The following is a 57,671-nucleotide window of genomic DNA, read 5'->3' on the forward strand; positions in this document are numbered from 1 at the left end:
AATTCCAATGAAATAGTTGAACATTTAAAAAATTCAGCATCAGAATGGTCAAACGAAATAGAGCCGGATGATGATGTTACGTTTGTTGTAATAAAAGTTAAATAAATGATTTAAGAAAAAATAATTTTGAATAATTACTATGAACTCTAAAAAAGAAAAATTATTAAACGACACCTACTATAAATGGATTCAGAGCAGTTTGTACGATGTACCACTGGACGGCGTAAATGATTTTGTTGATGCTAAAATTATGGGATATGGTAGTGCCATCGATGAAAAAGCTCTTTCCATATCTGACTATCGTAAATTGATCAACAGACAAAGAGAACAGGCAGTTGGACTTGAAATGAATTTTGAAATCACACCTGTTTTCAGAAGTATATCAAACAAAGAAGACTCCGCAATTTTTGTTGATGAAATAAAAGTATCAATAATTCTTCAAGAGGGCAAGCAGGAACTCTTTTTAAGATTGACAACCATTTTAGAATACATTAATAGTAAATGGATAGTTGTTCATTGGCATGGCTCCATACCGACAGAAACATTGGCTGAAACCGATACTTGGCTTGTAAATGAATGGAAACGAAAAAACGAAGAACTTGAAAAACTTGTTGATGAAAAAACTATTGAGCTTGTTGTTAAGAACCGTGAACTTGAAATTGAAACCGCTCTGGAAAAAGTGCGCGCAGTTGCAATGAGTATGCACAAATCTGATGATCTGCTAAGTATTTGCGAAGTATCATTTAAAGAGTTTAAGAAACTTGGCTTCGATAATATCAGGAATGCTGTAATTCATATCCTCAATGATGAAAAAGTATTTTTTCTGGATTATGATTATTCAGACTATCTGGGCGGAAGTATAAATAGCATAAATTATAATTCACATCCGGTTGTTGAGAATTATTTAGAACAGATAAAAATATCTGATGACGCTTTTGCTGAGGTTGTTATTGAAGGTCAACAACTGGATAGCTGGAAAGACTTCCGGCGAAGTAGCGGGCAGCTTGATGATCCGACTTTGGATGGAATTCCAGCTCTCTTTTACTATCTCTACTCTATTGGAGTTGGTGATATCGGAATATCAACATTCAATCCTATAAATGAATCCCAGGTTGGAATTCTGAAAAGATTTAGAAACGTTTTTGATCTTGCGTATCGAAGATACACTGATATAACTAAAGCCGAAGCACAGGCAAGAGAAGCAAAGATTGAAGCATCGCTGGAAAAAGTAAGAGCTTCTGCTATGAGTATGCATAAATCAGATGATCTCTTGGACGTCTGTGAAATATTATACAAGGGACTTAACCAATTAGGCTTCGATGAGATGAGGAATACCATGATCAATATTCACAATGACGAGAAAGAAACTTTTATAAACTATGATTACTCTGACGCAATCGGAAGAAGCATAAATCATTTAACTTACAATATTCATCCAGTAATTGAGAAACAAATAAAGCAGATCAGAAGCACAAATGATGCTTTTTCTGAAACATCTTTTACAGGTAAAGACTTAGAGGAGTGGAAAAAATTTAGGAATAAAATCGGGGAGAAAGATGATCCGAGGATAGATAATATCTCCGCATTGTATTATTACTTTTATTCAATAGGAACCGGTTCAATCGGAATTTCAACATTCAGCTCTATTAATGAAGAAAAACTTGAGTTGTTAAAGCGGTTCAGGAATGTATTCAGCCTATCATACCAGCGTTATCTGGATATTGCGCTCGCAGAAGCACAGGCAAGAGAAGCTGAAATACAACTTGCACTTGAAAGAGTGAGAGCAAGAAGTCTGGCAATGCATCATACATCCGAATTGCAGGATATGGTAAATATTCTTGCCCAACAGTTATATAATATGAATCTTGATATTAATGGAGGTGTGTTCATTGTTATTAATGCTGAATTGGATAAAGATATTTCCCTTTGGGCATCCGGCGGCGCAGCTGATTATGTACAAAAAGTGACTGTTCCATTTTTAAACAGCCCAATATTTATTGATCTCAGGGATGCGATCAAAAGGAAAAATAATTTCTTTACCGAAGAGCGCACCGACAAAGAAAAGATCAGATTGTTCAAACATCTTTTCAAATATCAACCATGGAATAGTTTATCTCAGAAAAGAAAAGAGGAACTACTTTCACGGAAAGGAGGATATTCAAGATCAGTCGCTATTTCTCAGTACACAAGCATTTCCATTACCAACCACAACGGTAAAAAATTCTCTAATGACGAAAATGAAATTCTGAAACGTTTTGGAAATGTTTTTGAACAATCCTATACCCGTTTCCTCGACCTTCAAAAAGCCGAAGCACAGGCAAGAGAAGCAAAGATTGAAGCATCTTTAGAACGTGTAAGAGCTGTAGCAATGAGTATGTTGAAGTCTGATGAATTGCTTAAGGTTTGTGAATCTGTTTTTAATGAATTGAGATTACTGGGTTTTAACGAAACTGATTTAAGAAATACTCAGATAGTTATTAATAATGATGAAAAAGAAATCTATAACGGTTATCAGTATTCAGATTATACCGGCGGCGAAATAGCTGAAGTTCCTTACGATATGCATCCTATCATCAGGATGTTAAACGATAAATTAAAAAAATCAACAGATGCATTTGCTGATATTGAAATTTCGGGAAAAGCGATGGATGATTGGAAAGCATTTGTAAAAAGTTTTCCTCAAAAGCCCGATGAGAAACTATATAATGCATCAGAGCTTCATTATTATTTTTACTCGGTTGGAATTGGTGCTCTTGGTATATCTTCCTTTAAGTCCTTGCAGGAAGAACAACTTCAAATACTTCAAAGGCTAAGAAATGTATTTAATCTTTCCTACCAGCGTTATTCAGATATTGCTCTCGCAGAAGCTCAAGCAAGAGAGGCACAAATTGAGTTGGCTCTTGAAAGAGTTCGGGCAAGAACAATGGCTATGTATAAAAGTGAAGAATTATCAGAGACAGCGCATTTGCTCTTTCAGCAATTTAAGGAAATTGATAAAGAACCAAAAATGCTCACTATAGGTATAATGAATGAGAGTGAAGGTTTGATCGAGTTCTGGGTAACTGATTGGAGTGGAGGTGGTTCTAAAGTAGATCGGAAATTCAATGCAAGTATTGATGAGCCAATCTTATTAAATAAAATTTATAAAGCATGGAAGAAGAAACAAAAATCAATCGTGATCGAGCTTTCCAATGAAGAACTGCTGGGTTGGGTTAAATACAGAATTTCATTAAGCGGTATTCCAGATAGTACTGATTATTCAAACAGCCGTGGATTTGTAGCTGCTGCTTTTTTTTCAAAGGGAATACTTTCAATTTCTACTTATGAACCTCACTCACCTGAAACTGTTCAGCTTCTTGAAAAATTTGCCGGTGTATTCAATCTTACATATACTCGTTTTCTTGATCTGCAAAAAGCAGAAGCTCAGGCAAGAGAAGCGCAAATTGAAACCTCGATGGAAAAAATTCGTTCCCGCTCTCTGGCTATGCAAAAACCAAAAGAGCTGGTTGAAGTAGCTGAGTTATTAAGAAAAGAAATGGGTCATTTGGGTGTAGAAGAATTGGAAACAAGTTCTATATACATAGTTGATAAAGAAAATCAGCAAGCTGAATGCTGGTATGCCATAAAAGATATCAGGGAAGAAAATAAAAGATTGGTAAGTGATGAAATGAAACTAATTTTAAGTGATACCTGGGTAGGCAATGAAATGTGGAAGTTTTACCGATCAAAGAATGAACAAATTTCCATTGTGATGAAAGGTGATAATAGGAAAGAGTGGATAAACTATTGTGCTGATAAATCACAGGAATTACAGGGATATTATGGTGATGAAATCCCGGAGCGTACCTACCACCTGGTTAAGTTTAATGGTGGTTATATGGGAGCTGCATCACCGGGTAATATTTCAGCAGAAAGCTGGGACTTACTGCGAAGAGCCGCTTCAGTTTTTTCATTGGCATACACCCGTTTTAAAGATTTACAGGATGCAGAGGCGAGTGCAAGAGAAGCTCAAATAGAAGCTGCTTTGGAAAGAGTGAGAAGCAGATCAATGGGTATGCAAAAGAGTGAAGAGTTGAAAGAAGTAATTCGGGTTGTATACGAACAATTTGTTCACTTAAAGATCAATGTTGACCATGCAGGTTTTGTAGTTGATTACACACCAAAAGGGGATTGGACTTTTTGGATCGCTGATGAGCGGGATATTCCTTCTAAAATAACCCATCCGTACTTTGAGTCTGTTTGGGCAAATCAATTTAATGAAGCAAAAGAAAAAGGGGCAGACTTCTTTGCCACCAATTTAAATTTTGAAGAAAAGAACAAATTTTATAATGAGCTTTTATCATTTGTCCCGGGGTTACCGGAAGCATCAAAAGATTTTTATTTAAGCTGCCCCGGACTTGCGGCAACAACAGTATTGTTTGATAATGTTTCCCTCTACATCGAAAATTTTTCTGGCAAGCCTTATACAGAAGAAGAGAACAAAATATTGATGCGCTTTGGAAAAGTATTCCAGCAAACCTATACACGTTTCCTCGATCTGCAAAAAGCAGAGGCACAGGCACGTGAAGCAAAGATTGAAGCGGCATTGGAGCGTACCCGTGCACAAAGCATGATGATGCAACATTCAAAAGAACTGGATGATACATTACGAGTGTTTCATGAACAGGTTTTGCAGTTAGGTATTCCTTCAGCATTTTCATATCTATGGCTGCCTGATGAGGAAAAAGAAAGGCATATCTTTTGGGCTGCGTGGGCAGAAAATAATTCAACAGTTTTCAAAAGTAAAGCCATCAACTATCCCATGGATAGAAATGAACCTGCCACAGCGCAATGTATTATTGACTGGAAAGCACTGAGCCAGTTGTTTCATATCATGTACCTCCGGATGGGGTAGTAAATTATTTTGCCGCCTGGAATGAATTGATTGTGGGTGTTGAACAACTGCAGCCGCACTATTTTAATGGTGGTCTGTATTATGTAGAGGCTTTTATGAAGTATGGTTGTTTTGGTGTAATGGTAAAGCAGCTATTGCAAGAGGATGAAAATAAAATACTGGAACGCTTTGCAATTGAATTTGAACGTGCCTTTACCCGTTTTCTCGATCTGCAAAAAGCCGAAGCACAGGCAAGGGAAGCACAAATTGAAGCGGCAATGGAAAAAGTACGTAGCAGGACAATAGGGATGCAGCGAAGCGAGGAATTACAGGATGCTGCTGCATTGATGTTTCAGCAGATAGAATCGCTCGGTGTAAATATTATGGGATGTGGCTTTAATATCTGGGATGAGGACAAAAAAGAAGCGACGGCCTGGATGAGTGGGATGCAGCGTTTTCAACCACCCTTCAAAACATCAAGCTCAGAAGATATTTTTCTTCGCATATACGAGGCTGCAGAAAAAGGAGAATCATTATTTGTGGAAGAACAGGCCGGCGATGAAGTTAAAAAGCACTACGAATATATGGCCTCCATTCCTATTTTTAAAAAAATATTAGATCAGCTGGCAGAATCGGGGGGTTCGGTTCCTCCATATCAAATAATGCATTGTGCATTTTTCACCCAAGGCTACCTGATGTTCATTTCCCTCCAACAGGTAGTTGAAGCGTATGATATTTTCAAACGCTTCGCCAAAGTATTTGAGCAGACCTACACCCGTTTCCTCGATCTTCAAAAAGCAGAAGCTCAGGCAAGAGAAGCAAAGATTGAAGCATCTCTCGAAAAGGTGAGAACGGTTGCTCTTACCATGAAGAAGTCTGATGAAATGCTGGATATAGTTCAGGCTTTATATGAACAATTGATTGAACTTGGTTTTAGTAATATTCGAAACGCTATCATTGATATTCATAACGATAACAATGAGACCTTCCTGGATTACGATTACTCGCACGATATGGGAAGAACCGTTACTCTTATGTCATATCAGGATGATCCGATTATTGAAAAACAAGTACGTCAGATTGAGTCCAGTAGTGATGCTTTTTTTGAGTTAATTCTTGAGGGACAGGAATTACAGTATCTAATTGATATGAGATTAAGAAACGGCGAAAATGAAGATCCGCGGCTCCGGCAAATTGAACAACTAACCTATAACCTCTACTCTTTTGGAAACGGTGCAATTGGAATTTCTAATTTCGGCTTGTTGAGTGATGAACAAAAGATAGTGTTGAAACGATTTAGAAATGTATTCGCATTTGCCTACAAACGTTATACTGATATGGTTATTGCAGAAACTCAAGCGCGTGAAGTTAAAAAGCAAGCCTCGCTGGATAGAATTCGTGCAGAAATTGCATCTATGAGAACATCAGAAGACCTTAATCACATCACTCCAATTATCTGGCGTGAATTGAAAAATCTCGAAGTTCCATTTATCCGCTGCGGTGTTTTTATTGTTGATGAAGTTAAAGAATATGTCCACGTTTATTTAACAACACCTGATGGAAAATCATTAGCTGCATTAAATCTATCTTTTGATGCGAATGAACTTACAAGTAACACGGTTTATCACTGGAGGAATAAACAAGTTTTTAAAGAACACTGGACCAAAAAGGAATTTATTAATTGGACAAATTCAATGATAGAGTTGGGACAAGTTAAGAAATCTGAAACTTACCAGGGTTCATCAACTCCACCGGAAACTCTTGATTTGCACTTTATTCCATTTGCTCAGGGAATGCTTTATGTTGGTGATGTTTCTCCTCTTACAGATGATAAGCTCGGTTTGGTAAAAACTTTAGCCGAAGCATTTTCGATTGCATATTCACGATATGAAGATTTTAAAAACCTCGAAGATGCTAAAAACCGAGTTGAAGTAACTTTGACAGAATTAAAATCTGCACAGGCACAGCTTGTTCAAGCAGAAAAACTTGCAAGTCTCGGTCAGCTTACTGCAGGCATTGCGCACGAAATAAAAAATCCACTAAACTTTGTGAATAATTTTTCTGAAATAAGCAGTGAATTATTAGAAGAGATGAAAATAGAATTGCAGAATGATAATAAAGACGAAGCCATAGCTATTGCAGAAGATATAAAACATAATCTTGAAAAGATAAATCAACATGGCAGGCGCACTGATTCAATTGTAAAAGGAATGCTGCTCCATTCAAGAGGAAGTGCAGGCGAAAAATCTCTAACAAATTTAAATGATCTTCTTGACCAGTATGTGAATCTTGCTTATCATGGTTTAAGAGCACAGGATAAAGATTTTAACATCACAATCGAAAAAGATTATGATGAAACTTTAGAAAAAATAAATGTTGTTCCGCAGGATATTAGCAGAGTATTTTTAAATATAGTTAACAACGGATTTTATGCGGCGAATGAAAAGAAGAAAAAGAGTGAAAATGATTTTGCGCCAATTCTTAAAGTATCAACTAAGAATTTACCGGACAAAGTTGAAATTAGAATTCGCGATAACGGGAATGGAATTCCGCAATCAATAAAGAATAATATCTTCAATCCATTCTTTACTACAAAACCAGCCGGTGAAGGAACCGGTTTAGGTTTATCTTTAAGCTATGACATTATTACAAAAGTTCACAACGGAGAAATAATATTTGACACAAAAGAAAATGAGTTTACAGAATGCATTATCACAATACCCCGTACCTGAAGGATGTTGAGCGACATATGAATATTCGAATTGAGAAATACTTAGTAATACTGTTAGTTGCTCTTTCATTTATCAGACTTTCAGCACAAAGCCATAGTATAAGATTTAAAAATCTAGACATTGAGCAAGGACTTTCACAAAATATGATAAGGGATTTGCTTCAGGATACAAAAGGATTTATGTGGATTGGTACCTGGGATGGATTGAATAGATATGATGGTTATAATTTTAAAGTGTATAAACATATTGACGGCGACTCTGCTAGTTTAATTACTAATAAAATAGGATGCTTACTTGAAGATCATAAAGGAAGGTTGTGGATAGGAACCTTTGGCGGCGGTCTTAGTTTGTTCAACAGAGGAGAAGAATCTTTTACAAATTATGTGCATAATCCGAATGACAGCAAAAGTATTTCCGGTGATCAGATACTTTCGCTTTTTGAAGACAGCAAGCAGCGCATTTGGGTTGGAATCAGAAATGGCGGCGTAGCTTTAATTGAGGAGGAAAATTCAAAGACAGCTAATGATAATAGTTTAAAGTTCATCAATTTTTTAAATGATTCTTCTAACCCGAAAAGCATAGGCGGAACAGGAATTCTGAGCATTACAGAAGATCAATCGGGAAGTATATGGTTTGGAGCTATTGACGGAACCCTGAATAAACTGAGTGAAATCAATGGGAAATTTGAGTTTACCGAGTTCCGATCGGAATTCAATAATAATAACAACCAGCTCGAATTTGTTTTGGAAGATAATCTTCATCCCGGTTTGCTCTGGATTTCAGATTACTACAATGGAGTTATTTGGTTTGATACAAAATCCGAAAAATTTATTTTCGATTATCCTTACGCAGACCTGAATAAAAATATTCCTTTGTCGGAAGTTCAATCTATTTTTTTTGATAGCGCAGGGCAATACTGGTTGGGAACTTACGCAAAGGGTATTTACACTTTCAAGCCCGGCAAAGACGCGAAAACATCCGGGCAGTTTGAACATTTTAATTTTGATCCTTCAAATCCGCTGGGAATTGATGCACCAAATATCACTAATTTTTTTGAAGACAAATCCGGTCTTATGTGGATTGGAACCAATACTAATGGACTTTATATAAACAATACAAGCTCAAAAAAATTTATCAACTTTCATAACAATGTATTCGATAAAAATTCCTTAGTTAATGATAATGTACTTAGTGTTCTTGAAGACAATAAAGGAAATATTTGGATTGGTACTGAATTAGGGTTAGATAAATACGACCCGAATGAAAAAAAATACGCTCATTACAATAGCAGCGGAAGCAGCTCCTCAATCAGTTCAGATATTGTTTACAGTTTATATCAGGATAAAAATGAAATGATCTGGATTGGCACCGAAGCTGGACTTGATAAATTTAATCCTGCCGACAATTCAATTACTCATTACAAGCACGATCCGAAAAATATAAATAGCATTAGCAGCGGCGAGATAATAAAAATATTTTCTGATTCCAAAGGTGCGTTGTGGTTAGGAAGCTGGAACGGGGGGTTGAACAAATTAGTTACTTCTCCAAAAGATAATTCGGTCAGCTTCCTTCATTACAAGTACGATAAAAACGATCCGAACAGTATTAGTGATAACCGGATTATGAGCATCGCTGAAAGTCCCGATGGACACATTTGGATAGGAACTTCTGACGGTGGTTTAAATCAGTTGATCTATGACTATTCCATCAATACGGATGGTTCTTTAAATAAACCAAAATTTGAAAATTATAAGCATAACCCGAAAGACCCGAATAGCCTGAGCAGCAACGATATTAGAACTATTTTTATTGACAAGAATGGTACATTGTGGCTCGGTACTTTTGGAGGCGGTCTTAATAAATTCACCCCTCCCAAAATGAAAAATGACGCTGTAAAATTTATTCATTTTCGACAGGGGCAAGGTCTGGCTAATGATGTTGTCCGAGGAATTCTTCAGGACGAGAATGGCTTCCTTTGGATAGGGACATCTAACGGGCTGTCAAAATTTAATCTGCAGAACAATGCATTTCTTAATTTCGATATTTCTGATGGATTGCAAACTGTTAAATTCGAAGACGTTCACTTTAAAAGTAAACGCGAAGGTAAACTTTATTTTGGCGGAATCGGCGGGGTGGTGGCATTTAATCCGGCGGAGATCGACATTAATCGGTATAAGCCTTCAATTGTTATATCATCATTCCAGCGCTATAATGTTGATCTTAAAAAATGATAGATGAAAAAGGTATTTCTGAAAAAAAGGAAATACAGATTTCATACAGAGATAATATTCTCAGTTTTGAATTTTCAGCTTTAAATTTTCTTAATTCCTCCCGCAATAATTATTCATATAAATTAGAAGGATACAACGATAACTGGATCGAGCTTGGTACAAAGCGCGAAGTTACTTTCACAAATCTTGATCCGGGCGAATATACTTTATTTGTCAGAGGTTCAAACAACAATGGAATTTGGAACAAGGAAGGTACAGCACTAAAAATTATTATTACCCCGCCCTGGTGGCGTTCTAATTTTGCCTTTGCCGGCTATGGGTTGCTTTTAGTTATTGCAATTTTTATGGTTGACAGAATTATGCGCCGGCGGGTTGTAAAACAAGAACGGAATAAAGCTCAGCTTCGAGAAGCCGAGTTGGTAAAAAATCAAGCCGCAGAACTTGAAACAGTTGATAGATTAGTGAAAGTAATTAATCAAGCTGCAGATCTTGAAAGCTTATTCAATTCTTTGCTGACGCAGACAATGAATATCATTCCGCAGGCTGAAATGGCTGCTGTTTTTTTGCGGGATAATAAAGATGATCTTTTCAAAGTTGCATTCACTGCCGGTTATAAAATTACTGCTCTTAAAAATATTTCATTCAGCAGTGAGGAATTAAAACAACGCTATACCAGCAATTCAGAAGAAGTTGAAAAAGGTATTTACATACTTAACAGAACTTCATTTTTATACGGAGATGAAAAATTATCTCAGTTGAGTAAACCCAACTCAATGCTCGTAATGGCAGTTGAAAAGGAAAATATTACAGAAGCGTATGTTGTCTTTGATAGTTTCTCGGATAAAAATCCTTTTGATCTTTCAGCCGCAAGATTATTAAACAGATTTCGTGAACACGCTGTTTCTGCAATATCAAAAGCGCAGGCAATAAAAACTTTGCAAGAAAAAAATGAAGAAATTCTTAAAACGCAAGAACAGCTTGTAACACAGCAGAAACTTGCATCGCTTGGTGCATTAACTGCAGGCATTGCACACGAAATAAAAAATCCGCTGAACTTTGTAAATAATTTTTCCGAAGTGAGTCGTGAATTGCTTGAAGAACTTAAAACCGAATTACAGAAAAAAAACAGCGACGAAATTTTTGAACTGATTGAAGACCTAACTCAAAATCTTGAAAAAATAAATCAACATGGCAAACGTGCTGATTCAATTGTAAAAGGAATGCTGCTTCATTCAAGAGGAAGCGCGGGAGATAAGTCACTTACAAATTTAAATGAACTGCTCGATCAATATGTAAATCTTGCTTACCACGGCTTACGAGCTCAGGATAAAGAATTTAACATTACAATCGAAAAAGAATATGACTCAACAATTGGAAAGATAAATATCATTCCGCAGGATATAAGTAGAGTATTTTTAAATGTAATTAACAACGCCTGTTACGCAGCTAACGACAAGAAACGTAAAAGTGGAGCTGACTTTGCGCCTGTATTAAAAGTATCGACAAAGAATTTTAATGAAAGTGTAGAAATACGCATTCGTGATAATGGCAGCGGAATCCCGGATTCTGTAAGGAAAAATATTTTTGATCCATTCTTCACAACAAAGCCCGCAGGCGATGGAACCGGTCTTGGCTTATCAATCAGCTATGATATTATCGTTAAAGAACATAAAGGTGAATTTAAATTTGTAAGTGAAGAAGGAAAGTTCACGGAATTTATTATAACAATTCCTAAACAATAATTTTATTCAGAAATGTAAGATCATAAAAATAAATGGATACACTAAAAATTTTTAATATTAAAAATATCCAACGAGGGAAAAAATGAAACTATTAGTTGTAGATGATGAAAGCGATGTGCAATATTTATTTCAACAAAAATTCCGAAAGGAAATAAAAACAGGCGAATTGCAAATCAGTTACGCCTACAATGGGCACTCAGCACTGAAGATGCTTGAATCAATAGAAAATCTTAGCGACTATTTTATTGTAACAGATTTAAATATGCCTGAAATGACCGGGCTTGAGCTTCTGAAGGAAATCAAATCACTTTATCCTGAATTAAAAGTGGTTGTGATTACTGCATACGGCGATGAACAAAATTTTAATGCGGCAAAACAATTAGGCGCTGAGGATTACTTTACTAAACCGTTACAGTTCGATTTACTTAAAGCAAAGCTAAGTTTTACAGGCACAGATTAAAGGAAATTAAAAATGAATCAGTCAAATATTTTAGTAGTTGATGATGAACCGGATCTGCAGCAGCTTATAGTTCAAAAATTTCGTAGCAAGATTAAAGCTAAGGAATATGAATTTCAATTTGCAATGAATGGTGCAGAAGCATTAGAAAAAATTTTAAATGACGAAACAATTTGTCTAATACTAACAGATATAAATATGCCCGTAATGGATGGACTGACTCTGCTGACAAAAATAAATGAACTGAATAACAGAATGTTAAGGTCAGTTATCGTTTCTGCTTATGGTGATATGGAGAATATTAGGACCGCAATGAACAGGGGGGCGTATGATTTTATTACCAAGCCAATCAACTTAAATGATCTTGAAATAACAATTGAAAAATCATTAAAAGAAATAGAACATTATAAACAAGCTCAAATGAGCAGGGATAAATTAATTGCATTTAAGCAGGAACTTGATATTGCAACTGTTATTCAATCTTCAATCCTTCCTAAAACTTTTCCTCCCTTCCCTGACAGAAAAGAATTTGATATCTATGCTAAAATGCTTGCAGCTAAAGAAGTCGGCGGCGATCTTTATGATTTTTCCCTAATTGATAAATATAGATTAGCAATAGTAATTGGTGATGTATCCGGTAAAGGAATTGCAGCGGCATTGCTTATGGCTGTTTGTAAAACATTATTAAAAGCAACAGCATATAAAGGAATGCCAGCCGATAATATTTTAGCCGAGGTTAATAATATTCTTGTAGATGACAGCCCATCAAATATGTTTGTTACAGTATTTTATGGAGTGCTTGATACACGCAGCGGTGCTTTTGAGTATTGCAACGGCGGGCATAATCCACCTTATCTAATTTCAAAGGACGGAGTAGTTCGCCAGCTTGATAATGTTGGCGGACTTCTGTTAGGGGCGATGAAAGACGTTGAGTATCAATCAAATGTAATAATGTTGCAGCCAGGTGAAAGTCTATTTTTTTATACCGATGGCATAACCGAAGCATTCAACAAAGCGGAAGATGAGTATGATGTCAAACGACTCTCAGAATTTTTATCAAACAAAAATATATTAAGCGCAACTGAACTTGTGGAGCATGTTTTTGAAGATGTTAAAATATTTACAGAAGGTGCAGCGCAATCGGATGATATAACTTGTCTTGCATTAAAGTATTTGAGGCAATAAATTTTTTAGAAGTAAAAAACAATGAATCCCGCGAGGTGCCGAACGGGGGATTGCCTTTCCCATCCGGCACAATGATCTCGGCGGAATTCGATACCATTATACCATTAAACGGTTACCTAATCAAAACCATTTTTTTCGTATCCAAAAAATTCCCACTTTTTATTTGGTAGTAATACACTCCGCTGGAAAGTTTAGCAGAATTAAACTCAACTTCATAACTGCCGGGGCGCTGTGGTTCGTTTACAAGTGTGGCGATTTCATTTCCCAAAACATCAAACACTTTTAACGAAACCAATATGTCACCCTTCGACAAGCTCAGGGTGACAGAGGGGATGGTATATTTTATTCTAGTTGTTGGGTTAAAGGGGTTGGGGTAGTTCTGTCCAAGAGAAAATTCTGTTGGTGAATTTATTTCCACTTCAACTGTGTTTGAATATTCAAACGTTCCATCAAAATCAATTTGTTTTAATCTGTATTGATATTTTCCAGAAGAGAGATTTTCATCAGTGAATGAGTAACTCTTTGGTTCAGTAGTAGTACCAAAACCAGGAACGAAAGCAATTTGATTCCAGTCCTGATTGCCGACTGAAGACTGAGGACTGCCGACTTGTTTTCTTTCTATCTCAAACCCGCTGTTATTTGTCTCCGTAGCTGTCTGCCAGTTTAGCGAAACTGCATTTCGCTCTGCTGTTGCTGTGAAGGTTGTCAGTTCTACCGGGACTATGTCATTTGTACTAAAATTCCAATATTCGCTGCCAGAAAAACCGGAATAATTAATTCCTTCAGGCGCTTGAAATGCACCCGAATCTATTTGAACATAGATTTCTGTATTTGCCGGAAGATCTTTTATAGGATTGATAATAATGAAGGTGGTTCCCGAACCGGTTACCTCACTACTCTGGACGTCAATTTCTTCTATTACACTGTCATCACTTTTAATTTTCAAATATATTTTCCCGATGTTAACATTAATCGTGTCATCAAACAGCATTGTAAGATCAGAGTTTCGAATAATATCAATACTGTCATCGGGTGGATAATAAGAAATAATAGTTGGAGAAATATTTTTATAATATCTTATATCACTTAAATACCCCACAAAACAATCGTCATCGTTATCTCCATCAATGTCAACGAATTCTGGAGCAGTCCAATTATCGACTAAAATTTCATTCAATGGGTTTGCATTTCCTATGATATTCACAAACTTTGGAAAAAACACCGACCCTATATTTTTATAATATAAAACGCCATTGTTGTGACCGGCTCCGATAAAAGCATCGTAATCACCATCTTTATCAATATCAACAAAATCAATATTAGTATTATACTCAGTTATAAAAATATATGGATAACCCCAATCAAGATATTCGGGTTGTGCCGGAGTTCCAGTGTTTTCGTAGTATCTGACACCTGGAAATATTTCACCGCAGAAAACATCATAATCGCCATCACTATCAATATCAACAAATTCTGGGGTTGATCTTTGCAAGAAGTTCAAGTAAAAAAAAGGATTTTCATCATCATTGATAATAATAAATTCAGGGATGTTGGAATTACCAACATTCTTCAAGTATTTAATTTTATCCATTTCGTTCCCGATAAATACATCCAAATCCATATCATTATCTATATCGACAAATTCAGGATATAAGTATGAACCAAGATTGAATCCATCAAATGGATTTTCATTACCTGTTTTTTCAACGAAATTGGGTTGTGTTACACTTCCTATATTTTCAAAATATCTCAGTTGACCTTCTTTAAATCCGATTAAGGCATCTTTATCACCATCATTATCCAAATCAGCAAAAGTAATCCGGGGAGTATCTCGATCTCCTATTAGCTCAAATGGATTTTCATCACCTCTGATCAAAATATAACGTTGTGAATATGTTTGAGCTGTAATCAAACATGATAGTAATGTTAGTGAAAAACAAACCAATATTAATTTGTAAATGCACTGCGGCATCCTTACCTCCAGTTTAATTTTAGAATCAATTGAAGTTTTGTCACCTACCAAGTAAGTACTTCCTTAATTTTTGAAATATTTAAAAACACTTATAAAAATCTCTCCATAAATTGTTATGACTGAAAATTAGTACAAAAGTTAAATGTTATCTCATTTATAATTTATAAACAGAAAGTGAAGTAATGATAAATATCTAACGTGTTTCCAAAAATATAATAAATAAATTAAAAGATACAATCAAGAACAATGTTTTCTAATTGGTAGATCAAAAAAGGGGGAGAGTTGTTTCTATGTCCCTAAGAAAATAAGAATAGAAATGAATACAGTTATTTCAAAAGGGTTCCCACAGGATTCTCTGTTAAAATGATACCGTCACTTTAATAGCAACATCTTTCTGACTTGAGTTAATGAACCTGCTTCAAGTTTGTAAATGAACATTCCGCTGTTTAATTCTTTTGCATCAAAATTTATTTTGTGTGTGCCGGCTTCCTTAACCCCATTTACAAGTGCTCTTACTTCCTGTCCAAGCAGATTATAAACTTTCAATCTTACATTCGATGACTGCGGAATAGTAAATTCAATTGTTGTAATTGGATTAAATGGATTGGGATAATTCTGTTCGAGTGAAAACTCTCCCGGAATGATTGTCTCACCAGTCGAAATATCAGTCAATGAGTTATTTAATAGCCAGGGCTGAGCTGTCTTTTCACCTAATAAGAAATTTAGTACAAGCATAGCAGCTTTCTCCTGTCCGACAGGATCGGAAAGGTGTACTCCATCTTTATAATCTTCAGGGCATATCCAGGTAAGCCCGTCGCTTCGGGGAGTGGCACCATCAGCCCATAAGTAGGTTCCCCATAAAAGCCAGGGACTTCTTGGATCGGGTTCAGAATATACAAGTGCAGTATCGCCGGAAATTTGATCATCAATAAGATGCTTAACAGCCCAGCCCTGATAGTAAGCAAAAGGTTCGGGAGTTTTCTCGGTTATATTATATCCACCGTAAACTCTGCTTGCCAAATAACAGAGCCGTGCATTTGGAAACTTTGCTGTAATAATATGAATTGCAATTTTAAATTCATCTTTCAGGTAATCTACATAGGCTTGAAAGGATGTATCCGGAGCGTTTTTTATTGGATAAGCCTCCGTTTCTTTTAACCAAATCACTTGAACCTGGCTGCTCGTTAATCCATGTGATATTAAATCCTCATTTAAGTTGAACCAATACGTCGTATCCAGGTTTACTATTTCATTTAAGACCCAGCCCGGCTGAGCGCCGTTTATTACTTTAAGATAATGATTCTTGTTCTTTAAAGTATCAATAAACACCTTGAGCTTGGAAAATTCCTGCTTGGTATTTGACATTCCAATAGATAGAAATACAATCTCACCATTTATACTATCCGGCTGTCCAGCTACATCAAGCGGAACGATATGGTTTGCAATATCAATTCCGGAATTGTAATGATCAATCGGTGGTATATTTTGCCCTTCGGGGTAAAGCCCCCCCTGCAATCCTCTCCAAGTTCCAGGACCTAAGTCATTAATTGGAGGAAAACCAACAAAGCTTTGACTGCAATTCTGCGCATTTGATCTTGGAACAAGTACAAAGAAATTTAGTACTAGGATAATAACCAGAGTTTCAGAAAATAGATTTTTCATCAAAAAAAATAATATTAACCATAGAAAAGATACGAACAAATATATTCCCATTTATTTTAACCAGATAATCCAAAATATTGGGATAGAACGATACTGAAAGTGCCGGGATTAAATTTTATCCATAAACCACCCCACCCTCATGAATGGTTGTTAATAATTTTATTAAAATAATTTGCTTTTTATTTCCCTCCACCATTGTTGAGGTAAATGTATAAGCTTGGTCATGGCAGCATCAGGAATTCTAAAAATTGGGTCTGTTCATAAAAATATCCACTCATTTGTATTGAAATCTTTCTGATATAAACTCAATTCTAAGTAAAATTTACTTACATCCTTTCTAATGGGCAATTATTTCATGTAAATATCATCAATAAGTTGAAAAATCGTCAAAATTCGCACATAAGATGGTATCTTACGTACCGCAGATGACATCTTACGTACCCCAGATGACATCTTACGTACCCCAGATAACATCTTACGTACCCCAGATAACATCTTACGTACCCCAGATAACATCTTACGTACCCTAGATAACATCTTACGTACCCCAGATGACATCTTACGTACCGCAGATGACATCTTCCATACCCCAGATGACATCTTACGTACCCCAGATGACATCTTCCATACCGCAGATGGTATCTTCCGTATCCCAGATGGTATCTTCCGTATCTCAGATGACATCATACGAAAATTTTTTTCGTTATAATATACCTGCTTCTTTATCATTTACTAATTTTTATGGAATTTGAATAAATATTTTAATTAGCAGCGCGGAACTGGAACGAAATTTACATTCCTTGCAAAAGTTATTCAGATATCTCACATTGATGATCGTCCAAATTTAACTGCAATGCCGGGGCAACGAGACTATTTAGCTGATTAATTTATAGGCAATGCTTCGGTAGGTTGAGAATCGGATGCGGTTTCAATTGTTGTCTGAAAGAAAAAAATTTCCTAACAAAAAAGCCCCGCCAACAAAGCGGGACTTTTTATATAGAAACTACACTACGGGAAAAATGATTTAATCAACAGCATTTTGTGTGTGGATGTAAAACTGCCGGCTTGAAGTTTATAAATATAAACGCCGCTGCTAAGTTCACTTCCATCAAAAGTAACATTATAAATTCCTTCAGTCTGTTCGCTGTTAACAAGTTCTGCCACCTCCTTACCTAAAATATTAAATACCTTAAGACTTACAAACTCCTTTGAAGGGATCGAATATTTTATATTAGTGGATGGGTTAAACGGATTAGGATAATTCTGTAATAATTCAAAGTTAATATCCTCCGTAAAATCTTCAGCCGAAGTTGTGGATTGTTCACCCCATGCTTCAATTTCCCAAATGCCGGCTTCAGTAGATAAATCAGCATCGTGAAATACAACTTTAATAAATCTCGATGACACATTATCAAGGGAAATGTTTGTCCATTCATCAATTGAAGACTGATCGGAAGAAACTATTTCCTGCCATGAGGTAGAATCTTCGGAAACGAAAAGCGAATAATCATAGATACAGTTCTCATCCCATTTGTAAAATTCAATTCTGATCAGACTGATTAACTCTACTGATCCAAAATCAAAAAGAATCCATTCATTAAGTGAACTGCCGGTCCATCGGGAATCGGGGTTGCCAGAGAGATAACCAAATCCGTCAAGAGATTTTTCAGGTGAGTGATCTGGTTCCTGAAAAGTTGAGGCGGTTACTTCACTGATTTCCAGCTTCTCCAAATTTTCGGGAACAAGCTGAAGATCGTAGGAAGTGAAATTATTTAGTTGTGAAACAGAATTTCCAAATAGATCTGTCACACCGTTAACGGTTAATGTATAAGTTTTATTAGTTGAATGCGGGGAGGTTGTTAGTTTTACTTTTTTACCGCTGGGAAGCAGCCATGCAGAAGTAACAGTAATTCCATTATTAATAGAATAATTAGAAATATCTTCTGCAGTTATCTCATCGACTTTTTCAGAGAAAGCCATCACAAGAGTTGTGGCATCGTGTAAAAAAGCTCTTAAGACTTCAGGTTGAATATTATCATAAAATTCACAAGCTCCGAGATCAAAGCTTAGACCCTGAGGTCTCAATGTTCCGTCGTAATCCATATTAGCAGGAGAAGAAAGTATTTTCCCAATATCTATGGCGGGAGAATTATACATTAATTCAAAATTCATATTTGCAACATCAGTCAACAACGGATCTGCGGAGATTGAATTTATATCAAACCCGGTTGCGTCTTTCCATTCCTGAAGATTATCATAATCTCCAAAACTTGTTGAAAACATCAGCGATGATTCAGGATAAAACAAGTTGTTATTAGATTCAATAATAGTTGAGCCGCTTGCTAATAGAACCGCGATATTAAACTGATAGAAAAGATTGTTTTTACAAATCACTGTAATTGGAAAATCATTAACACCTTGAAAATCTAATGCCTTTACAGATGCATTGACAACTGTGTTATTATAAATTTCAGCACTTGCGCCAGTGTTTTCATTATTTGAGACTGAGATACCTTTTTCACAATTGTAAATAATATTAGCATAAGCGATATTATTCAAGCCGGAAAACTGAATACCCATCCCGCCCGATTCGTCATAAGTCCACGAATCCTGAAAATAATTAAATCTAACAATTCCACCTTGACCGCCAACCCTTGCACCCCATCCTCCGCCGATGCAAATATTTTTTTCAAAAATGCCTGCATTATCAAGTCCGGTAGAGTTCGACGTAAAAATCCCCTTGATGTGATTATTGCTCGTGAAATAATTATCGTGAACCCAATAATCTCCCGAACCTTCAGTTAATTGAATTCCATCACCGATTGGACCCAGACCATTGTTGGTAATATTATTAAAGGCAATTTCGAAGTTGATGCCAAATCCGTTGATGCCATCGTTAAAATTCGAATCAATAGTTGAGTTCAAGATCTTCCAGTCGGATCCAGTAATTATTATACCGCGACTGTGATCTTTATCGCCAATATTATGGACATAAACATCATCTATGGTTAAGTCAATCACATCATATTGAGAATTCAAGTGAGCGTATATTCCATAGTGCTCAAAATATTTTATTTCAATATTTTTAATTATGTAATGAGCACACTTCAGATTTATCCCAACGTCAAGTACAGCGCCAGTTCCATCAAATACCGGCTTATCACCGCTGCCGTATGACCCTAAAACAATCGGATCAAGGGGAGTTCCATACGGTGCACTCAGTATTAGTCCCTCACCTACCCATGTATCGCCGCGTTTGAATAGAATTGAGTCCCCCGGATTTATTCTATCGTGAGCAGATAACCACGTGACATGGGTTAATGTTTTGTAAGGGTGGGTAAGACTTCCATCGTTTGAATCGGAACCGGACGAAGAAGAAACATAATGAGTAGCTGATTTTATTGGATACAAAGCTACAAGAAGCACAGTAAGAAAAACATAAATATTTAGCATAGTGTATCCTTAGTTTTTTATAAAAAGGACTTAGTCATTTCTCCACTTGGAGAAAGAAAAGTAGTTCGGTTAAACCACAAAAATCATGCAAAAAATATTGTTTGTTTTTCTTCCTTTTTTCTTAAGTAAGAAAAATTTTTTAGTAATATCTACAGGTAGAGATTTTTTTTACCTGTCATAAAGACCGGAATTAAATTGGAAAAGAAAATTGAGTTTTAGTTCATTCATAAAACTCAGAAGAGAAACAATATATTCAAAAATAAAAACCCCCAGACTTTATTCAGCACTGAGGGTTATTAGTTCAATTATATTTAAGAATTTATTTTCTACATCACCAGAGCCATAATTGCTTTCTGTACGTGGAGGCGGTTTTCTGCCTCATCAAATATTACTGAGTTTTTAGAATCAGCTACTTCGTCCACTACCTCATCTCCGCGATGTGCAGGCAGGCAGTGCATAAACAGATAATCATCTTTTGCATTTTTTACAAGCTTTGGATTGACTTGAAATTTTGCAAATTTCTTTTTTCTATCTGCGGCTTCAGATTCCTGCCCCATGCTTGCCCAAACATCTGTGTAAACAACGTCAGCATTTTTAACAGCCTGAACCGGGTCTTCAAGTATCTCGACTTTTGAACCCATGTATTTTGCAAATATCCTGGCATTCTCAACAATATCTTTATCCGGTTTGTATCCTGAGGGTGATGCAATTGAAATGTTCATTCCAACTTTTGAACAGCCGTTTAAAAGGCTGTGAGCCATGTTGTTCCCGTCACCAATATAAGCAAGTTTTAATCCTTCAAGTTTTCTTTTCTTTTCGAAAATGGTGAAAATATCTGTCAGCACCTGGCAGGGGTGCAGCAAATCTGTAAGTCCGTTTATGACAGGAATTGAGGCATACTTTGCAAGTTCGGTAACATCTGAATGTGCGAAAGTTCGTATCATAATTCCACTGAGATACCTAGATAAAACTTTTGCACTGTCGGAAATGCTTTCACTTGTTCCAAGCTGCAAATCGTTTGGACCAAAATACATTCCGATTCCGCCAAGCTGATAAATTCCAGTTTCAAAAGATACTCTGGTTCGTGTTGATCTTTTTGTGAATATCATACCAAGAGTTTTACCATCGAGCAGTTTGTGCAATTCGCCGGTAAACAATTTTTGTTTTAATGTTTTTGCCACATCAAATATCTCATAGATTTCTTCGAGAGTAAGATCAGCAATCGAAATTAAATCTTTACCTTTCATATTAACAGCCATGTTTTTCTCCTTATAGTTTTTAGAATAAAATAAATTTTAGTTAATCATTTAATTATAATTGTCCTATAATTCTTGTCCCTGAATTTTTTTGAGCAAGTTGAGATGCTTCCGTAATGACAGCTTCCCTGCCCCCATTTTTCACAAAGCTGACTGAAGCAAGGATTTTGGGTCCCATACTTCCCGCAGCAAATTCGCCATGCTTATAATATTCCTCAGCCTGTTCAACACTAATAACATCGAGGGCTTGTTGATTAGGTTTATTAAAATTGATACAAACTTTAGGCACATCGGTGAGAATAAAAAACTCATCGGCTTTAATCTCGTTGGCAAGCAGCGCTGAAGCAGAGTCTTTATCAATCACGGCTTCAATACCAAGCAGGTTTTTATCTTGATCTACGTAAACGGGAACTCCGCCTCCGCCAGCAGCAATTACAATATTTCCTTTGGAAGCTAATTCTTTTATTATCTTTTTATTCATAATATCAAGCGGTTTTGGTGAAGGGACAACACGCCTCCACCCACGTTTGCGCGGATCTTCTTTAAAAACAAAAGAGGGATTATTTTTTGTTAAAAGTTCAGCTTCTTCTTTCAAATAAAATGCCCCAACAGGTTTTGTTGGATTTTGGAAAGCGGAATCTTTAATATCAACCACTACTTGTGTAACAATTGTAACAACGTTTCTTTTAATTTTAAAATGAGTGAGGACATTTTTCATTTGTCGTTCAATCATATACCCTATTCCGCCTTGTGAATCAGCCACACAAATATCTAAAGGCATTTTAGGAATTTTATAGGTATTAAATCCAGCTTCGTTGCGAAGCATTATGTTTCCAACCTGCGGTCCGTTACCGTGTGTGATGACGAGATTAAAATCTTCTTTCAACAGGTTAACAAGATTGACGCACGAGTCATAAGTGTTTTTTTCCTGCTGCTGAATTGTTCCAATTTCATTGCCTCTTAAAAGAGCATTTCCGCCAAATGCAACTACGGCTAATTTTTTCATAAAGTTTTTTTCGAGTGAGTTTTTAAGAAGGATTTTTTATTACCAATATCTTTAATAACGATTGAAACTGATCAAACCAGCTTATCTATCGAAATGATTCTTTTGTATTTTTTGAGAGGCCGATTATTTAATTTTAAATCATTCTTATTTTATGATTGAAAATTAAGAAGCATCAGCTTCAAAAAAAATTTATTTAACCTATGGAAAAAAAGAAAATAGACTCTGAAGAATTTTTAAAACCCGATAATATGATCAGGCTTTATGCAAGTGGTGCATTTCCGATGGCTGATGAAAAAACAACCGCAATAAATTGGTATCTGCCGGAAGAAAGAACGATAATTCCGCTTAACAATTTCAATATTCCAAGGTCAGCCAAAAAAGAAATTGCAAAATTTAATTTTGAAATTAAGTTTGATACGGATTTCAAATCTGTCGTTCTCGGCTGCGCTGATAGACCCTCTACGTGGATATCCAACAAATTGATTGATGCGTATTTGCGTCTTCATAGGCGGGGTTATATTCACACAGTTGAAACATGGAAAGATGGAAAGCTTGTCGGAGGTTTGTACGGTGTAACTTTCCGCGGAGCTTTTTTCGGCGAATCAATGTTCTCCAGAGTTTCGCAGGCTTCAAAAGCAGCACTGACAGCCCTCATCCAGCATCTGAATGAGAGAGGTTATTTGCTTCTCGATGTTCAGTACATGACCGAACATCTGGCAATGTTTGGTGCAGTTGAAATTACTTTTGAAGAATACAGTCAGTTATTGATTGAATCCTACTCGCTTGCCTGCGAATTCTGAAAATTGCTGAGCTCATATTTATTCTATTCAGTGAAATAAAAATTACAGTCGCCATTTAACTCTTTGCCAAAATGCTTTTCAAACATTGCTTTATATTTTTCTTTTAGATTATCTGGAATGACTTTTCCGTTTAGTTTAAGCTCATTGGAATCGAAGTCAATAGTAATCTCCTCATCTGCATTTTTCAATATTCCATCCTTGATCATCTCGCTTTTCACTTCACCAATAAAATCATTCAGTTTTTTTAGTTCTAAATTCAATTCCTTCATATCAAAGTCAAGCTTATCCATTTCATCGTCAAGATTTTCCGCCAGCTCGGACATGAGTGTTTCTAAATTATCTTCATCAAAATCAATATTTATTTCAGGGATTTCGATCTTAATATTTTGAAGATTACTATCAAGCTCTTCCATTTGAATCTGAAATTCTTCATCATTAAAATTGAATTTGAAGTCAGGAAAATTCATATCCTTTATTTTCTCCTTTAGTTTTTCCATCCCTGCTTGAAATTCTTTGTTGTTAAAATTAAAATGAAAATTTTTTGCCAGCGAATCATCTGAAAAATGTTTCATATTAATTTTAAACTTATCAAAATCAAATTTGGGATGAACATCATACCAGGTAAAGAAACCGGGCTTGCTTTGTAATTCCTGGAGATAAATATTTTTTTCGTCTTCCGAAAGTTCCTTACCATTCTTTTTGACTGATAAAACTTTATCGCCCTGCATTTTAATTACCGTTTCACCCTCATCATTTTGAATAGTGATTTTCTCAACATTATCTTCAGTTGATGAAGAAAGACTTTCATCAGAAGCAGAACAAGCTGAAAAAACAAAGCACATACTAACGAATATTAAAGCGGTCATATTCATTTGCAGGCTATTAGTAAATATTTTTTCCATTTTAGAACTCCTTTTGTTTTTAACAGTTAAGACGCCGCTTGAAACAGATAGTTTTATTATATCCGGAATATTTGGTTAAGCGGTTTTTATGAAAGATAGATGGAAAATAATTTTTATACGCAGAAAACTAAATCATTGAAATTCAAAAGTGATTTAATTCAATTTTGTTGCTGTGAATTCTTAATTTTACTAAAAGAATTTAAAAAGATTACGGAGAATTTATGTCGATAGTACTTAATGGATCAGGATTAACAGTTGAAAAGTTAGTTAAGGTAGCGCGTCATGGAGAAAAAGTTGAGTTGGATAAATCTGCATTAGAGCGAATCAAGAAATGCAGAGCAATGCTCGAAAAAAAAATTGAAGCCCACGAAACAATGTACGGTGTTAACACCGGCATCGGGGAATTTTCTGAAGTGGTCTTAAATGATGAGCAAGTAAAAGAATTTCATAAATATTTAATTTATAATCATTCGGCTGGAATCGGCGAACCGGTTGCTATTGAATATGTGCGCGGCGCAATGACAGGAAGAATTAACGTGCACGCACATGGAAATTCAGGCTGCAGACCTGAAATTACCCTTACCCTTGTTGATATGTTAAACAATGAAGTCACTCCGGTAGTTTGCCAAAAAGGTTCTGTTGGTGCCTGCGGCGACTTGGCACCCATGTCGCAGATTGCACTTTTAATGATGGGGGAAGGTGAAGCGTTTTACAAGGGTGAAAGACTTCCCGGTAAAGTTGCATTTGAAAAAGCAGGAATTAAAATTCCCGGATTAATGGCACGAGACGGACTTGCAACAATTAACGGCGCTAACTTACTAACTGCTATGAGTGCAATCCATCTTTATGATATTAACAGATGGTTAAAGCAGGCAGAAATTGCGGCTGCGATGTCTCTCGAAGCTTTGTATGCTAATATGAAGCCTTATGACAAACGACTTCATGAGCTTCGCGGTTTTAAAGGTGCGATAAGAAGTGCAGCATCAATAAAAAAATGTATCCAGGGAAGTGATTTGCTTAGCGGTAAGTTGAAAATAAAAGTTCAGGATGCTTACTCAATGCGCTCAACACCGCAAGTTATCGGTGCTGCTCATGATGTCGTTCGTTATGCGAAAGAGCAAATCGAAACTGAATTAAACGGCGTGGGTGATAATCCAATTTTTCTTCCGGACGAAAATTTAACCTTAACCGGTGCCAATTTTCAGGGAACACCCGTTTCGCTTCCAATGGATATTGCGGGAACAGCGGTTACAATGGTTAGTGTTCTTTCTGAAAGAAGATTAAACAGACTTTTAAATCCTGCTCTTAGTATTGGACTGCCTCCCTTCCTTACAAAGGGAGCGGGAATGTTTTCAGGGCTGATGTTAAGTCAGTACACTGCCGACTCATTAATAGTTGAGCAGAAAATTCTTTCTGCTCCTGCTTCGATTCAATCTATTCCTGCAGCAGCAGATCAGGAAGATTTTGTTTCGATGGGAATGAACACTGCAATAAAAAATTCTCAAATAATTGATAACGCTTACGGAGTTTTAGGGATAGAATTTATGGCGGCGGCACAGGCTTTAGATTTTCGTGATTTCCAAACAGGCAAGGGTGTAGCAAAAGCTAAGGAAGTAATTCGCCGGCATGTAAGTCATCTTGATGTTGATAGACCGCTTTATAACGATCACAACAAAATGAAAGCACTTGTTAAGTCCTGCGAAATTCTTGAAGCAGTTGAAAAAGAAGTTGGAAGTTTAGAATAAAATTTGATTCTGATTAAGAGTTAGGCCGCTTCAGCAAGCCTTTCACTACATCCAACTCAGTTTCGGATCTTTAGTTCAAAGCTTTAGTTTATTTGTCTTTGGTAGTAACTTAACGGCAATGATTTCATCACAGACAAAAAATTCAAGCTCTTGCTGAATTATTTGCTATAATTATTTAATTTGATCTAAATTTCTTGGTCGTTGCTCCCGCCCACTCCCTGATGATAGATAAATCCTGGTTCGATAATTTTATTTCGGGATGAATTAGTGTATAAGTACCAAGAGGCATTTCACCACTTTCTACTTCTTCCCAGATTTCTCGTCTGGTTTTATCAACATCGCCGGGTGACATCTTACCCCAATTGGAAAAATTTAAATGTTCTCTACCTTCGTTTACATCTTTAATGATTAACCAGGAAACAGGCGCAATATCGGAATACCATAACCAATTCGTTTCATTCGAATGACAATCGTAGCACGATTTTTTAAATACTTCTGACACCAGTTTAGGAGCTCTTATTTCTGCTTCTACTGGAGGGTTAGTTTTTTCTACAGGAATAAATTGAATACCTACAAACACGATTATCAGCAATAAAAATATCTTTTTCATTTTTGTTCCTTTGATTTATGAAGATATATTTTTCGCACTTAAAATTTTATTAGCTTGTTCTAAAATATTTTCAATAGTAAAGCCAAATTTTTCAAATAAAATTTCTATAGGAGCAGAAGCGCCAAATGATTCCATACTAATTGATATGCCTTCGTCTCCAACATACTTTTGCCATCCCTGGCTAACACCCGCCTCAATAGAGATTCTCTTTTTAATGTTTGGAGGTAGCACAGTGTTTTTATATTCATCGTTTTGTTTCTCAAATAATTCCCAGCTAGGAAAGCTAACTACTGTTACATTTCTTCCAACAGCTTCAAGTGCTTCAGAAGCTTTTAATGCTAATGAAACTTCAGAACCGGAAGCCATTAAGATCAAATCCGGTTTTGATTTTGAGTCTTTTAAAATATACGCCCCCTTTAAGAGATTTTCGGCTGAAGAATATTTTTTCTGATCGAGAATTGGTAACCCCTGCCTCGTTAGTATCAATGCCACGGGACTTTCTTTATGTTCGATAGCCGCTAACCATGCGACGGAAGTTTCGTTTGCGTCTGCAGGTCTGATTACAATCAGTCCGGGGATTGCACGCAAAGAAGCAAGATGTTCGACAGGCTGATGAGTTGGTCCATCTTCGCCAAGCCCGATACTGTCGTGAGTAAAAACATAAATCGGTTTTATTTTTGAAAGCGATGCAAGCCGTATGGAAGGGCGCAGATAATCTGAAAAAACTAAAAAAGTTGCGCCGTATGGAATCACTCCGCCGTAAATCGCCATTCCATTCATTACCCCCGCCATTCCATGTTCGCGAATTCCGAAGTGAAAATTTCTGCCGGAGTAATTCTCAGATGAAAAATTTTTATAATCTTTTAAGAAAGTATTATTTGATGGTGCAAGATCAGCAGATCCGCCAATCAGAGTGGGAAGGGAGGAAGCTATTGAATTAAGAACTTTTCCCGATGCTGCACGCGTTGCCATCTTCTTCCCATCATCTGCAAACACCGGTAATTTTAATTTCCATTCATTGCCAGATTCTCCATGCATTACTGCAGAAAATAATTTTGCCTCTTCAGTATATTTTTTTTGATAATCTAAAAATTTTCTATTCCATTCTTCTTCTTCTGATTTTCCATTCACTTGTACTTGCTTAAAAAATTCTTTTACTTCATCGGGAATAAAGAAAGGTGTTTCTTCCTGCCAGCCCAAATTTTGCTTTGTAAGTTTTATCTCTGCCTCTCCGAGCGGTGAGCCGTGAGCGTCGGATGAATCTTGCTTATTCGGACTGCCGAACCCAATGTGTGTTTTTGTAATTATGAGGGAGGGTTTGTCAAAAACATTTTGTGCATTCGTCACTGCGGCTTCAAGACTCGCAACATCATTTACATCTTTCACAGTTTGAACATGCCAGCCGTAAGCATCAAATCTTTTTTGAATATCTTCAGAGAAAGCAAGAGACGTTGATCCATCAATTGTAATTTTATTATCATCGTAAAAGAAAATTAATTTGCCAAGTTTAAGATGACCTGCAAGCGAAGCACTTTCGTGAGAGATTCCCTCCATCAATTCACCGTCGCTGCAAATTCCATAAATAAAATGATCAATCAACTTTATATCATCTTGATTAAATAACGATGCAAGGTAGGCTTCAGCTATTGCCATTCCCACAGCGTTAGAAAACCCCTGCCCGAGCGGACCGGTAGTTGTTTCAACTCCGGGTGTTAATCCAAATTCCGGATGTCCCGGTGTGATGCTTCCCCATTGCCGGAAATTTTTTAACTCATCTAACGAAACACCATAACCGGATAAGTGAAGTATCGAATAAAGCAGCATGCTTCCGTGCCCGGCGGAAAGAATAAACCTGTCGCGGTTTAACCATTTCGGGTTTGCCGGGTTGTGCCTCATTATTTTTGAGTATAGCAAATAAGCAATCGGTGCGCAGCCCATCGGCATTCCCGGATGACCTGAGTTTGCTTTTTGCACTCCTTCTATGGCTAAAAATCTGATTGTGTTTATGGTTAATTGTTCAATATCTTTTTTATGATTCGTCATTTAGTATTTCCAGAGAATATAGATGAATTAGACATGATAATTTTTATTTCAAATATATTAAAAACTTCACGATTATTTTGGTTTAACTTAAAGCAAAGTAGTGAGAGAATTTGTCAAAGAAGGGACAAGTAGCACAGACAATCCTGTCTGTGTACTCTTAGTTACTTATAGTTTGTGGACAATAACCAATAATCACAACGAGATAGCTACAGACATATATTCACAGGCAGGTTAAATTTTTAAATTTTCAAGCAGTTCTTTCATATCATCCGGCAATTCGGAATCGAATTTCATAAACTCATTTGTGTGGGGATGAATAAATCCAAGTGTCTTTGCGTGCAATGCCTGTCTCGGCATGACCTCAAGTAGGTTTTGTATTCTGCTTTTCATTTTTGGCTGATCAGCACCAAAATGAATTTTATCACCGCCGTAAGTAGCATCACCAAATATCGGATGATTTGAAGCTGATAGATGAACTCGTATTTGATGAGTTCTTCCTGTTCTTAATCGTAGTTTTAGATAAGAGGCAAATTCGAATTCCTCAATTACGTAATAAAGCGTAATTGCTTGTTTGCCTTCGATACGGCTTACTGCAAATTTTTTTCTATCCTGTTTACTTCGGGTTATCAGCGTATCAAAAACACCTTCGGGTTCGTCCATCTTTCCCCAGCAAATAGCGTGATATTCTCTTTCAGCCGTATGCTTAAAAATTGCAATGCAAGTTTCTGATGAGTAACATCGTCTTTAGCAACGACAAGCAAGCCGCTTGTATCCTTGTCAATCCTGTGAACAATGCCCGGTCGAATCGGCTCTCTTGTTTCACTCAATTGGCTTGTGTGGTGAAGCAAAGCATTTACAAGTGTTCCTGTATAATTGGAATAAGCCGGATGTGCAACCATTCCTGCCGGTTTATTAACGACAATCAGGAAATCATCTTCGTAAACAATATCAAGTGGAATATTTTCAGGCTCAGCTTTTTCGGGGCGGGGGGAGATGGGAATGATTGCTTCAACAATATCGCCGGCTTTAACTAAGTAATTTGATTTTACGTATCGCCGGTTTACCCAAACAAACTTTGTATCAATTAGTTTTTGTACTCTGGAACGGGTTGCATTTTCGATTGAGTTGGTAAGAAAAATATCGCGGCGTTCTTTCGTCTTTCCTGCGGGGAAGTTCAAACTTGTATGTCTTTTGACTTATTATCTTGCTCATCTTCTCTGCTTTTGGTAAAAGACTTTTCGGAAGAATTATTTTCTTCATTACCGATTATTTCTTCAACAGTGTTTTTATCATCATTTAATAAGGAGCCTGTTTCGTTTACACTAACTGATTCAATTGTTTCTTCTTTTTATGAAAGTTATAAAAGAGCAGAAGTATTAAAACACCAATCGTAACTGAAGCATCTGCTATGTTAAAGATAGGCCATCTATCGTAATGCTTCCCAAGAATTGAGAAATCAAAAAAATCCACATCAAAAAAATCAACTACCTTTCCATAAAATAGAGGGGCGTAGCCGTAAAATACTCCATAGAATACTCTATCAATTAGATTGCCGATTGCACCACCAAGTATAAAGGCAATTGAAAGACGTAATGGGAATTTTTGATTTTTTATTTTAAAGAGATAAAAAAGCAGTCCAATGCTTGCTATAACTGAGAAGACCGAAATTGCTAATTTAAAATCTATACCGGGATCAAAGCCAAATGCAAGCCCGGGGTTTTCAATGAAGGTAATCCTGAAAAATTCACCAATCACCGGAATAATTTCGCCGGGATACATACCTTCAATCTTAAAATTAATTATCGGGAATGAAATGCCCTTCACATAAACTTTAGAAACCTGGTCTAAAACGATTACAATGAGTGAAATGAAAAGAACTCTCAATTATTCACCCGGCTCTGCTAAAATTTTATCTTCAGTTTCAAGTTCTGATGAAGATGGTTTTTGTTTGCGGTGATAAGAAAAAATAAGCATTAAAACCCCAAGTGTAACAGCAACATCTGCAACATTAAAAATATAATTGCCCATCGTTTTGTTGAAAAAATAGAATCTGAAAAAACTGACATCAAAGAAATCCACCACCTTGCCTTGAAGTAAAGGAGCGTAACCATAGAATACTCCATAAAAACTCTATCAATCAGGTTGCCGAATGCACCGCCAATAATTAAAGCAAGCGATAAACGCTGCCCGATGTTTTCTTTACTTACAAAGAAGAAATAAATCAGCAGACTAAACGATGCGATGATTGTAAGAATGGAAATAAGCAGTTTAAATTCTCCACCGAAGTCTATGCCAAATGCGATGCCTGGATTTTCAACAAAAGTCAAATGTAAAACATGATCTATCAGCGGAGTTTTTCTTCCGTAAGGCAAGCCGCTATTAGAAAATTCAAGAAAGGAATATTGAATCCCTTTACATATAGCTTCGAAATCTGATCGGCGAGAACTATCCCGAAAGAAATTAGTAATAGTTTCAAATTGTGTGCTTAAAATTTTCTGAAAAATAATGATAGACTTTTTATTTTTTCTCCTGTTTTTGTTTTATTGGTAAGCAGAGCTGACTATGCGGTACAGCTTCAAGCCTTGCTTTTGGAACAAGGGGGCAGGTATCACACAAATGCTGAGGTTCTTCAATACACTCGAGGCAAATTCCGTAAGTTCCGGCATCTATTCTTTTCAGAGCATCGTCGAGATAACCAAGAAATTTATTTTCGCGCTGAGCATAGAGAAAAGTTTTTTCTCGTTCCATAGCGTCTGTACCCTGTTCAGCCATGTGAAGTGAGTAAGGAGAATTTTCGTTAATGTATTCGCCTGTTGTTGGATCGAGCATTTGCTCTTTAAATTTTGAAGTTGTTCAATTATTTCATCCCGCTTTTCAAGAATAATCTTTCTAAAATGGGCAAGATCTTCTTTGCTGTAACCTTTATTTTTGTGATTGGCTTAGTCTTGGGGACTTCTATTGGTTCTATTTTTTTAACAACTTTAGTTTGCTTCGGTTCTTTCATTACAATTTTTTTTGTGACTTTCTGTTTAGGTGTTTTAACTGGTTTTTTTGTCTTGCTCGGTGGAGCAGTTTTAACTACTGGAGATGTTTTTTTCTTTACAATTTCTTTGACTACTTTTTTCTTAGTTACAGTTTTAGGCATAATCTTTTTTACAACCTTAGTTATCTTCTTCGGAGTTTTTTTTTTTTTTTAATCGAAGCTTTCTTAACTGTCGTTTTTTTAGCTGGTGCTTTTTTAGTGAGTGTTTTTTTAGCCATTATATGGTCTCCTTTATTTAGGAATTTGCTTTTTCAATTTTAATTAAACAGTCTTGTTCGCCTATTTTCCATTCTTGATTAAATCCACCGTCTGAAATTTCACTTTGCAAAATTTGAATTGCTAAAGTTTCACTTGCAATATAATCTTTGTGAATTGAAACTGCGATGAAAAATTTCGTCCGAAGCTTTATAATAAATTTTTATTTTATCAATTACTTCAAATCCTGCATCTTTTCTCATATTCTGAATTCTATTAACAAATTCTCGTGCGAGACCTTCAGAAATTAGTTCATCATTAAGTTCCGCATCTATTGCAACAGTGACCCCGACTTCACTTTCTACAACCCAACCTTTGATCTCACTGCTGATAATTTCAACATCACTTTGCGAAATTTCAATTTTTGAATCTGCAATATTAAGAAAAATACTTTTACCTTCTTCAAGAATTTTTATTTGATTTCCATCTAATTCGGTTATAGCCGCAGCAACAGATTTTACCATTTTACCAAATTTGGGTCCAATAGATTTGAAATTAGCCTTTGCAGTTTTACTAACTATTTCAGAATCATTTTGAAGAACGATAAGTTCTTTGATGTTAACTTCTTCAAGAATAACATCTTTCATTTTAGAAAGGGCATCTCTTTTGCTGCTTTCAACTACCACCATCATTTTGCTCAAAGGCTGGCGAACCTTTTAAATTATTTTTTGCTCTCATAGCGCGGGCAATTGAAACAACTTGCTGAGCAACTTCCATTTTATCTTCAAGAGATTTTTCAGAATAGGTTACTGCTGGAAATTCTGATAAGTGCACCGAATCAAATTTTTCCAGTTTTGTTATCGAGTTAAGATTCTGATAGATTTCTTCAGAGATGAAGGAGCGAAGGGGGAAGTAAGTTTCGAAACGGTTATTAAGCATTCATACAAAGTCTGGTAAGCGGAAATTTTATTCTCATTCATTTCAGATTTCCAGAATCTTCTTCTGCATCTTCTTACGTACCAATTTGAAAGCTGATCAATTGTGAAATTTGAAACAGCACGAGCTGCCTTGGTAACATCATAATTATCCATCAGGTTTTCATATTCTGTTACTAACGAATTTAATTTTGAAATAATCCATCTATCTATTTCGGGTCGCTGTTCATAAGCAATTGCAGGTGATGAAAACTCGAACTTGTCAATATTCGCATAGAGCACTAAGAATGAATAAGTATTGGTCAATGTTCCGAAAAATTTACGTTGTACTTCGACCAATCCTTCTTCATCAAATAAAGTCGGACGCCAGGGCGGGCTGTTTGTTACGAGATACCAGCGTGTAGCGTCGGCGCCATATTTATCAAATAAAATAAAAGGATCAACTGTATTGCCTTTCGACTTTGACATTTTCAAGCCGTTTTTGTCAAGTATCAATTCGTTCACAATTACATTTTTAAATGCGACACTATCAAAAAGCATTGTTGCGATAGCATGAAGAGTGTAGAACCACCCGCGTGTCTGGTCAATCCCTTCGCAAATAAAATCTGAAGGGAAAAAGTTTTTTCAAATAGTTCTTTATTCTCAAAAGGGTAATGATATTGAGCAAAGGCATTGCGCCCGAATCAAACCAAACATCAATTAATTCAGGTGTGCGTTTATAAACTTTTCCGTTTATTTCAAAAATTATTCGATCAACAAATGGTTTGTGAAGATCAATTTCTTTTAGTTCGAAACGGGTGTTCGAACTCCGTTATCTTCATAAAAACCTGTTTTCAATTCCTCGATACTTCCTACTGCAATCATATCGCCGTCTTCACTAACCCAGATTGGAAGGGGGGTAGCCCAAAATCTATCGCGCGAAAGTGCCAAGTCTTTATTTTCTTCGAGCCAGTTGCCAAACCTTCCTGCGCCAACTTCGGGCGGCTGCCAATTAATCGTTTTGTTTAGTTCCACCATCCTGCCTGCAATCGAAGTTGTTTTGATAAACCATGACTCGCGTGCATAATAAATTACCGGAACATTTTCGTGCCGCCAGCTAAAAGGATAAGTATGAGTGATGGTTTCCTTTTTGTAAAGCTTACCGTCATGTCTTAATTTTTGAATAATTCCGGCATCTGCATCTTTACGAATTGCCCGGCAAAGTCCGTAACTTCGGCTGTAAATAATCCACCGCGCGTAACCGGCTGCATCATCGGCAGATCATATTTTTTAGAGACTTCATAATCGTCTGCGCCAAAGGCCGGGGCAATATGAACCACTCCGGAGCCGTCTTCAGTGCTTACAAAATTTCCACAAACAACGTAAAAAGCTTTCTTATCTGCTTTAACGTAGTCAAACAACTGTTCGTAAAAAAATCCCTCAAGAGTTGATCCCTTAAACTCATCTATAATTTCATATTCACTATCAAGGACTGACAATCTTTCTTTTGCGAGAATGATTTTTTTGTCTTTATGATTTACTTTTACATAATCAATATCGGCACCGACAGCAAGTGCAACATTGGAAATCAAAGTCCACGGTGTTGTTGTCCATACTAAAATGAATTCATCTTTCTGTTCAAATTTGAATAAAACATAAACGGATGGATCTTTTGTTTCGCGATAGCCGAGCGCAAGTTCGTGCGATGACAAAACAGTTTCTGATTTGGGGTCCTGAGGAACAATTTTATAATCTTTATAAATAAGTCCTTTATCGAATAAAGTTTTTAGCGCCCACCAAACCGATTCGATATAGTTGTTTGTAAGTGTGATGTAGGCAGAATCAAGATCAATCCAGTAGCCCATCCTATCTGTCATCTTTTCCCAAAGATCGAGATAAGTGAAAACAGAATTGCGGCAGGCTTGATTGTATTTGTCAACGCCGTATTCAATCACTTCGCTTTTGTGTTTGATACCGAGACTTTTTTCGACTTCAATTTCGACCGGCAAACCATGAGTATCCCATCCGGCTTTACGCTCTACACGGTAGCCCTTCAGTGTTTTGTAGCGGCAGATCAAATCTTTAAGCGTACGCGCCATTAAGATGATGAATGCCAGGCTTGCCGTTTGCTGTTGGCGGTCCTTCATAAAAGGTGAATGATTTGGATTTATCTCTTGAGGAAATGCTTTTCTCAAAAGTTCTATTTGCTTTCCAGAATTCTAATATTTGTTGTTCAATTTCGGGGTAATTTATTTTTTCTAAATTTTGTTTAAACATTTTTTATGATTTATCAATTACTGTTGTTCGTATTTTTTAATTAATTCTTTTTCTGTTTGAATAAATTCTTTCAACTCTCTTTCGATTCTTTCTTTTCGCAGGATAATGTTTTTTGCCTGTGATTCTGCTTCAAAAATTATTTCTTTTGCTTTGAGCTGAGCTGTTTTTAATTCAAGGTCGGATTGTTTTTTTGATTCCTGCAGGATGCTTTCATAAACACGGATTTTTTCATTCGTTAGATCGGAGTCGCGTTTGGATGTAAGAATTTCTTCAATCGCCATTCCGAAAAATGCCATTGAGCCAAGCAAAATATTTCTCAAGCTGAATAAAATAAGGTTTTCGGAAAGTAATTCGCTTGCTCCAAAATATTCATTAAAAAATGAAATTGTAAAAATTGAAATTATTGTGACTGCAATAATTGTTGCGAAAACTACTTTGCCGCCGAAATTCCAGCCAAGTGATTTATTGATATACCACCCGCTTGCGAAGCACAGCATAGACATAACAAACCAAACGGCAAAATCATTTTCACCAAACTTGAATAAATCCGTTTGAAGAAAATCAGATGAGAAAATAAAAATTGCAAGTAAAACCGGAGCGGCATAGTGGGATAATTTCTTCATTTCCATTAAAGTCTCCTGATTACTTCTTTCATTATTAAAGTCATTTTTGGTTCTGCTGCCATTGCTGTTTCGATTATTTCCTGAACGTTTACGGGTTTGAGTGAATCAGGGAAGCATTCATCAGTAATAATGCTGATTCCAAGCACCTTCATTCCCATTTGGTTAGCCACAATATTTTCAGGGATGGTGGACATTCCCACCACGTCAGCACCGGTTGCACGGAGAAATCTGTACTCTGCTTTTGTTTCGAGATTAGGACCGGGTACAGCAACGTAAACACCTTTTTGGATTTTCAATTTATTTTCAAGTGCAATTTGTTCGGCAAGGTTTATCAGCTCTTGCGAATAAGGTTCGCTCATATCGGGGAAGCGCGGTCCGAGTTCATTTTCATTCGGTCCAATCAATGGATTATCGCCGAGTAGATTTATGTGATCGGTCATCAGCATAACATCACCTTTGCAAAATTGCGGATTCATTCCACCGCAGGCGTTTGATACAAGCAGTGTTTGCACACCGAGAAATTTCATTACGCGAATTGGATAAGTTATTTGCTGCATCGTGTAGCCTTCGTAATAATGAAACCTGCCTTGCATTGCCACCACCTTCTTATTTCCAATTGTGCCAAAAATTAATCTTCCTTTGTGAGATTCAACAGTTGAAATTGGAAAGTGCGGCAGATCGGAATAATCAATTTCGATATCAATTTTTATTTCACTGACTAAACCGCCAAGCCCTGTTCCGGAGAACAATTCCAACAGGGAAATTATCTGAAGTATGTTTTTTAATTACAGCTAAGGTTTGTTCTATTTTATTTTTTAATTCGCTCATATTATAAAATTTTATTAACTATATCATCAATGTTTAGATCGAGATCTTTTGATTCATCAGTTTTTCGAGGTGCAGGATTTTCTTCACCGGCATAAGCAACTTTTGTTTCGAGAAGATTCGATTGAGTGTTTACGATAGACTTAAGTCTTGCAATTAGAAAATCTTTTTCGTCGCGAAGTCTAATAACTGCATCACGTATTTCATTTGCTTGCTCGCGGGCTTTCTCTTCCTGCGCTTTTAATAAAGTATCCTGAAGATTTTTTCTATTCGCTTATAGTCATTAACTTTAATATTCAACTCATCTAATTCTCGTTTTAGTTTTTCGTTTTCTTTGTAAAGGTTGTCAAATTCATCAGCGAGTTTTTCGAGGAATGCTTGAACCTCTTCAGTTTCGTAGCCGCGCATTGACTTACTGAACTCTTGCTGTTTTATACTAAGCGGAGAAAACTTCATAACTCATTCCATTTTTTTGAATAATCTCTTTCACCAAAAATTGCTGAACCAATTCGCAGCATAGTTGAACCTTCTTCAATTGCAATTTCAAAATCACTTGTCATTCCCATTGAGAGTTCGCGTAATTGATAACCTTCAGAATTAAATTTTATTAATAAATTTTTAAATCTCTAAAACTTTTCTGATTAGAATTTCATTCTCGGTTAAAGGCGCCATTGTCATCAAGCCTAATGTATTTATATTTTTACTCAACTTACAAAATTTTAAAATATTTCTAACTTCATCTTCACTCTCGGCACCTGACTTGGTTTCTTCACCAGATGTTTTAACCTGCACCAAAATTTTCTGAACTTTTCCTATTACTTCAGCTTTTTTTGCTATCTCTTCTGCAAGTTCAAATGAATCAACTGAGTGGATAATCTCTGCACAATTCACAGCATATTTTACTTTATTCATCTGAAGATTGCCGATAAAATGCCAGGTGACTTTGCTGCCGATTTTTCAAATTTCAGATTTAATTCCTGCGCTTTATTTTCGCCAAAGTCTGAAATACCTGCATCAATTGCCTGATTGATTGCATCAATTCCAAAATACTTTGAGACTGCAATCAGCTTAATTTCATTAACGTTCCGACCGCATTCTGAACACTTTTTCTGAATCCGGTTTCGCAGTGCAACAATATTATTAGCAATCATTTCAAAATTAAGGTTGTGAATCTATACCTTAATTTACAGAAAATCAACGAAAATTTTGTTAGAAAAACCAGAGGAACAAACATTTACAAATTGAAAATCTTTGAGCTTTAACAGGAAGGTAATAGAAAATTATTAAAAAGGCAGCTAACCAAAGCTGCCTTGAAAGAAATGTCTTAGAATACTTTTGACATTTGATGTTATTTCTGAATTATCATTTTCTTAGTTTCAACGAAACCACCTGACCTTAATTGGTAGTAGTAAACTCCGCTGGACAGGCTGATATTCTGTCCTGCGTTAAACTCAACTTCGTACGTGCCGGGCTGCTGTGGCTCGTTTACGAGTGTGGCTACTTCGTTGCCAAGTATGTCATACACAAGAAGCCTCACCCCCAACCCCTCTCCAAAGGAGAGGGGAGTTGAAGGAATTGTATATTTTATTTTTGTTGTTGGATTAAATGGATTCGGGAAGTTCTGCTCAAGTGAAAATTCTGTTGGTGAAGTTACTTCAACCTCAACTGTGTTTGAATATTCAAAACTTCCATCAAAGTCAATCTGTTTTAATCTGTATTGATATTTTCCAGAAAAAAGATTTTCATCAGTGAAAGAATAACCCTTAGGTTCGGTTGTGGTCCCAAATCCGGGAACAAAACCGATGACCTCCAATCCTGTTTGACTATTGACGTTTGACATTTGACTTCTGCATTTCGAAGCCGCTGTTTTTGTCTCCGTAGCAGTCTGCCAGTTTAGCGAAACTGAGTTTTGCTGTGCTGTTGCTGTAAAGGAGATTAACTCGACAGGAACAATGTCGGAGGCAATTCTTAAGAGCATTACTTCTTGCTGAAACGTGACCTGGGTTTGATGTCCAGCAATTATATAATCTCCGTTGGCAGCCTGAACTACTGAGTAACAGACTGTACTAGAACCATAAAGTGATTCTGTATAGCTATTAATAAATTTTGTCCAAATAATTTCACCAATAGAATCAGTTCTGATAATCCAACCACGATTTTCAATATCAGGAGGAGAAGCCCCGCCAGCAACAATATACCCGCCATCACTTGTTTGCTGAACCGCATAACCATAGTCTGGTTCATTAGAATAATCATAAGTTTTTTCCCACTCTACATTGCCGAGTGAGTCGGTTTTTAGCAGAGCAACGTTCCAACTTTCACCTGTTATGCCACGCATTCCAGCAAGTATTAGTTTTGAATCCTCTGTTTCTTCAATTTGGCGAAATGAGTCGTAAGATTCATCGAATTTTTTTGTCCAAAGAGTATCACCAACTCCATTTGCCTTTAATATCCATTCTCGCTCTGTCGGAGTACCGGTTTTACCTACAATTAAAAGTTTTCATTTTCAACTTTTTTATAGAATAAGCAATGTCTTCACCACTACCACCATAAGTTTTTTCCCAAATATAATTACCATCCAAATCAATCTTCACTAGATATAGATTCGAATTTTTTTCTCCGGCTAAAACAAACCCATTTCCTACCGTTTCAAGCCTCCAACAAATATCATCATTGGTGCCACCTATTGTTTTTGTCCATAAACTATCGCCAAGTGAGTTTGTTTTTATTAAGTAATAATCCAATCCCCCAACACCAAATGAGTTTGTTGCTCCACCAACAATAAAACCTCCATCATCTGTTCGCTTTATTGAGTAGGCATAATCATCACCAGATCCGCCATAAGTTTTAGTCCAAAGTATATTTCCATCTGCATCTGTTTTTATCAACCAGACATCAAAACCCCCGCACCATAAGAGCCTGTATAACCCACTATAGCTATGCCACCATCATTTGTTTCAATAACTGCTCGGCCATAATCATCGGCTGTTGTTAGTCCGTAGTTTTTCTTCCATAAAATATTTTGGGCACTTAGGCTTAAAGTCAAAGTGGTGCAAAAAATTATCGTTGTCAAAATTATTTTTTCCATTTTAGCATCTCCTATTCCGCATTATGTTTTACACAAAAATCAGTTAAGGTATCTGCTTTGATCCAAGTGTTATTTAAATATAATACTGCGGTACTATCTGTATCATACTCTCCAACCGGGCAATCTTCTCCTATGAACGGATTATATCCTTCCGGGCTGTAAAAAGTATTATTCTTTATCCAACTAAATGGCATTGCATCTGCATTCTCTATTCTAAATGTTGGGCGATCGGCTCTGAATGATTCCAACCGGCAATTCTCAAAGTAACTATAAAATGCTCCGTTTAATGGATTCGCATCTTGTGTAACATCTATTGCTTTACCTCCGGCTATGTAACTGTTATATGCTCTCAATAATGGTTTTTCAGTTTGCGGGTCTTTGTAGCCTGCTTCTATTCCTGATTTTTTAGGATGAGCAGTGTTTATGTAACACTCATTGACTGTCAGCCTGCCAGCTTTGTGTATTGTTTGTCCATTTACATTATAAGAAATATCCGGGTTGCGAAATATATGTATCCCATCTCCCTGATATGTTGCCCCAGGTTCATCTACTCCTGCAGAATCAATAGTTGTTGAGTCCACTAAAACATCATAACCTGCCACCTGCATTCCGTCCCAGCCGCTATTTTTTATAGTTGATTGCCTGAATGTTCCGTTATCTCCAAATAGCTTTACTCCGCCGGGGGATTTAATTTCTTGAAGTGGCGGTCCAATAGGAACACCCCAAGCTGCCCAGCCACAGCTATCTACATAAAGATTATAGCCAAGAAAACTGCTTGAGAAAGAACCAACCCTTATTCCAAACCATCGGAAACGTCTGATCTGTAAATCTTTGATAACTGCAAAGTCCACATTGTCTAAATCGAAACACTTTAGACTCCAGCTCAGTGTATCTTCCCTATCAGCGGAAGAAATACCTTCAAGTATCGTTTTGGATTTACTTTTGCCAATGAAGGAAATATTTACTAAGTCTTTAACGATAATAGAATCTACCAGAAAGGCAGAGTCCACAAGAAAGTAAGAAGTATTTGAAGCTAATTTGCCCTTCATATCTTTAAAGGAGTAAGCATTACTCCAACCGCTGCCTGAATGATCGCCTGTGCCGTGAGGTGTTACATACTTAGCAACATTGGGGGTACGCTGTTGTTATCTCCCAATAAATTGGAATTAGTGTTATTATAATTAGCAGCTATAAAACAATAAACTGCCGCAAATAATAGAACCGATCGAACAAGAATGATTTTCATCAGAACCTCCTGAAATATTAATTAAACAATATCAAATAAGTTATTTACCTCCGCTGATAAAATTTCCAGAAGCATATTACAAATAGAAAAAGAGAAAGTCAATAACCTGAATGCGTGAAAATAGAAGATGACATCCTTCTTATCGGGATGTCATCTTTATGTATCAAATCAGCGGAGTAAAATCATCTTCTTAGTTTCAACAAAACTGCCTGACCGTAGTTGATAGTAGTACACTCCGCTGGACAGGCTGATAGCCTGTCCTACGTTAAACTCAACTTCGTAAGTGCCGGGCTGCTGTGGTTCGTTTACAAGTGTTGAGACTTCGTTGCCGAGTATGTCATACACAATAAGCCTCACCCCCAACCCCTCTCCAAAGGAGAGGGGAGTTGAAGGAATTGTATATTTTATTTTTGTTGTTGGGTTAAATGGATTTGGATAGTTCTGCTCAAGTGAAAATTCTGTTGGTGAAGTTATTTCAACTTCAACTGTGTTTGAGTATTCAAATGTTCCATCAAAGTCATTTTGCTTTAATCTGTATTGATATTTTCCAGCAGAAAGATTTTCATCAGTAAAAGAATAACTCTTGGGTTCAGTAGTAGTCCCAAACCCAGGGAATGAAAGCAATTTGATTCCATTCCAGATTGCTGACTGAAGACTGAGAACTGCCAACTTGTTTTCTCTCTACCTCAAACCCACTGTTATTTGTCTGCCAGTGCGAAACTGAGTTTTGGACTGTAAAGGAGATTAACTCGACAGGAACAATGTCGGAGGCAATTCTTAAGAGCATTACTTCTTGCTGAAACGTGACCGGGGTTGATGTCCAAGAAATTTTTAATCTCCTTTGGCTGCCCGAACTACTGAGTAACAGACTGTAACAAACTGATTCTGTATAGCTATTAATAAATTTTGTCCAAATAATTTCACCAATAGAATCAGTTCTGATAATCCAACCACGATTTTCAATATCAGGAGGAGAAGCCCCGCCAGCAACAATATACCCGCCATCACTTGTTTGCTGAACTGAATAACCATAGTCTGGTTCATTAGCATAATCATAAGTTTTTTCCCATTCTACATTGCCGAACGAATCGGTTTTAAGAAGAACGATATTTCTATCTCCTATAACAACACGAGTCCCAGTTAGTATCAGCTTACTATACTCTATTTCATAAACTTTATAGAATACTTCGTGCGACTCTGCAAATATTTTTGTCCAAAGCGTGTCCCCAATTTCATTTAACTTTAACAACCACGCTTCACACAGCCATTTTGGCCACCAACTATATATCCTCCATTTTGAGATTTTACAATAGTATATGCCCATCATCTGCAGTATTCTGCCATAAATTTTCTCCCACTGAACTTTCTAGAATCTGTCTTAACGATCCATACGTCCGAATCTCCCTCCGGATATGCTCTCTCTCTCCTGTTAATATATAACCTCCGTCATCTGTTATTTCTAAAGAGAAAAAAAAGTCATCGTGAATCGTTCCATAGACTTTCACCCATTCCTTATTTCCAAATTCATCCGTCTTGATCAAACATCCGTCAAGCATTCCATTTGAACCAAATGACTCGGAAGCACCTGTAATAATGAATCCATTGTCTTCCGTTTGTTTTACTTGGTAACTAAAATCATCGCCACTTTCTCCATAGGTTTTTGTCCAAAGCGTATCACCATCAGGTGTTGTCTTTATAAGCCAGATATCGTTCCCACCTCGCACAACAAGAACCAGTGTATCCTAATAGCACAATATTATTATCGCTCGTTTCAATTACAGATCTACCGAAATCATCTGCACTGCTTGGACCAAATTTTCTTCCAAAGAATATGCTTGGGGAGTAAATTGATATAACAGAAAGTAAGAAAAAAAACAAATAATATTTTGTTGATTTTTGCATTTTATTTTACTCACTTTCCATTTATGGTGTGGTTAAATTATGTGTAGCACAAAAATCAAATAAATCCCCACCTTTAATCCATCTATTGTTGATGTATAAAACAGCTGTGCTGTCTGTGTCATATTCGGCTACAGGACAGAATATATCGGGAGGACTATAATCTGCAGGGCTGTAAAAAGTATTATTCTTTATCCAACTAAATGGCATTGCATCTGCATTCTCTATTCTAAATGTTGGGCGATCGGCTCTGAATGATTCCAACCGGCAATTCTCAAAGTAACTATAAAATGCTCCGTTTAATGGATTCGCATCTTGTGTAACATCTATTGCTTTACTTCCGGCTATGTAACTGTTATATGCTCTCAATAATGGTTTTTCAGTTTGCGGGTCTTTGTAGCCTGCTTCTATTCCTGATTTTTTAGGATGAGCAGTGTTTATGTAACACTCATTGACTGTCAGCCTGCCAGCTTTGTGTATTGTTTGTCCATTTACATTTATAAGAAATATCCGGGTTGGGATATATGTATCCCATCTCCCTGATATGTTGCCCCAGGTTCATCTACTCCTGCAGAATCAATAGTTGTTGAGTCCACTAAAACATCATAACCTGCCACCTGCATTCCGTCCCAGCCGCTATTTTTATAGTTGATTGCCTGAATGTTCCGTTATCTCCAAATAGCTTTACTCCGCCGGGGATTTAATTTCTTGAAGTGGCGGTCCAATAGGAACACCCCAAGCTGCCCAGCCACAGCTATCTACATAAAGATTATACCAAGAAAACTGCTTAGGAAAGAAACCCTTAATCCCAAACCATCGGAAACGTCTGATCTGTAAATCTTTGATAACTGCAAAGTCCACATTGTCTAAATCGAAACACTTTAGACTCCAGCTCAGTGTATCTTCCCTATCAGCGGAAGAAATACCTTCAAGTATCGTTTTGGATTTACTTTTGCCAATGAAGGAAATATTTACTAAGTCTTTAACGATAATAGAATCTACCAGAAAGGCAGAGTCCACAAGAAAGTAAGAAGTATTTGAAGCTAATTTGCCCTTCATATCTTTAAAGGAGTAAGCATTACTCCAACCGCTGCCTGAATGATCGCCTGTGCCGTGAGGTGTTACATACTTAGCAACATTGGGGGGTACGCTGTTGTTATCTCCCAATAAATTGGAATTAGTGTTATTATAATTAGCAGCTATAAAACAATAAACTGCCGCAAATAATAGAACCGATCGAACAAGAATGATTTTTCATCAGAACCTCCTGAAATATTAATTAAACAATATCAAATAAGTTATTTACCTCCGCTGATAAAATTTCCAGAAGCATATTACAAATAGAAAAAGAGAAAGTCAATGACCTGAATGAGTGAAAATAAAAAGATGACATCCTTCTTATCGGGATGTCATCTTTATGTATCAAATCAGCGGAGTAAAATCATCTTCTTCGTTTCTACAAAACTGCCTGACCGTAGTTGATAGTAGTACATCCGCTGGACAGGCTGATAGCCTGTCCTACGTTAAACTCAACTTCGTAAGTGCCGGGCTGCTGTGGTTCGTTTACAAGTGTTGAGACTTCGTTGCCAGTATGTCATACACAATAAGCCTCACCCCAACCCTCTCCAAAGGAGGGGAGTTGAAGGAATTGTATATTTTATTTTTGTTGTTGGGTTAAATGGATTTGGGTAATTCTGCTCAAGTGAAAATTCTGTTGGTGAAGTTATTTCAACTTCAACTGTGTTTGAGTATTCAAATGTTCCATCAAAGTCATTTTGCTTTAATCTGTATTGATATTTACCAGAAAAAAGATTTTCATCAGTGAAAGAATAACTCTTAGGTTCAGTAGTAGTACCAAATCCGGGAATGAAAGCAATTTGATTCCATTCCAGATTGCTGACTGAAGACTGAGAACTGCCAACTTGTTTTCTCTCTACCTCAAACCCACTGTTATTTGTCTCCGTAGCAGTCTGCCAGTTTAGCGAAACAGAGTTTCGCGTTACAGTTGCGGTGAAGGATGTTAATTCGACGGGGATAGGTGGAATAACACTAAGCGTGGCTTGTTTTAAAACTATTTCACGATCAGGATCGAATGTAACTGTTAGCGGCAGGCGATTGAAATTAAAAATATAAACCTGTTCATTCACATCATTCATTACTCTTATAAGTGTGTCAATTCCAGTGGAAAAATGAATTTTAATTTCAATGGGCATTTTGTGAAATACAGTATTTGATTGGGTTTGCTTCGCTTGAAATCCCACCTCCCATGCATTTGCACCGGTTGATTGTATCCAATATCCATTTGCGTAGATAGGATGATTCGGTTCAAAAATCCACTCATCAAAAAACCAGCTTAAGTCTTCACCATAAGCAGCGCTCATATTTTCCCGAAGATCAGAAGTGACGGCACTGTGATATTTTAAATTTGGGTCAGTTGCATAATTCATAATTCCTTCGAAGAATTTGTCATCACCCATAACGTATCTTAACTGATGAAGAACGCAAGCACCTTTAACATAAGTTATGGCATAATTAAAAAGTATATCATTGGATGGGGTATTTATTGCCCAATCAGGTTCCGAGATTGCCCATCCGGGATTAGCAGATAAGTAGTAGTCAGCATCGCCGTTTATAGTATTTTTATGAAGAGTAACCGGAAGTATGTTCTATCCAAAGTGCTTCAGAATAAGTGGCAAAGCCTTCGTTCAACCAGATATCTGCCCAAGTTGCACAGGTGATCATATCGCCAAACCACTGATGCGCATACTCGTGAGAGATCAATCCTTCACTCCAGCAGCCCGGGCAAAGACTCGTTAGAGTTTGGTTTTCCATCCCTCCCCATGGGAATGAACTGTTCAGAGTTGCGAAGCCGTTTTTTTCAAAAGGATGTTCGCCAAATAATGTTGAGTAATGATCAGTCATTTCAAGTGTGACTTGCTCCATCTGTAGTACAGAGCTATGGTTTTCGCCCTGGTTCCAGTAAAACCTTAGTGGAATGCTGTCGTTCGGGTTAGATAATTTATGCCAGTAAACTATATCTAAATTATAATTTACTTTTCCACTAATGACAAATAAATAAGTTGCGATGTTATCTCTGCTTACCCAGTTGTAATAAATTGTATCGGCAGTTTTGATTGAATCTTCAAGCCTGCCATTTGAACCAAGTTTTACAGTTGCAGGAACTCTAACAGTTAAATCAAGCGTAGCTTTGTCGGAAGGTTTATCCCAGCATGGAAACCACTTGCGCGCGCCTTCGGGTTCGCAGTCGGTGAAGAAAAATCCACTGCTGACATAGACCACGTTATCGGCTACATTCTTGTGCTGATAATAAATTTTCACATCTGCTGTTTCGCTAACATTGTAAGTCCGGTCAAGCGTGATTGTTAAAATGTTATTTACGTGAGTGAAAGAAACCCCTGCCATGTCAACTGAATCAATTTGCAATGAAGTATTAACCGCATTCAATTTGATTGAGTTGAGTGTTGAGTCAACTTCAAAAGTTAAGATTTCGTACCCTTTAAAAGATTTAGGATAAGGGCTTAAAAAATTATTATAGATATCAAGGTTTAACTCGTAATTAATTGCATTGTACGAATGAATAATATTTGCTTCAATATTTCCCGGCTGCGCTCCATTTTGTGAATGAATTTTATTTTGATAGCAATATTGAGAGCCGCTGTTTGTTTGTATTTGAGATAAAATATTTGTTTGGACAGCAACTGAAATGAGAAGAAACAAAAGTAAGAATTTTTTCATATTATTCTCCCGAAATTTAATTAGTCATCCTGCGCAAAATAGAAAGAGGACATCTTTTAAATGAATTCAGAGATTGAATATCAAAAAGAAAAAATAATTTTTTACGGAATTCATTTTGAAAATGAAGATGTCAGATATTCACATTTTCTCGTTTGCGTATCATTATTTAATTATTAAAAATGTTAACCAAACTTAGAACTGTTTTCCGTCATTATAAAATGGAAAGTAAAAAGACAGCAATTCTTATTCGTCAATAGAGACTTCAAAGTTTACGATTTCATATCCTTTAATTGTCTCATAAGCGGCAAATATAATCCCGACCAATACTGATAACATACCAATCAGGAAAAAAATTGTAACAAAGTAATTTAGCCCCGGAGAGTTGAACAAAAATGCAAGCCCGATGAAAAGCGATGTAAGTACAAAAAGAGCAACAGCAATTGTATAGCTTAATACTGCATTGCGAACAAGTTTAACTCTGTAAACCAAACTTGTGATTTGTTTAGAAATACTTTCGAGTCTAATGTTTTTCCAGGTAAGCAAGAGTTTCGTCACTATATTTATGGATGGTGCGCCTGCGTTCTTCGTTAAGCAGGCGAATTCTGTTTACAACGAGTGAGTATTTATTATTCATGCCAAGCAAAAGCAAGCCGCAAGCAGATATCATTATTCCTGGGGCAAGCATTGATTGAATAACTTCCACTACCGAAATTGAAATGTTCATTTTAATAATTATTTTTTATTTGATTCAAAGATAATGAATGCTTTGATTTTAGATCAATGATTTACGAAAGTAGATTAAGACAGATGCAAGTGGAAGAATTATTTTGCCGTTTGACGACTGATAAAATTTTCAATTACTACATCAACAATTTGGAAGGGTATTAATTTGAAAAGAATAGACTTAAATAATGAAAGATAAAATAAATGAACTCTGAAGCGATGATTCGATTCAAAATTATTTAAAATTTCAAGAAGATTTTCATCCGCGATCCGTTTTACAAAATCAACAAAAACAAAATCAGGATTAGTTTTTTCTATAAAGTCAACAGCGACATTTCCGTTCTGCAAGTAAACACCCTCCAATTCAAAAAACTTTCGGGCAAACCTGCAGGTCAAATTATTGTATTCCCTATCGCTTATAATTATTAATTTTTTCATTCGCTTAAAAAGTTAGAGCAGAGCCATTAAATAATTTTCACACATTAATTAAAAATAACTATTACCAAAAAGTTATGAAATGAAAAGTTAATACAGAAAAATTTCCGGATTTATATTTCACTTCTCTTAATAAAATCTAATATCACTTGGTCGCTTGATTTTAATAATTCATCAGTTGATCCTGTAAAATAAATTTTACCATCGTGCAGCATTGCAACTTTATCGGCAATATTTTTTACGCTGTACATATCGTGAGTAACAACTACCGAGGTCACTTTTATTTTCCCGCTTAATTCTTTTATAAGTGCATCAATCGAATCAGACATAATTGGGTCGAGTCCCGTTGTTGGTTCATCGTAAAGAATGTAATCGGGATTTGTGATAAGTGCGCGTGCAAGCCCCACCCTTTTTTTCATTCCGCCTGAAAGTTCTGCCGGTTTTAATTTTTCCACATTCGTTAGCCCGACTAACTCAAGTTTTTCTCGGACAGCTTTTAGAATTTCAGATTTAGTAAAACCATTCTTCGACTCGACTAACGGCAGCCCGACATTTTCTTCAATAGTCATTGAATCAAAAAGCGCTGCCCCCTGAAAAAGAAAACCAAATTTTTTCCTAATCTCATAAAGCCTTTTCTGATCGAGGTCATTTATAATTTCCCCTTCAACTTTTACATAACCGTCATCGGGCTGGAGCAAGCCAACAATGTGTTTAATCAAGACACTTTTTCCGCATCCGCTTTTGCCAATGATTACAATTGTTTCGCCAGGCAAGATATCTAAATCTACTCCGTTTAAAACTTTATTTTGTCCGAACCGTTTGTGAAGGTTTTTTATTTCAATCATAAAATGAAAAAATTATTATGGTCAAAATAAATAAAAAACCGATGCCCCATTTGAATTGAATTCATCTTTACACAGCCGGGACTAACCGAATATTTCGGAAGACTCTATTTATCACTTATCTTTTTTCTTAAAATCGAGTGAGATGGAATTTATGCAATATCTTTTTCCCGTTGGATCAGGTCCATCATCAAAAACATGTCCTAAATGAGAGCCGCATCGTGAGCATTTTACTTCGGTACGAATCATTCCATGACTTTTGTCAGTTTCAATTTCAACATTATCCATTGAAAGAGGTGCCCAGTAGCTTGGCCAGCCTGAACCGGATTCATATTTTGTCTCAGAAGAAAAAAGTTCATTGCCACATGCAGCGCACAGATAAGTTCCATCTTCATGATTTTCATAAAACTCGCCTGTGAATGCACGCTCGGTTCCTTTCTCTCTAAGCACATTGTATTCTTCGGGTGTTAATTCTTTCTTCCATTCTCCATCACTTTTAATAATTTTATTTTTCATAGTTGTTCCTTCATTTTTGTTTTGAATTGAACTCACTTTTTTTATTGAATCCTGCTCAGCAGTGATTCGTCTATCCGCAGTTAATGATTCTTTGCTGTTTGAAATTATAAATCCTCCGACTATCACAGCAGCAGTCGCAAACAATATTATCATCAATTTATTTTTACTCATAATAAAATCCTTTTATTTAATGTCAGTTGAATTTGGAAAATTATTTTTAATTATTTTCTTAAATGGAATTGTTAAAAACACATCAGCACTTAGACGTCCAAGCACAAATGCAGTAGTTGCTGCGACTGCCCCGACAGCGGAAAAATAATTTATCATTAACATTAAAACTGAAATTATAACTACGAATTCAATAGCAGTTCCAATGGTAATAGAAGAAGTTTGTTTTCCGAATACGATAACTGCGCGCTGAAAACTTATCCAAACTGTGAACGCCGGAAAGATTGCCATTATCATCAAAGGCAGTCGTGAAAAATCAGCAAGAGATTTTTCTAATCCGGAAATATTTCTCAGCCAAATGTCGGCAAGAGGAGTAAATGCAATAAAGATTAATACCCCTGCAAGCACCGCTGCTAATTGGAAAGCAAATTTCTTTAGTGAAATATAATTTTCTTTTTGATTATTAATCAATGCAATTACAACTTCTTGATAAGACAGTCCGAGTCCGCGAAAGATAAACACGAAAGAGGTGACTACAGGCATTACCGCTAAGGACTCAATTGCCATCGGACTGCTTCCAATAAAAAAAGCTACGAACGGTTGGACTCCAAGAGTTAAAAGAGAAGTTAATGCCAGCGGTAAATAAAACTTTATAATCTCATTGTAGCTTAATTTTTCCGCTATCATTTCTGTTTCAACCTTTTTAAGGATGGGTGAAACCATGATCCGGCTTGCAAGCGCTTCACATATCACTGCGACCGAAAGTGAAGAAGCTCCAACTACAACTCCATCAACATTCGTAAAAAAATATAAAAGCGCCGCTGTTATCGACATTGTTATTAATCTAACAATCGTTCCAAGTGCAACAAGCTTTGTTTGATTGTTTCTGATTAATATCCCCTGATAAAATCTTCTGTATCCTATTGCCCCGGGCCACGGCAGCAAAATTAAAGTAGCTTTGTGTGTTAAGTCCGATACTTCCGGGGGGAGCTTAATTAAGGTTTCAGCAATGAAATAAAAAATTTGTGGAATATTGAAAAGCACCATTGCTAAAGTTAAAGTCAGGCTTAGTGCGTAATTAAACTTCTTTAATTTCAAAAAAGAAAAATTATCTTTGACCAATGCAGTTGAAGCGCTCATCATCATTATGACCGGCGATTCAATAATCAAAGCAAAAGAAAAAGCAACACCGTAAGCAGCAAGATTGAATTTGGGTTCGGGCAAGCGAGCTATTAATGCTGATAAAAACGGTCCTTCGATAGACATCATTAACCACGTCGAAGCAAGTGGAAGCCAGAAAAAAAATATTTGTTTTGGTTTCAAAAAAAAAACTAATTCCGAAAAATGAAAAATTTGAAATATTGTATTATTTATAGTGCTCGAATTCTTTTGTAACGGTAATACATTCTAAGAATAAATATTTTAAGTTTGTAAAGCTAAATAAATCGTTTAATAAAAAATCAAATATTTCCGGAGGGAAATTTAGATGAAAGTCAGATCCCTATTGTTGTTCTTATTTCTTTTCGCACCTGCAATATTTTGGAATTGCAGTCAGAGCAGCGATGGCGAAATTACCGAAGATCAAGTTCAGGAATTAAGAATTATCGCTGATGAATTTACTAAGACAATTAAAACTGTTTTAGTAAAACAAATGCAAAGCGGCGGAGTATCTGCGGCGCTGACAGTTTGTTCAGACACTGCGCAAATGCTAACCGCTGATTTTGCTTCTATAAAAGGAATTAATGTAAAAAGAGTTTCGTTCAAAAACAGAAATGAAAATGATTATCCCGATCCATTCGAATTTCAGGGATTGAAATATTTTGAAGAAATGAATGAAAAAGGAATATTGAAAGAAGGCAGCGAGTATGTGAAAATTGTTACTGAAAATAATGGAGAATTTGTCCGTTACCTTAAACCAATATTTGTAAGTGATGTCTGCTTGAATTGTCACGGAGATTCAAAATTGTTTTCACCGGAAGTTAAAGCATTGCTGCATAAAAATTATCCTAATGACAAAGCAATTGATTATAAAATCGGTGAATTAAGAGGTGCTGTATCTATTCAAAAAAAATTAGAATAATTTATTAAAATAATTAGCCGAGGGGAAAATGGCTTACTCAAAAAATTATCCCGTACCGCAAATCTCATCGGTGCAGGACATGATTATCAAATCAGCTTCAAAGTATGGAGATAAAATTGCTCTCGAAGATCTTAGCCCCACCTTAATTCCGAAATTAACCTATGCTCAACTTTTGACCAATGTATTAAAATTTGGCAGAAGCTTGAATTCGCTGGGAATAAACGAGAGATCCCATATTGCTGTAATATCTGAAAACAGAATCCAATGGGCGCTGACTTATCTGACAGCAATGGCTTTTAATATGGTTATCGTTCCGATTGATAAAAATCTTCCTTCAAATGAAATTTTAAATATTATTTATGAGTCTGAATCAGAAGCGATAATTTTCTCTAACACGTTTGAAAATTTTTTCCGTGAAAAGAAAGATACTCTGCTAAAGTTGAAACATTTTATCAGCATGGATTTGTTAAGTGCAAAAAATGATTTCTATTCAATGACAGAATTAATTAATAACACTCCATTAATCTCTATAAGTGAACTTCCGAAAATAAATCCTTCAGAACTTGCTCAAATTATTTTTACTTCCGGATCTTTGGGCAGAGCGAAAGGAGTGATGCTTACTCAGAAAAATCTCTCATCTAATTTAATGGCGATGTGCAGTTTAGTTGAAATGAAACCGGAGGATAAGTTTCTTTCAGTGCTTCCGATTCACCACACTTACGAATGTACATGCGGGCTTTTGTGTCCTGTTTACAGTGGTTGTTCGGTGCACTATGCTCGCAGTTTAAAAACAATTGTTGATGATCTTCAAAATGTTAAAGCAACTATTCTTCTCGGAGTACCTTTGTTGTACGACAAAATGTTTAAAAAGATTTATAAATCAATTCAAGAAGATAAAATAAAATCGAAGATTGTTCCTCCGCTGATAAAGATTTCGGATTTTGCTGCAAAAGTTGGCTGGAAAGATTTTAAGAAAATTGTTTTTAAAGAACTGCACCAAAAATTTGGCGGAGCTGTTCGATTATTTATTGCAGGGGGGGCGGCGCCAGATCCCAAAGTTGCAAAAGGACTGCAGGAATTTGGATTCAATTTTATACAGGGTTATGGATTAACTGAAACTTCCCCGATACTTGCTTTAAACCAGATAAATAATTTTAAAAATGATGCCGCAGGAATTCCTCTTCCGGGAGTTGAATTAAAAATCAATCTGCCTGATTCCGACGGCATTGGTGAGGTATATGCAAAGGGTCCAAACGTTATGCCCGGTTATTTTAAAAATGAAAAACTGACTGCTGAGGCATTCGAGAATGATTGGCTTAAAACAGGTGACCTCGGCTACTTTGACAAGGATGGATTTTTACACATCAGCGGAAGAAAGAAAAATGTGATCATTGCAAATAACGGTAAAAATGTTTTCCCGGAAGAAATAGAAGATATATTGAATAGAAGCACTTTCATTCAAGAGTCATTAATTTTTGGTGAAAAGGACGAAAAGCATGATGAAATTATTGCTGCACAAATTTTTACTGATGCTGAAGCATTTATTGAATATGCTGAGAAAAATAATATTCAAATAACCGATGAATTCATCCGCTCAAAAATCTCCGAAGTTATTAAGGAAGCAAACGAACAGCTTGCCTCATACAAGCGGATTAGAAAATTTTACATTCGCGAAAGAGAATTTGAAAAAACCACCACACAAAAAATTAAACGCTACCTTGTAACAAAAGGCGAAACAATTTAAATATAGGGGAGGGGATTGCCCCTCCCGCCAAAATATTCCTATGCCATCAAAATCGAAATAGCCGCTGTATTCACAATATCATCCACACTGCATCCACGGCTTAAATCGAAGAATGGTTTATTCAATCCCTGCACCATTGGACCGACTGCTTCTGCCTTTCCAAGACGCTGTGCAATTTTGTATCCAATATTCCCGGCATTCAAATCCGGAAAAACCAAAACATTAGCTTTACCGGCAACATTACTGCCCGGTGCCTTCTTCCTTCCAATGGATTCAATTATCGCCGCATCAAACTGAAGTTCGCCGTCAACATTTAAGTCAGGTCTTTTCCTGCGGACTGATTCTGTTGCACTGATAACTTTATCTGCAAGTTCATGCTTTGCACTCCCCTTTGTTGAAAAAGAAAGCATTGCAATAAAAGGTTCTTCGCCAGTAAGTTTTTTATGATTATCGGCAGTGGAAATTGCAATATCAGCAAGCTGCTCGCTGTCGGGATTTGGCACCACGGCGCAATCAGCAAAGCTGTAAACTTTTTCCGGGAAAATCATTAAAAAGAAACTTGAGACAATTGAAATTCCCTTCGGCATTCCAACACATTGAATACCCGCCTTCATAACATCCGCAGTTGACGCCGTCGAACCGCCTACACTTGACGAAACGACGCCGCTGCGAACCATCATTGCAGCAAAGAACAAATCTCTTTTCATTGCTTCACGTGCTTGATCAATCGTCATGCCTTTGTGTTTTCTAATCTCAACAAATTCCTGAGCATATTTTTCAAAGTCCGGTGATTTAAGGTGATCAATAATTTTAACACCTTGTAAATTTACCCCGGCTTTTTTTTGCGCTTGATAAAATTGTTTCTTCATTTCCTAAAGTAGTTACGGAAGCAATTCCATTTCTCTGAAGAATTTCAGCAGCTTTTAACACACGACCGTCGTGGGATTCGGGAAGAACTAACTGTGCTTTTTTTTGTGAGGCTTTTGATTTAATATTTTCTAAAAGTAAAATATCCATTATAACTCTCCTGTTTATTAAAAATTTGATAAGTAAAATTACAAAAATTGTATAGCATTGCCTTCGGGATTTAACTTTATTCTCAGATTTCTAATGGCATTGCCATCAGAAGACTCTATTAAATAATTTTATTTGACTGTAAATCATCAAAATCCATTTATTTAGCTTAACAAAAAATTAATATTTATTTAGTGATTTAGATTAAAATAATTTTTAATTTATGAATAAGAATTCTATCAATTCATAAATAAACAATGGAGACTTTATGAAAAAGTTTTTTTTACTTTTCACACTTTTGGTTTCTCTTCTCATGGTTACAACATCAACCGCTACAGTAATAAATGTATCGGTAGATAATTTTTTCTTCTCACCATCCTCTTTTGATGCAGCAGTTGGCGACACCGTTACGTGGACTCTTATAAATGGCTTTCACACAACCACTTCAACTTCAGTTCCTTTTGGAGCATCAAGCTGGGATTACACTTTTGCAGGTGCCGGAGATACTTACAGTTATGTAATTACTGTTGCCGGCGTGTATGAATATTTGTGCATGATTCATCCCACACTTATGATAGCTTCATTTTCTACTTCGGTTCCCTTCCCCTTTGTTGAAGATTTTGATTTTCCCGCAGGAGATAATTTAACTTTTCATGGATGGACGGCTCATAGTTCAGGCGGCACAAATCCTCAAACAGTTGATGTGTCGGGTTTAACTTTTACAAATTATCCTTCTTCAGGGATTGGTAACTCTGCTTTACTTGACAACACAAGCGAAGACACCCACAGACTTTTCGATGAAGTTACAAGCGGGACAGTTTATTATTCTTTAATGGTGAAAGTTGATGCTATTGCTACCGGTTACTTTATTCATCTTGCACCAAACCCGCACAACACATTTGATTTTAGAGCAAGACTGTGGATTACAGGAACTGGCTCTAATTATGGAATCGGTTTGAGCTATGCAAGCTCTGATACACTTTTTACGCCGCACGAATACATTACCGGCACTACATATCTTTGTGTTGTTAAGTATGAAGTTGTTGATGGAACACAGAATGATATAGCCAGTCTTTACGTTTTTGACGAAACTGATCCATTCCCCGGAACGGAGCCTGTTACTCCAACAGTTGGTCCTATTTTAAATACAACTACAAGTGCAGATATCAATCCTGGATCAATTAACTTAAGACAATACAGCTCTTCCCAAAATATTGTCGTTGATGGAATCAGAATCGGTAATACGTGGGCTGGTATTGTACCGGTTGAACTAACTTCCTTCACAGCAAATGTTAAGGATGGGGCAGTAGTTCTTAACTGGCAGACTGCAACCGAAACTAACAACAGCGGCTTTGAGATTGAACGAAAATCTTCAAACCAAAGCTGGATAAGAGTTGGATTTGTTGAAGGAAGTGGTACTACCACCGAAAAACAATATTACTCGTTCACAGATAACAATATCAATTCTGGAAATTACAGCTACAGATTAAAACAGTTGGACTTCAACGGCGCTTATGAATATTCTAAAACTGTTGAGGTTGAAGTTGTTGAACCCAACAAATATGAGCTTGTTCAGAACTATCCCAACCCATTTAATCCAACTACAACGATTGAGTTCACAATTCCTCAAGCTTCAAAAGTCAGTTTGAAAGTTTACAACTTACTCGGACAGGAAGTTAGAACTCTCGTAAATGGAATTAAAGATGCAGGCACACATAAAATAAATTTTGATGCAAAAGAATTAAACAGCGGAATGTACATTTACAAAATTGAAGCAGGATCTTTTACGCAGGTAAGAAAGATGACTTTGCTGAAATAATTTATTTCCCAAATAATTCTGTTTATAAAAAGTCCCGCTTTGTTAGCGGGACTTTTTTTTTATCTGATATTTCATTAACCCATCACTCTGTAATTGATAAAACATTGAATTCGAGACCAATAAAAAAGAATCATGTTTAGATGATCTAATTTTACTTGGATAAGATTGTAAAAAATGTACACAAGATTCTATCTTGGATGTCCGGGATATGATCTTGGGTGTCCAAGATGTAATCTTGGGTGTCCAAGATGTAATCTTGGGTGTCCGAGATGTGATCTTGGGTGTCCAAGATATGATCTTGGGGGTCCAAGATATGATCTTGGGTGTCCAAGATGTGGGATCTTGGGTGTCCAAGACCGTGATCTTGGGTGTCCGAGATGTGATCTTGGGTGTCCAAGATGCCATCTTGGGTACATAAGATGTCATCTTATGTGCGAATTTTAACGATTTTCGAGGTTTGGGGTGATTTTTAGAGGAAATGATTGCGGATAAGAAAGAATGGAAGTAAATTTTACTTAAAATGGAGTTTTTATCAGAAGGGCTTTAATATAGCTGGGCGGAGACTTTTATTAACAAACGCAATCAGTGGCTGAGTAAAAAAATATTGTTATTTTCTGTTGATGTGTTATTGAATTTGAATTTGGAAGTTAGTATGTTCAACAAGCTTAAATTATTACAGTAACAATCCATAACACAAGCTGGTAAAACAGCCAAGTATAATTGCGATAATTGTATTATAAAAATTGAGAGTGTTTCAGCAAGTATTACTAATCGTTAAAATTATTAATAAGAGATGAGATTAAATTATTTCACACTTAAAATAAAGGAACCAATACAATGATCAGAAGTGTTGAGGAGATTATAGAAAAGATAACCCAACAAATTAATCGTTCGGGACTGCCATATTCTTCCTGGTATGTTGGTATTGCTTCAGAACCAAAAGAGCGGCTATTTACGGAACATAAAGTTTCAGAAGACGGAACCTGGGCTCATGTAAATGCCGGGAGTAATGAAGCTGCAAAAAGTGTTCAAAAATATTTAGTGGAAAATTTACAAACCGAAGGGGGCAGCGGCAGTGATGACGCCAGAATGACCCATGTTTATGCTTATGCAATTACATCCACCACGGTGGAGTGAAATAAAAATAAAATTGGTGCTATGTTCGGTTTTATATTTACAAAAAAAGAGTTGTCATTTTATCGGGCAGCTCTTTTGTTTTTTGGGGTTGCCAATAAAGGTGTTGTGTACTTCTCGTAAAGTTCAAATAAATATTCTATTCGCTTAGTTTCGTTTGGGAATGGTTGAGGGCGATAACATAAATCTACTGCTTTGTCTAATTCCTGGTGTGCTTTTACTAATGATGGCGGCATTGTAAGCGGATCGTATAAATCTGCAAGACTGCTGTTAGGAAAATCTTTTCTTGTATCTAAAACTTTTTGTGCTTTTTCTTCTACAAGTTTTATTTGTTTGTCTGTTGGATTATTAGGACAAGGAAAGTTGTTATATACAATACTTGCCGAATATTGGAAATCACTTTTCATCCTCCCACAAGTTGATCTCATCCAACTCATATGCATTAGAGAAGTCATTAATCCAAAAATAAAGAAATCAGCATTTGAATTATTAAAGCACTACCGCTCGATACAAAAGAAGGGTCTAAAATACCAATAGGTATATATTTTCTACTTTCTGAAGAGACTTTTGGAATTATAATATAATTGGTTGTGGGTTGACGTATCTCCCCAAAAAGCATTGGCTGATCTGCCAATTTATTTGTTGCCGTCCTCTTACTACT

At 36.4% G+C, this 57,671-nt stretch carries 43 protein-coding genes and 8 pseudogenes (2 of these 51 cut by a window edge); 14 read left to right on the plus strand and 37 right to left on the minus strand.

The features are described 5' to 3' along the window. The 7 genes from IPH11_13375 to IPH11_13405 all read left to right on the plus strand — a co-directional run. On the plus strand, window positions 1-105 hold the 3' end of the coding sequence (locus tag IPH11_13375) for a SpoIIE family protein phosphatase (protein MBK6914582.1). The gene continues 867 nt to the left of window position 1, outside the view; 105 of the gene's 972 nt are visible here — the last part of the coding sequence; its start codon lies off the left edge, out of view; the stop codon is at window positions 103-105. 34 nt (window positions 106-139) lie between these two features. Then, a complete protein-coding gene (locus tag IPH11_13380) occupies window positions 140-4,894 on the plus strand; it encodes a nuclear transport factor 2 family protein (GenBank protein MBK6914583.1) in 4,755 nt (1,584 codons plus the stop codon). An 845-nt stretch (window positions 4,895-5,739) separates the two neighbouring features. Next, window positions 5,740-7,605, plus strand: a complete 1,866-nt coding sequence (locus tag IPH11_13385) for a hypothetical protein (protein ID MBK6914584.1) — start codon at window positions 5,740-5,742, stop codon at window positions 7,603-7,605. 17 nt (window positions 7,606-7,622) lie between these two features. Beyond that, window positions 7,623-9,836: a hypothetical protein gene (locus IPH11_13390; protein MBK6914585.1), complete on the plus strand. Its 2,214-nt coding sequence runs from the start codon at window positions 7,623-7,625 to the stop codon at window positions 9,834-9,836. After that, entirely contained in the window at window positions 9,833-11,578 is a 1,746-nt protein-coding gene (locus IPH11_13395) for a GHKL domain-containing protein (GenBank protein ID MBK6914586.1), read from the plus strand. Before IPH11_13390 ends, IPH11_13395 begins: the two co-directional genes overlap by 4 nt. Before the next feature lie 82 nt (window positions 11,579-11,660). Then, entirely contained in the window at window positions 11,661-12,038 is a 378-nt protein-coding gene (locus IPH11_13400; GenBank protein MBK6914587.1) for a response regulator, read from the plus strand. Between the two features lie 12 nt (window positions 12,039-12,050). Then, window positions 12,051-13,220, plus strand: coding sequence for a SpoIIE family protein phosphatase (locus IPH11_13405; GenBank protein MBK6914588.1), 1,170 nt, complete (start codon window positions 12,051-12,053; stop codon window positions 13,218-13,220). Window positions 13,221-13,332: 112 nt separating this feature from the next. On the opposite strand, the gene IPH11_13410 is transcribed toward IPH11_13405, so the two are convergent. The 5 genes from IPH11_13410 to arcC all read right to left on the minus strand — a co-directional run bounded on the left by IPH11_13410 (window position 13,333) and on the right by arcC (window position 22,569). Further along, on the minus strand, window positions 13,333-15,192 hold the full coding sequence (locus IPH11_13410; protein MBK6914589.1) for a VCBS repeat-containing protein: 1,860 nt from the start codon (window positions 15,190-15,192) through the stop codon (window positions 13,333-13,335). Between the two features lie 372 nt (window positions 15,193-15,564). Beyond that, window positions 15,565-16,905, minus strand: coding sequence for a T9SS type A sorting domain-containing protein (locus tag IPH11_13415; protein MBK6914590.1), 1,341 nt, complete (start codon window positions 16,903-16,905; stop codon window positions 15,565-15,567). 957 nt (window positions 16,906-17,862) lie between these two features. Continuing rightward, complete coding sequence (locus tag IPH11_13420) at window positions 17,863-20,307, minus strand: discoidin domain-containing protein (GenBank protein MBK6914591.1); 2,445 nt, start codon at window positions 20,305-20,307, stop codon at window positions 17,863-17,865. Between the two features lie 326 nt (window positions 20,308-20,633). Then, window positions 20,634-21,566, minus strand: a complete 933-nt coding sequence (gene argF, locus IPH11_13425; GenBank protein ID MBK6914592.1) for an ornithine carbamoyltransferase — start codon at window positions 21,564-21,566, stop codon at window positions 20,634-20,636. A 52-nt stretch (window positions 21,567-21,618) separates the two neighbouring features. Then, window positions 21,619-22,569: a carbamate kinase gene (gene arcC, locus IPH11_13430; protein ID MBK6914593.1), complete on the minus strand. Its 951-nt coding sequence runs from the start codon at window positions 22,567-22,569 to the stop codon at window positions 21,619-21,621. A 200-nt stretch (window positions 22,570-22,769) separates the two neighbouring features. On the opposite strand from arcC, the gene IPH11_13435 reads away from it, so the two are divergent. Next, window positions 22,770-23,369 carry a leucyl/phenylalanyl-tRNA--protein transferase gene (locus tag IPH11_13435; GenBank protein ID MBK6914594.1) on the plus strand — a complete coding sequence of 200 codons (600 nt, stop codon included), beginning with the start codon at window positions 22,770-22,772 and terminating at the stop codon, window positions 23,367-23,369. Window positions 23,370-23,392: 23 nt separating this feature from the next. Here the strand turns inward: IPH11_13435 and IPH11_13440 are convergent, their stop codons facing one another. Then, the gene (locus tag IPH11_13440) at window positions 23,393-24,271 is read right to left on the minus strand and encodes a hypothetical protein (GenBank protein MBK6914595.1); all 879 of its coding nucleotides are present in this window, start codon (window positions 24,269-24,271) and stop codon (window positions 23,393-23,395) included. A gap of 221 nt (window positions 24,272-24,492) precedes the next feature. On the opposite strand from IPH11_13440, the gene IPH11_13445 reads away from it, so the two are divergent. Next, window positions 24,493-26,016 carry an aromatic amino acid lyase gene (locus IPH11_13445; protein ID MBK6914596.1) on the plus strand — a complete coding sequence of 508 codons (1,524 nt, stop codon included), beginning with the start codon at window positions 24,493-24,495 and terminating at the stop codon, window positions 26,014-26,016. Window positions 26,017-26,191: 175 nt separating this feature from the next. Here IPH11_13445 and IPH11_13450 read toward each other — a convergent pair whose 3' ends face one another. From IPH11_13450 to IPH11_13555, 22 genes and pseudogenes are all read right to left on the minus strand, one after another. Continuing rightward, window positions 26,192-26,626 carry a heme-binding domain-containing protein gene (locus IPH11_13450; protein MBK6914597.1) on the minus strand — a complete coding sequence of 145 codons (435 nt, stop codon included), beginning with the start codon at window positions 26,624-26,626 and terminating at the stop codon, window positions 26,192-26,194. A 15-nt stretch (window positions 26,627-26,641) separates the two neighbouring features. Further along, window positions 26,642-28,669 carry a transketolase gene (gene tkt, locus IPH11_13455; protein ID MBK6914598.1) on the minus strand — a complete coding sequence of 676 codons (2,028 nt, stop codon included), beginning with the start codon at window positions 28,667-28,669 and terminating at the stop codon, window positions 26,642-26,644. Window positions 28,670-28,900: 231 nt separating this feature from the next. Beyond that, window positions 28,901-29,754: pseudogene (locus IPH11_13460) on the minus strand (RluA family pseudouridine synthase). A 232-nt stretch (window positions 29,755-29,986) separates the two neighbouring features. After that, window positions 29,987-30,553, minus strand: a complete 567-nt coding sequence (gene lspA, locus IPH11_13465) for a signal peptidase II (protein MBK6914599.1) — start codon at window positions 30,551-30,553, stop codon at window positions 29,987-29,989. 89 nt (window positions 30,554-30,642) lie between these two features. Continuing rightward, on the minus strand, window positions 30,643-31,041 hold the full coding sequence (locus IPH11_13470; protein ID MBK6914600.1) for a signal peptidase II: 399 nt from the start codon (window positions 31,039-31,041) through the stop codon (window positions 30,643-30,645). Window positions 31,042-31,186: 145 nt separating this feature from the next. Continuing rightward, window positions 31,187-31,498 carry a TraR/DksA family transcriptional regulator gene (locus IPH11_13475; protein MBK6914601.1) on the minus strand — a complete coding sequence of 104 codons (312 nt, stop codon included), beginning with the start codon at window positions 31,496-31,498 and terminating at the stop codon, window positions 31,187-31,189. A gap of 28 nt (window positions 31,499-31,526) precedes the next feature. Beyond that, window positions 31,527-31,814 carry a hypothetical protein gene (locus IPH11_13480; protein MBK6914602.1) on the minus strand — a complete coding sequence of 96 codons (288 nt, stop codon included), beginning with the start codon at window positions 31,812-31,814 and terminating at the stop codon, window positions 31,527-31,529. A gap of 133 nt (window positions 31,815-31,947) precedes the next feature. Further along, window positions 31,948-35,098 (minus strand): annotated as a pseudogene (locus IPH11_13485) (isoleucine--tRNA ligase). Window positions 35,099-35,115: 17 nt separating this feature from the next. Further along, window positions 35,116-35,727, minus strand: a complete 612-nt coding sequence (locus IPH11_13490; GenBank protein ID MBK6914603.1) for a hypothetical protein — start codon at window positions 35,725-35,727, stop codon at window positions 35,116-35,118. Then, window positions 35,727-36,549, minus strand: a pseudogene (locus IPH11_13495) (purine-nucleoside phosphorylase). The gene IPH11_13490 and the pseudogene IPH11_13495 overlap by 1 nt, the downstream one beginning before the upstream one ends. Window positions 36,550-36,786: 237 nt before the next feature. Then, window positions 36,787-37,002, minus strand: a complete 216-nt coding sequence (locus IPH11_13500) for a DivIVA domain-containing protein (protein ID MBK6914604.1) — start codon at window positions 37,000-37,002, stop codon at window positions 36,787-36,789. After that, window positions 36,999-37,697: pseudogene (locus IPH11_13505) on the minus strand (YggS family pyridoxal phosphate-dependent enzyme). The gene IPH11_13500 and the pseudogene IPH11_13505 overlap by 4 nt, the downstream one beginning before the upstream one ends. Window positions 37,698-37,894: 197 nt before the next feature. After that, the gene (locus IPH11_13510) at window positions 37,895-38,524 is read right to left on the minus strand and encodes a T9SS type A sorting domain-containing protein (protein ID MBK6914605.1); all 630 of its coding nucleotides are present in this window, start codon (window positions 38,522-38,524) and stop codon (window positions 37,895-37,897) included. A gap of 502 nt (window positions 38,525-39,026) precedes the next feature. Beyond that, window positions 39,027-39,434, minus strand: a complete 408-nt coding sequence (locus IPH11_13515; protein MBK6914606.1) for a hypothetical protein — start codon at window positions 39,432-39,434, stop codon at window positions 39,027-39,029. Further along, complete coding sequence (locus tag IPH11_13520) at window positions 39,431-39,634, minus strand: hypothetical protein (GenBank protein MBK6914607.1); 204 nt, start codon at window positions 39,632-39,634, stop codon at window positions 39,431-39,433. The genes IPH11_13515 and IPH11_13520 overlap by 4 nt, the downstream gene beginning before the upstream one ends. An 11-nt stretch (window positions 39,635-39,645) precedes the next feature. Further along, window positions 39,646-40,683 carry a hypothetical protein gene (locus tag IPH11_13525; protein ID MBK6914608.1) on the minus strand — a complete coding sequence of 346 codons (1,038 nt, stop codon included), beginning with the start codon at window positions 40,681-40,683 and terminating at the stop codon, window positions 39,646-39,648. Between the two features lie 365 nt (window positions 40,684-41,048). Next, window positions 41,049-41,549: a T9SS type A sorting domain-containing protein gene (locus IPH11_13530; protein MBK6914609.1), complete on the minus strand. Its 501-nt coding sequence runs from the start codon at window positions 41,547-41,549 to the stop codon at window positions 41,049-41,051. Next, the gene (locus IPH11_13535; GenBank protein ID MBK6914610.1) at window positions 41,470-42,129 is read right to left on the minus strand and encodes a hypothetical protein; all 660 of its coding nucleotides are present in this window, start codon (window positions 42,127-42,129) and stop codon (window positions 41,470-41,472) included. The genes IPH11_13530 and IPH11_13535 overlap by 80 nt, the downstream gene beginning before the upstream one ends. Before the next feature lie 55 nt (window positions 42,130-42,184). Then, window positions 42,185-42,604 (minus strand): hypothetical protein, encoded by a 420-nt coding sequence (locus IPH11_13540; protein MBK6914611.1) that lies wholly within the window; start codon window positions 42,602-42,604, stop codon window positions 42,185-42,187. After that, on the minus strand, window positions 42,561-42,782 hold the full coding sequence (locus IPH11_13545) for a hypothetical protein (protein MBK6914612.1): 222 nt from the start codon (window positions 42,780-42,782) through the stop codon (window positions 42,561-42,563). The genes IPH11_13540 and IPH11_13545 overlap by 44 nt, the downstream gene beginning before the upstream one ends. A gap of 21 nt (window positions 42,783-42,803) precedes the next feature. Beyond that, a complete protein-coding gene (locus tag IPH11_13550; protein ID MBK6914613.1) occupies window positions 42,804-43,148 on the minus strand; it encodes a hypothetical protein in 345 nt (114 codons plus the stop codon). A gap of 315 nt (window positions 43,149-43,463) precedes the next feature. Beyond that, complete coding sequence (locus IPH11_13555) at window positions 43,464-43,946, minus strand: hypothetical protein (GenBank protein ID MBK6914614.1); 483 nt, start codon at window positions 43,944-43,946, stop codon at window positions 43,464-43,466. Between the two features lie 250 nt (window positions 43,947-44,196). Between IPH11_13555 and IPH11_13560 the strand changes: the two genes are divergently transcribed. Next, window positions 44,197-44,355, plus strand: coding sequence for a hypothetical protein (locus tag IPH11_13560; protein ID MBK6914615.1), 159 nt, complete (start codon window positions 44,197-44,199; stop codon window positions 44,353-44,355). A gap of 757 nt (window positions 44,356-45,112) precedes the next feature. On the opposite strand, the pseudogene IPH11_13565 reads toward IPH11_13560, so the two are convergent. The 7 genes and pseudogenes from IPH11_13565 to IPH11_13595 form a co-directional block, all read right to left on the minus strand. Beyond that, window positions 45,113-45,442 (minus strand): annotated as a pseudogene (locus IPH11_13565) (hypothetical protein). Further along, the gene (locus IPH11_13570; protein ID MBK6914616.1) at window positions 45,420-46,535 is read right to left on the minus strand and encodes a hypothetical protein; all 1,116 of its coding nucleotides are present in this window, start codon (window positions 46,533-46,535) and stop codon (window positions 45,420-45,422) included. The pseudogene IPH11_13565 and the gene IPH11_13570 overlap by 23 nt, the downstream one beginning before the upstream one ends. 243 nt (window positions 46,536-46,778) lie before the next feature. Continuing rightward, window positions 46,779-47,220 (minus strand): annotated as a pseudogene (locus tag IPH11_13575) (DUF2721 domain-containing protein). A gap of 137 nt (window positions 47,221-47,357) precedes the next feature. Further along, window positions 47,358-47,696, minus strand: coding sequence for a hypothetical protein (locus tag IPH11_13580; GenBank protein ID MBK6914617.1), 339 nt, complete (start codon window positions 47,694-47,696; stop codon window positions 47,358-47,360). 110 nt (window positions 47,697-47,806) lie between these two features. Beyond that, window positions 47,807-48,538, minus strand: coding sequence for an ABC transporter ATP-binding protein (locus IPH11_13585; protein ID MBK6914618.1), 732 nt, complete (start codon window positions 48,536-48,538; stop codon window positions 47,807-47,809). Between the two features lie 111 nt (window positions 48,539-48,649). Next, complete coding sequence (gene msrB, locus IPH11_13590) at window positions 48,650-49,051, minus strand: peptide-methionine (R)-S-oxide reductase MsrB (GenBank protein ID MBK6914619.1); 402 nt, start codon at window positions 49,049-49,051, stop codon at window positions 48,650-48,652. Between the two features lie 183 nt (window positions 49,052-49,234). Further along, on the minus strand, window positions 49,235-50,488 hold the full coding sequence (locus IPH11_13595; protein MBK6914620.1) for a hypothetical protein: 1,254 nt from the start codon (window positions 50,486-50,488) through the stop codon (window positions 49,235-49,237). 217 nt (window positions 50,489-50,705) lie between these two features. Between IPH11_13595 and IPH11_13600 the strand changes: the two genes are divergently transcribed. After that, window positions 50,706-51,299: a DUF3365 domain-containing protein gene (locus tag IPH11_13600; GenBank protein MBK6914621.1), complete on the plus strand. Its 594-nt coding sequence runs from the start codon at window positions 50,706-50,708 to the stop codon at window positions 51,297-51,299. Between the two features lie 28 nt (window positions 51,300-51,327). Continuing rightward, a complete protein-coding gene (locus IPH11_13605) occupies window positions 51,328-53,043 on the plus strand; it encodes an AMP-binding protein (protein ID MBK6914622.1) in 1,716 nt (571 codons plus the stop codon). 38 nt (window positions 53,044-53,081) lie between these two features. On the opposite strand, the pseudogene pta reads toward IPH11_13605, so the two are convergent. Further along, window positions 53,082-54,060: pseudogene (gene pta / locus IPH11_13610) on the minus strand (phosphate acetyltransferase). A gap of 265 nt (window positions 54,061-54,325) precedes the next feature. On the opposite strand from pta, the gene IPH11_13615 reads away from it, so the two are divergent. Further along, window positions 54,326-55,876, plus strand: a complete 1,551-nt coding sequence (locus IPH11_13615) for a T9SS type A sorting domain-containing protein (GenBank protein ID MBK6914623.1) — start codon at window positions 54,326-54,328, stop codon at window positions 55,874-55,876. Window positions 55,877-56,713: 837 nt separating this feature from the next. Further along, window positions 56,714-57,013 (plus strand): hypothetical protein, encoded by a 300-nt coding sequence (locus IPH11_13620; protein ID MBK6914624.1) that lies wholly within the window; start codon window positions 56,714-56,716, stop codon window positions 57,011-57,013. A gap of 59 nt (window positions 57,014-57,072) precedes the next feature. Here IPH11_13620 and IPH11_13625 read toward each other — a convergent pair. After that, window positions 57,073-57,671, minus strand: a pseudogene (locus IPH11_13625) (class I SAM-dependent DNA methyltransferase); it runs 2,169 nt beyond the window's last position.

The organism is Ignavibacteriales bacterium, assembly GCA_016709155.1.
GTDB lineage: Bacteria > Bacteroidota > Ignavibacteria > Ignavibacteriales > Ignavibacteriaceae > JADJEI01.

What these genes read in the sequence shown, in the direction of transcription:
- IPH11_13380 (MBK6914583.1), top strand. Translation starts at nt 140, where the DNA reads ATGAACTCTAAAAAAGAAAAATTATTAAACGACACCTACTATAAATGG.
- IPH11_13385 (MBK6914584.1), top strand. Translation starts at nt 5,740, where the DNA reads ATGAAGAAGTCTGATGAAATGCTGGATATAGTTCAGGCTTTATATGAA.
- IPH11_13390 (MBK6914585.1), top strand. Translation starts at nt 7,623, where the DNA reads ATGAATATTCGAATTGAGAAATACTTAGTAATACTGTTAGTTGCTCTT.
- IPH11_13395 (MBK6914586.1), top strand. Translation starts at nt 9,833, where the DNA reads ATGATAGATGAAAAAGGTATTTCTGAAAAAAAGGAAATACAGATTTCA.
- IPH11_13400 (MBK6914587.1), top strand. Translation starts at nt 11,661, where the DNA reads ATGAAACTATTAGTTGTAGATGATGAAAGCGATGTGCAATATTTATTT.
- IPH11_13405 (MBK6914588.1), top strand. Translation starts at nt 12,051, where the DNA reads ATGAATCAGTCAAATATTTTAGTAGTTGATGATGAACCGGATCTGCAG.
- IPH11_13410 (MBK6914589.1), bottom strand. Translation starts at nt 15,192, where the DNA reads ATGCCGCAGTGCATTTACAAATTAATATTGGTTTGTTTTTCACTAACA.
- IPH11_13415 (MBK6914590.1), bottom strand. Translation starts at nt 16,905, where the DNA reads ATGGGAATATATTTGTTCGTATCTTTTCTATGGTTAATATTATTTTTT.
- IPH11_13420 (MBK6914591.1), bottom strand. Translation starts at nt 20,307, where the DNA reads ATGCTAAATATTTATGTTTTTCTTACTGTGCTTCTTGTAGCTTTGTAT.
- argF (MBK6914592.1), bottom strand. Translation starts at nt 21,566, where the DNA reads ATGGCTGTTAATATGAAAGGTAAAGATTTAATTTCGATTGCTGATCTT.
- arcC (MBK6914593.1), bottom strand. Translation starts at nt 22,569, where the DNA reads ATGAAAAAATTAGCCGTAGTTGCATTTGGCGGAAATGCTCTTTTAAGA.
- IPH11_13435 (MBK6914594.1), top strand. Translation starts at nt 22,770, where the DNA reads ATGGAAAAAAAGAAAATAGACTCTGAAGAATTTTTAAAACCCGATAAT.
- IPH11_13440 (MBK6914595.1), bottom strand. Translation starts at nt 24,271, where the DNA reads ATGGAAAAAATATTTACTAATAGCCTGCAAATGAATATGACCGCTTTA.
- IPH11_13445 (MBK6914596.1), top strand. Translation starts at nt 24,493, where the DNA reads ATGTCGATAGTACTTAATGGATCAGGATTAACAGTTGAAAAGTTAGTT.
- IPH11_13450 (MBK6914597.1), bottom strand. Translation starts at nt 26,626, where the DNA reads ATGAAAAAGATATTTTTATTGCTGATAATCGTGTTTGTAGGTATTCAA.
- tkt (MBK6914598.1), bottom strand. Translation starts at nt 28,669, where the DNA reads ATGACGAATCATAAAAAAGATATTGAACAATTAACCATAAACACAATC.
- IPH11_13475 (MBK6914601.1), bottom strand. Translation starts at nt 31,498, where the DNA reads ATGCTCGATCCAACAACAGGCGAATACATTAACGAAAATTCTCCTTAC.
- IPH11_13480 (MBK6914602.1), bottom strand. Translation starts at nt 31,814, where the DNA reads ATGCCTAAAACTGTAACTAAGAAAAAAGTAGTCAAAGAAATTGTAAAG.
- IPH11_13490 (MBK6914603.1), bottom strand. Translation starts at nt 35,727, where the DNA reads ATGGAAATGAAGAAATTATCCCACTATGCCGCTCCGGTTTTACTTGCA.
- IPH11_13500 (MBK6914604.1), bottom strand. Translation starts at nt 37,002, where the DNA reads ATGAAGTTTTCTCCGCTTAGTATAAAACAGCAAGAGTTCAGTAAGTCA.
- IPH11_13510 (MBK6914605.1), bottom strand. Translation starts at nt 38,524, where the DNA reads ATGCTCTTAAGAATTGCCTCCGACATTGTTCCTGTCGAGTTAATCTCC.
- IPH11_13520 (MBK6914607.1), bottom strand. Translation starts at nt 39,634, where the DNA reads ATGGAAAAAATAATTTTGACAACGATAATTTTTTGCACCACTTTGACT.
- IPH11_13525 (MBK6914608.1), bottom strand. Translation starts at nt 40,683, where the DNA reads ATGAAGGGCAAATTAGCTTCAAATACTTCTTACTTTCTTGTGGACTCT.
- IPH11_13545 (MBK6914612.1), bottom strand. Translation starts at nt 42,782, where the DNA reads ATGCAAAAATCAACAAAATATTATTTGTTTTTTTTCTTACTTTCTGTT.
- IPH11_13560 (MBK6914615.1), top strand. Translation starts at nt 44,197, where the DNA reads ATGTATCAAATCAGCGGAGTAAAATCATCTTCTTCGTTTCTACAAAAC.
- IPH11_13570 (MBK6914616.1), bottom strand. Translation starts at nt 46,535, where the DNA reads ATGAAAAAATTCTTACTTTTGTTTCTTCTCATTTCAGTTGCTGTCCAA.
- IPH11_13580 (MBK6914617.1), bottom strand. Translation starts at nt 47,696, where the DNA reads ATGAAAAAATTAATAATTATAAGCGATAGGGAATACAATAATTTGACC.
- IPH11_13585 (MBK6914618.1), bottom strand. Translation starts at nt 48,538, where the DNA reads ATGATTGAAATAAAAAACCTTCACAAACGGTTCGGACAAAATAAAGTT.
- msrB (MBK6914619.1), bottom strand. Translation starts at nt 49,051, where the DNA reads ATGAAAAATAAAATTATTAAAAGTGATGGAGAATGGAAGAAAGAATTA.
- IPH11_13595 (MBK6914620.1), bottom strand. Translation starts at nt 50,488, where the DNA reads ATGATGTCTATCGAAGGACCGTTTTTATCAGCATTAATAGCTCGCTTG.
- IPH11_13600 (MBK6914621.1), top strand. Translation starts at nt 50,706, where the DNA reads ATGAAAGTCAGATCCCTATTGTTGTTCTTATTTCTTTTCGCACCTGCA.
- IPH11_13605 (MBK6914622.1), top strand. Translation starts at nt 51,328, where the DNA reads ATGGCTTACTCAAAAAATTATCCCGTACCGCAAATCTCATCGGTGCAG.
- IPH11_13615 (MBK6914623.1), top strand. Translation starts at nt 54,326, where the DNA reads ATGAAAAAGTTTTTTTTACTTTTCACACTTTTGGTTTCTCTTCTCATG.
- IPH11_13620 (MBK6914624.1), top strand. Translation starts at nt 56,714, where the DNA reads ATGATCAGAAGTGTTGAGGAGATTATAGAAAAGATAACCCAACAAATT.